We start from the raw sequence: 53,557 nt of genomic DNA, 5'->3' as shown, positions 1-53,557 counted from the left end.
CCGCCCGTGGACGATCCGGCAATATGCGGGCTTTTCGACGGCCGAGGAATCGAACGCGTTCTACCGCCGCAATCTCGCCGCCGGGCAGCAGGGCGTGTCGGTCGCGTTCGATCTCGCGACGCACCGGGGCTATGACAGCGATCATCCGCGGGTCGAAGGCGACGTGGGCAAGGCGGGGGTTGCCATCGACAGCGTCGAGGACATGAAGATCCTGTTCGACGGCATCCCGCTGGACAAGGTGTCGGTGTCGATGACCATGAACGGCGCGGTGATCCCGATCCTCGCCAGCTTCATCGTCGCGGGCGAGGAGCAGGGCCATTCCCGCGCCGTCCTGTCGGGGACGATCCAGAACGACATTCTCAAGGAGTTCATGGTCCGCAACACCTACATCTATCCGCCCGAGCCTTCGATGCGGATCATCGCCGACATCATCGGCTACACCTCGGCGGAGATGCCCAGGTTCAACTCGATCTCGATTTCCGGCTACCACATGCAGGAAGCGGGCGCGAACCTGGTGCAGGAACTGGCCTACACGCTGGCCGACGGGCGTGAATACGTCCGCGCCGCGATGGCGGCAGGGATGGACGTCGACGACTTCGCGGGCCGCCTGTCGTTCTTCTTCGCCATCGGCATGAACTTCTTCATGGAGATCGCGAAGCTGCGCGCCGCGCGGCTGCTGTGGCACCGGATCATGTCGGATTTCGGCGCGAAGAAGCAGTCGAGCCTCATGCTGCGAACGCACTGCCAGACCTCGGGCGTGAGCCTTCAGGAACAGGACCCCTACAACAACGTCGTCCGCACCGCCTACGAGGCGATGAGCGCGGCGCTTGGCGGGACGCAATCGCTCCACACCAACGCGCTGGACGAGGCGATCGCGCTGCCGACGGACTTCTCGGCCCGGATCGCGCGGAACACGCAGCTGATCCTGCAGGAGGAGACCGGGATCACCCATGTCGTCGATCCTCTGGCCGGGTCCTACTACGTCGAAAGCCTAACGGCCGAACTGGCCGAAAAGGCCTGGGCGATCATCAAGGAGGTCGAGGCGATGGGCGGCATGACCAAGGCCGTCGCCACCGGGCAGCCCAAGCTCCGGATCGAGGAGACGGCCGCCCGCCGACAGGCCATGGTCGACCGCGGCGAAGAGGTGATCGTCGGCGTCAACAAGTACCGCAAGGACCGCGAGGACCCGATCGACATCCTCGACATCGACAACATGAAGGTCCGCGCGAGCCAGATCGCCCGCCTGGAAGCCATCCGCGCCACCCGCGACCAGGCCGCCTGCGACGCGGCGCTGGCCGAGGTCACGCGCCGCGCGCGCGAGGGCGGGAACCTTTTGGAAGCCGCGGTCGAAGCCGCGCGGGCGCGCGCGACCGTGGGAGAGATCAGCATGGCGATGGAGAACGTGTTCGGCCGCCACCGCGCCGAGGTCCGCACGCTCGCCGGCGTCTACGGCGCGGCCTATGACGGCGACGAAGGTTTCGCCCGGATCCAGCGCGACGTGGAGGCCTTTGCCGAGGCAGAGGGCCGCCGACCCCGTATGCTGGTCGTCAAGATGGGCCAGGACGGCCACGACCGCGGCGCCAAGGTGATCGCCACCGCCTTCGCCGACATCGGCTTCGACGTGGACGTGGGCCCGCTGTTCCAGACCCCCGACGAGGCCGCGCAGGACGCGGTGGACAACGACGTCCACGTGGTCGGCATTTCCAGCCAGGCAGCGGGGCACAAGACCCTCGCGCCGCAGCTGATCCGCGCGCTGAAGGACAAGGGGGCCGAGGACATCATCGTCATCTGCGGCGGCGTGATCCCGCAGCAGGACTACGACTTCCTGCGCCAGGCAGGCGTCGCCGCGATCTTCGGGCCGGGCACCAACATCCCGGTGGCCGCGCGCGAGATCCTCGAGATCGTGCGGGGTGCGCACGCCTAGCCCGCCCCCTGCACCAGACCCGCGCTTTTCACCGTGGCGTGGCACCGGACGCCCGGCGCCAGACGCAGCGCGTCGACCGACCGCTGCGTGATGCGCGCGAGCAGCGCCGCGCCCCCGTGCAGGCGCAGCTGGACCAGGACGGTCGCGCCCTCGCCCTCGATCCGCGCGACCGTAACGGGCAGGACGTTCAGGACGGAACTGTCCTGCGGTGGCGCGAGCGACACGATCACCTCTGCCGCCCTGATCCGCAGCCTGAGCGCGCGGCCCACGGGCGCGGCAAGGCCCGGAACCAGCAGATCGCCCGCGGCCGTAGCGATGCGGGCGAGGCCGTCGGGCTCGTGCGCGGCGATGATGCCGGGCAGCACCGCGCCGACCTCGTCCGGGTCGAGCAGCGCGGCCGACGCCGGGTCCGACAGGAGGTCCTCGAGCGCGCCCGCCCGCGTGACCCGGCCCGCGTCGATCAGGACCAGCGTCGTCGCCAGCCGCGCGACCTCGGAAATCGCGTGGCTGATATACAGGACGGGGATGCCGGTGCGGTCGCGGAGGCTTTCCACGTAGGGCAGGATCTCCGCCCGGCGCGCGGCGTCGAGCGAGGCGAGCGGCTCGTCGAGGATCAGCAGCCGCGGCCGCGACAGCAGCGCGCGCCCGATCGCGACCCGCGCCTTCTCGCCCCCCGACAGAAGCGCGGGGCGACGGTCGAGCAGGCGGCCGATCCCCAGCATCTCCACCACCTCGCCGCCCGACGGCCCGGTCGCGCCGGGGGGCGCGAAGCGGGTGCCGTAGGCGAGGTTCCGGCGCACCGTCATGTGCGGGAACAGCCGCGCATCCTGGAAGACATAGCCGATCCGCCGCGACCGCACGGGCACCATCACGCCCGCGGCGCTGTCGGTCAGCACGCGACCATCGACGACGATGCGACCGTGATCGGGGCGCAGCAGCCCCGCCACCGCGTTTACGATCGTGGTCTTGCCCGAACCGGAGCGTCCGAACAGCGCGGTGATCCCCGCCGGCGCGTCGAAGGCGGCGTCGAGCGCGAAGCCCGGAAAGCGGTGCCGCAGCGCGACCGACAGCATCAGCGCCCCGCGATGCGCCGCGCGACGGCGCGCGACAGCCACTCGGCCACCCCGAGCGCCACCAGCGCCACCGCGATCGACAATGCGGCAAGGCGCGCCACCGTCTCGCCCTGCCCCGGCACCTGCAGCGCGGTGTAGATGGCCGATGGCAGGGTCTGGGTCTGGCCGGGAATGTTCGAAACGAAGGTGATCGTCGCCCCGAACTCTCCCATCGACTTGGCGAAGGCGAGCACCGCGCCCGCGATGATGCCCGGCAGGATCAAGGGCAGCGTCACGGTGGCGAAGACCGCCGCGCGCGGCGCGCCCAGCGTCGCCGCCGCGTCCTCCAGCCGCGGGTCCACCGCCTCAATCGCGAGGCGGATCGCCCGGACCAAAAGCGGAAAGGCCATGACGGCCGCGGCGAGCGCCGCGCCGGTCCACCGGAAGGCAAAGACGATGCCGAAGGCCTGTTCCAGCCATGCGCCCACCGGGCCGCGCCGCCCCATGATGACGAGGAGCAGGTACCCCGTCACGACCGGCGGCAGGATCAGCGGCAAGTGCACCAGCCCGTTGAGCAGCCCGTGACCCCAGAACCGCCCCCGCGCCAGCACCAGCGCGCACAGGATCCCGGGCGGCAGGCTGGCCATCGTGGCCCACAGCGACACCTTGAGCGACAGCAAAAGCGCAGTGGTTCCGTCCGGCCCCAGCCAGTCTGCGAGCGCCTGCAGCAAGGTCGTCAGTTCTGCGCGGGCGGCAGCGTGAAGCCCTCGCCTTCGAAGACCGCGCGGGCGGCGGTGCCCTTCATGGTCTCGAACAGATCGACGGCGGCCGGCCTGTCGGCGGCGCCCTTCACCAGCGCCGCAGGATAGGTGATGGGATCGTGGCTGTCCGCGGGGAACACGCCCGCGATGCTCACGGCCGGTTCGGCATGCGCGTCGGTCGCGTAGACGATGCCCATCGGCGCCTCCCGCGTGGCGACCAGCGCCAGCGCGGCGCGCACGTTGTCGGCCTGCGCCACGTCCTGCGAGACGCTGTCCCACAGCCCCAGCGAGGTCAGCGCCTGCTTGCCGTAGACCCCTGCGGGCACCGATTCGACCAGCGCCATGGCCAGCTTGCCGCCGGCGAGCTGGCCCTTCAGGTCATAGTTCTTGTCGATGACGGGCGCGTCGGGCGCAGCCTCGCCGCCCGCGCGCACCAGGACCAGCGTGTTGCCCAGCAGGTCGACGCGGCTGCCGGGGTCGATCTCTGCCGCCTGTTCCAGCGTGTCCATCCAGTCTGTCGCGGCCGAGATGAAGATGTCGGCCGGCGCGCCCTCCTGAATCTGGCGGGCCAGTTGCGAGCTGCCGGCGTAGGACACGACGGCGCTGTTGCCGCTGCTGCCCTCCCACTCCTTCACGATGCGGTCGAGCGCGGTCTTGAGGCTCGCGGCGGCGAAGACGGTGACGTCCTCAGCGGCGGCTGGCCCCGCGACGACTGTCATGGCGGTCAAAGCCGCGACGGCAAGGCGGGACATGCGGGTCATCTGGGCCTCGGATCAGGGAACGGCGTCGCCACGCAGTTAGACCAAGGTCCGCGCAGCGCGGCAAGCGCTATTTCCGGCCGGACATATCGGAAAGGCCGCGCAGCGCCGCGATCTCGGCGGCGGCGGCTTGTTCCGCGCCCGCCTGGATGGCCCGGAACCGCGCGAGGACCTGCCGCCCGAGCGGCGTCAGCGCGGCGCCGCCGCCCTGCGCCCCGCCACGGGCGCTTTCGATCAGCGGCTCGGGGAACATCGCGTTCAGCGCCTCGGCCAAGGTCCAAGCGCGCTTGTAGCTCATCTTCATGCGTCGCCCCGCGGCCGAGATCGAGCCGGTCTCGTCGATCAGCGCCAGCAGGTCGGCCTTGCCGGGGCCGAGCCAGCGGCGCTCGTCCAGATAGACGCGCAGGCGCAGCGGGCGTCCCGTCAGCGCGCCGTCATCATCGGTCACGTTGTGAGCGCCCTGATCGCAGGGGTCAGCGGCACCGGGTCGGGATAATCGGGCACGACGTCCGGCGCGCGGTCGAGCGCGTCGCGGATGGTAAAGACGTTCGCGCCCTTCAGTGTCTCCAGCACCTCCCACGAGACCGGCACCGCGACCGTCGCCCCCGGGCGTGCGCGCAGGGAAAACGGCGCGACTGCAGTCGCTTGCGGCTGGTTCCTCAGCCAGTCTATGAAGATCCGCCCGGTCCGCCTGGCCTTGGACATGACCGCGACAAAGCGATCCGGCTCCTCATCTGCCAGCACCGTTGTCAGGGTCCGCGCAAACAGCGTCGCGGTTTCCCACGGCACCGTGCGCCTGATGTCGCACACGATGTGAACGCCCTTGCCGCCCGTCACCATGGCCCAAGTCGGCAGCCCCAGCCCATCCAGCCGGTCGCGCAGGTCGAACGCCGCGCGCTTCACGTCGGCCCACCCCAGCCCCTCGTCGGGGTCGAGGTCGAAGACCAGCCGGTCGGGCCGGTCGGGCCGGTCGCGGTGCGTGCCCCGCATGTGGTATTCGACGACATCCATCTGCGCCCCGGCAACCAGCCCGGCCGCGTCGCGGACGTAAAGCGCGGGCTCGTCCTCGCCCTCGATCGCCGTTTCGCGGATCTGCGTCGGAAAGCCCTTGCCCGCGTGTTTCTGGAAGAACGATTCGCCGCCCAGCCCCTCGGGCAGCCGCACGAGCGAGATGGGCCGGTCGCGCAGATGCTCTAGCATCAGGGGCGCCACGGCCTCGTAATAGGCGGCGATGTCGGCCTTGGTGACCTTTGCGTCCGGGTAGACGACGCGCCTGGGGTTCGAGATGCGGACGCCCGCAACCCGGATCTCGTCGTCCGAGCGGCCCGACGCGACCCGGACGACGGGTGTGGCCTTCGCGGCCCTCCTCGCAGGCGGAGCCTTGGGCATCTTGTCCTCGCGCAGCCCCTGGAAACTCGCATGGCGCAGCCGGCCGTCGCCGGTGATGTCGGCATAGCGGATCTCGGCCGCGATGACAGGTTCGACCCACTTCGCGCCGCGCGCCTCGGACCGGGGCACGTCCAGCGCCGCTTTCGGCCGGGCATGCGGCGCAAGCGCGGCCATGACCTTGTCCAGCGCGTCGCCGTCGAACCCGGTGCCGACCTTGCCGCGATAGTGCAGCGTCCCGTCCTCGGCCCGTTCGGCCAGCAACAGCGACGAGAACGCGCGCCCGTTTGCCTGCGAGGGTAACCATCCCGCGATCAGGTAGTCGTCGCGATGTTCGCACTTGGTCTTGCGCCAGCTGTCCCCCCTGCCCGGCCGGTAGGTCGAGTCGATCCGCTTCGACACGATGCCTTCGCCCTTCGCCGCGCAGATCGCGGCCAGCGCGTCCTCGCCGCTACCCTCGACGGCGAGCGACTGCTCGATCAGCCCCAGGGCCGGGACGTCGGCCAGCAGGTCGCGCAGTGCCGCCTGCCGGTCCTTCAGCGGCGTGCGCTTCAGGTCCTTGCCGTCGAGATGCAGCAGGTCGAAGGCGACGAAGGCGAACGGCCCGCCTGCCGTGATCGCCTGCTGCAGCGCCGTGAAGCCGAGGCGGCCCGCGCCCGCGACGATCTCGCCGTCGATCAGGGCTGAGCGGGCGGGCAGTTCCTCGAACGCGGGCAGCAGCGGCGCGAACCGTTCGGACCAGTCGAGACCGTTGCGGGTGCGGATCAGCGCCCCCCCCTTGCCGATCTCGACAAGGCCGCGATAGCCGTCGATCTTGATCTCGTGCTGCCAGCCATCGCCGGACGGGGGGTCGTCGACCAGCTTTGCGAGCATCGGCTCGACCGGCTTCGGGCGGGCGAGCCGGTTCGCGGGGCCGAAGGGCACGGCGGGACGATCCTCGGCGATGGCGGCGAAGTCGCGGTTGGTCGCGACGCTGGTGCGGTAGCGTTCGACCGGATCGGGCGCGTGGGCGGCGGCGTCGTCCTGCTTGATCAGCAGCCAGTTCTCGCGCCTCTCGTTCGGCCGGCCCTTGATCCGTACCAGGTCCCAGGACCCGGTCAGCCGCCGCCCGTAGACCTGGAAGCGCAGGTGGCCCTTGCCCAGGCCGTATTCCACGTCGCCGTCGGGTCGCCACGACCCGATGTCCCACAGCATCACGGTGCCGCCGCCATATTCGCCCTTGGGGATCGTGCCCTCGAAGGTCAGGTAGGGAATCGGGTGATCCTCGGTCCTGACCGCGAGACGCTTTTCGCCGGGGTCGAAGCTCGGGCCGCGGGTGACGGCCCAGCTCAGCAGCACGCCACCCCATTCCAGCCGCAGGTCCCAGTGAAGCCGGGTGGCGTCGTGGTTCTGCATCGAATACCGCAGCGCGCCCGCCGACGGTGTGCCTTCGTCGAACGGCTCGGCCGTGCGCGCGGGATCGCGCTTGCCGCGGTAGGTGTCGAGCCGGGCGGCCAATCAGCCCGCCTTGCGCGTGGGCGCACGCCGGGCGGGTGCCTTGGCGGGTTTCGCGGGCGCTTCGTCCTCGTCCTTGTCCTCGACCTCGTCGGCCTTGGCCGCCGCCTTGCCGCGCGATGACCGCGCCTTGACACCCCCCGACGAGCGGGCCGCGGTCGATTTCGCCGCCGGCTTGCGCGCCGGCGCCTTGTCGCCAGCACCGCCCGACGCCTTCAGGCTGTCACGCAGCGCCTGCATCAGGTCGACCACGTTGTCGCCCGACGGGCGGCTTTCGCCTTCGGTCGTGACCCGCGGCGCCCGGCCCTTGCGCTTGTCCTCGATCAGCGACCGCAGCGCCTTGTCGTAGTGGTCGGTGAAGGCGGCCGCGTCGAACGGCGCCGTCTTCTTCTCGATCAGCGCCTCGGCGACGTTCAGAAGATCCTCGTCCGCCTCCTGGTCCTCGATCGACGAAAACAGCGGCTCCGCCTCCTTGATCTCGTCGGCGTAGAACAGCGTCTCCATCAGCAGCCCGTCGCCGCAGGGCCGCACGGCGCACAGCTTTTCGCTGCCGTGCACGGTCAGCTGCCCCAGCCCCACCTTGCCCGACTTCCGCAGCGCGTCGCGGACCACGCGATAGGCATCCTCGGCCAGCTCGTCGGTCGGCACGATGTAGTAAGGCTGGTCGTAGTAGAGCGGCGAGATCTCGTTCTGGCCCACGAACTGCACCAGCTCGAACGTCTTCTTGGTCTCCAGCTTGATCGCGTCGATCTCGTCGGGTTCGATCAGCAGGTATTCGTTATCGCCGAGCGCGTAGCCCTTCATGATGTCGTCGGGATCGATCGGTCCGACGCCCGCCACCGTCTTTTCATAGCGGATGGGCTTGCCGGTCGGGCCGTGGATCTGGCGGAAGCTGACACGGCGCGCGGTCTTGGTCGCGCTGTGGATTTCTACCGGGATGGCCACCAGCGACAGGCGCAGCTGTCCCTTCCAGATCGCGCGTGACGCCATTGCCGTTCCCTCCCGCAGGTCAGGGAAACGCGCAGATGCCGCCGGAAGTTTCTGCGAAGCCGCTGATAAAACGCACGTTCATCGGGGCGGCAGCCGCGTCAGGCGGGCTGGTCGTCATCGTCGGCCGGCATGTCCTCGCCCGGCACGTCCTCGGCCAGCATCTCCTCCGCCTTGTCGGCCAGGGCCTCGGCGCGGGCGGCGAGTTCGGCCATGACCTCGCCGATTTCCGGCGGGATCACCGGCACCTCGACCCGGACCGGGTTCGATTTCAGCCGCGCGAGTTCGCGTTCGGCGGACGCGGCGCGATCCTCGAGCGCCGAGGTGCGGTCGGCGAGCATCAGCCCCGCCAGCAGCAGCAGCCGCGGCTCGGGCATCCGCCCCGCCTGTTCCAGGATCTGGCGCGCCTCAGCGTCCAGCATCCCTGCCGCCCGGCGCAGGAGCTTTTCTTCCCCGTCCTGGCAGGACAGGGTGTAGTCCTTGTGACCGACCTTGAATTCCACGTTGGGCATCAGCGCCGGTCTCCTTCCGTGTCGTCGGGGTCGCTTTCGTCGGCATCGTCGTCGTAGACGCCGCCAAACAGCGACACGTCGTCGTCGGGCAGCTCGTCGCGTTCGACGACGAGCTCGCGTTCCCCGGCGGTTTCCGCGGCGTCGTCCGAAAAGGCGTCGTCCGAAAACGCTTCCGGCCCCGCGGCGGCCCCCGTGTCTGGCCCCCCCGCATCGCCGACCACCTCGGCGGGCGCAACGACCGCCGTGGCGGTGGACATGGACGACCCCGCCGCCCGGAACGCGCCCGCCGCAGGCGAGATCGCGTCGTCATTCGCCTCCTGCCTTGTCTCCGCTTCATCCCGCCCCTCCGGCGCGCGCGCGGGCTTGCGCGGCGTGGGCGCGGGCGTGCCGAGCATCCGGTCCAGCGCGTCGAGGATCTCGCCCATCTGGGCGATCTCGGCGGCGCGGGCGGCGCGAAGGGACTCGATCTCCGCCTCCAGCGCCGCGCGGATGGCGTCCGACGCGGACGCGCCGCCGCCGGCGGCCGCGATCAGGTCGCGGTTCGCCGCCGACAGCCCGTCATTGGCCGCAGCCAGCCGCGCCATGTGCTCGCCGGCACCGGCCAGCCGCTCCTGGGTTTCGGCCAGCCGCTCGCGCATGGCCTCAAGCGTCGCGGCCTGCCGATCGTGCAGCGCCGCGACATCGTCCGACAGCCGCCGGTTCTCCGTCTGCAGCTGCTGGCTGCCCTGTTGCGCGGCAGCGGCGGGTTGCGGCGGCACCGGGGGGCGGCTGCGCAGGCGCGTCAGGTCGCCGCCCGCCCGCTCGACGGTATAGTCCAGCCGGTCCAGTGCCACGATCAGGCGGCGCTCGCTCCTCGAAAGATCGTTCATTCACTGCGTCCCGGCTTGTCCACCCTTTTTGTGGCATCGGCGGCGCGGGCTGGCAAGCCGTCGCCGCCGGACCGGGCGCTCGCCCGTCCGACGATCAGCGTCAGTGCCCCCGGTGAACCGCACCGAGCGCCGCCCCGGACGCCCCACGTCGCGGCGTGGTTCGCCTGCCCGGCCAGGAACGTCCCCGCCTCGCCCGCGTGCCTGCGGCTGTCGAGGTTGCGGTCGAGCCAGCCCTCCGCCTGCCCGCCCGGCGTCTTGTGCAGAAGCCCGGCCCTGCGCCCGCCGAGCATGACCCCGCTGACAAGCGCGCTGGCGATGACGCCGCCGACCGCCCCTGCTGCGATGTTCCTAGTGACGATCCTACACTTCCCTGCGGCACGGCCAAGGCCAACGTCCGGGACACGGCAGGCGCGCTCTTAGCGATCCGCATTTCCCCCCTTGCGCCCCCCCGGCGTTTTGTCTACATCGCGCCCCACGACCCCGAAACGGTCGCAGGCGCTGTGGTAGCTCAGTGGTAGAGCACACCCTTGGTAAGGGTGAGGTCGAGAGTTCAATCCTCTCTCACAGCACCATTTTCTCTAGCAATTTCAGTAGCTAAGTTGTGCCCTAAGTGGTCGCTGGGAACGCTCGATGCGGAAGTTTACGCGAACATCTATGGTGATTCCGGGTCTCGGTCGTACAAAGCCCGTACAGATGTTCACCAGCCGTTTCGACGACATGCCCTCTACCTCACCTGGCGGTCAGGAGGGGCGGCAGGAGCGAGCCAGAACGCATCGTCGCCGCCGCTCTTCAGATCGAGGGCTTCACCATCAGCCTTCCGCAGCCTGCGCGTCACGGCCAGCTCTTCGCTGTGATCGACGAACACATCAGCTTGGAGCGTGCCATTGTGCAGGGGTTCCTGACCAGCGAGGGCCGCTTTGTGACTCGCGTGGAGGCCAAGCACATCGCCTTTTGATCGGGGCAGCCTATCGTCCGAGAGGATCTGCATCCGCGCGATGCTTTCAGCGAGGATTTCTGGTGATGCCGCTTCCCCCACCCCCACCGGGCGCTGCCCCGAAGCAAGGAGAGACGACGTGACCCGCCCCACCCCCGAGCCATTCCGCAAGGCGCACAACCTACTGCCCTGTCCCTTCTGCGGCGGCGCGGCCTATGATGACGGTGAGACGGCAGAAATCATGGGCAAGCGCACAAAGCATCGCTTTGCAGTCGCCTGCGCCAACTGTGAAGCATCTGCTCCTAGCGCCGGCACCTACGAGGAAGCGGCGGTCAATTGGAATACCCGTGCCGTCATTGCCGCTGCACCGCAGCCCTCCCCGGCACCAGCGGAAGACGAGCGCGCGGCGATGATTGAGGCGATCATGAGCGCCATGTCCTTGTCGTTTTTCGAGGCCAGAGTTGTTGCCGATGCTCTCTTCGCGGCGGGGTATCGACAGACCCATACCCTCCTCACCGAGCAGGCCCAGCCGGATGACAACCGATGATCACCTGCCTCGCTGCAATCTGCCTCACGGGCGCGGTCGCGATCGACGGCGACACCCTGCGCCTAGACGCGCCCGGCAAAGACCTGCGCCTGCGTCTCTGGGGGATCAGCGCACCCGAGCTGCGGGAACAGGGCGGCGCGGCGGCACAAGACGCGCTGGCCCGGCTGGTGAACGGGCAGATGCTCACGTGCGATCTCATGGACGTCGACCGCTACAGCCGCCCGGTCGTGCGCTGTGCCTTGCCGGACGGCGCAGACGTCGCGTGCGAGATGGTGCGAAGCGGGCATGCTGCCGACTGGCCAAGGTATAGCCGCGGCGCCTATGGCGGCTGCCGCTAGTACCCCCACCCGCCGTACTGCTCATGCGGCGCGCAGACGGAGGTCAAGTCGACCGCGCCCTTCCGCCCGCACTTGCCGCAGCGCGCCCGAGGCACAGGATCCAGTTGCGGTGCCGCCATGGGCCGAGCGGCAGGCACACCACCTCGTGGTGGCCGCAGCAGCACATGAGCCTGACCCACTGCTCACGATAGTCCTTCGCCACCGGACTACGACACGATCCTCAGCGCGCCGTCAGGGAGCGGGCGCTGAAGATCCCGCGCCTCGTTCCACGGCGCCGCCAGCCACGCCTGCCATTCGTCCGGCTTGGTCAGGATCACCGGCATGGCCCTCGGATGGACCGCGCCGACCTCGGCGTTGGGCGCGGTGGTCAGGAAGGCGAACAGGTCGTCCGTCGTCGCGCCGTCCTTGACCTTGCGCACCGACGTCCAGCCGCACGTCTGGATCCCGGCGAAGAACATGGGTGCCTCGTCGACCGGCTCGAACCACAGCGGCTTGCGGTCGGGTCCGGGTTCGCTGAAGGCGACCAGCGGGACCAGGCAGCGGCTTTCGGCGCCCAGCCAACGGCGCCAGTGCGAGCTGCCGGTGTTCCGCACGTTGGTCACGCCCGGATCGCGCTGCGTCTTGAGGTGCTGGGGGGGCGTGGGCATGCCCCAGCGCGCCCGGGCGATCTCGGGGCCGTCAGCTCCATGGCGGACGATCGGCGCCAGGCGGTCCGGGTAGACGTCGACCGGCCAGGGCTCGTTGCCGGTCCGATCGACCGCGGCGAACAGGCGGGCAATCTCGTCGGCGCTGGCGCGGGTTCGATACAGGTTGCAGATGGTCCTGCCCTCCTTCTGAAGGACGGCAGGATAGGTCCCGCGGCCGCGGCTGGCGAGGGCGTTCTGAGGGCGCCCGTCACACGCGCCGATCCGACGGCGGCACCTCCCTCAGCGCCGCGGCGATCCGCACGATCAGGTCGGGAAACTGGTCGCGCGGGATCGAAAGGACAGTGCGGCCGCCCACCGACACGGTCAGCGCCTCGGCCGTGATGCCGAGGCTTGCCGGCGCGTCAGGCTGCGACAGCATCAGCCAGCGGCCGCTCGGGCCACCCGCAGGGCCAGCGATCGCCGCTGAGCGACCAGCACGGCATGTCCAGCCAAGGGTACCATGCCACGAATTCGACGCCGCCGACCGACTCGCAGTCTTGCCGAACCTGTGCCAGCCACTCCATGCGGCGCTCGCCCGGTGGCAGATTGGGGTGCCCGACATGCCAGCCCGTTTCTGTTATCGCGAGCGGCATTCCTGGATAGCGCGCCTTCGCTTCGCGCAGCACGTGCAGCAACGGTACGACGCCATAGTTCGGGTAGTAGTTGATCCCCACCACTTCGACCAAGCCGCTTTCGACCAGCCGATCGGTCGCCCACCATGTCTCGGGCCGCATGTCGTGCAGCGCGTCGCAGGTGGCGTAGCGCAAGTGCGGCGCGGCACGCATCATGCGCAGCGCGGTACTCACGAACGGCCACGACTGCCCGTCGCCCTGGAAGTTGCGACTGCCGTGGATCGTCGGCTCATTCACGGCGATGGCCCATGTCCCCGGTGGCAACGCGGCACCCACAGCGGCGGCATGTGCCTCGGGATCGGGCGGCATGTCGAAGTGCACCATGTCCCACATGACCGGAAAGCCGTCAGGAACGGCCGCGACCCGCGCACCTATGTCGTGTCGCCACGAAAGCCCGTCCCGCGCTCCTACAGCTCCCTGAGCGACGGCATGGGCGTAGTGCCGCTGCATGCCGCCACCCGGCAGGTGGCCGGTCGAGTGCAGCAGGTCATGCCCATTCCAGGGCAGCCTGCCGCATTCAAAGCCGGCCCAAAGTGGTGCTGTCACAGCTGCCTCGCAGGCGCGCCAGCCTGTTGCAGCGCTTCGGCCAGACGATCCGGCCCCATCTTGGCCACCAGATCAGCCACAGCCGCGTTCAGCTTCGCCTCGGCCATTCTCATCAGCTGCGCGTCGGACGGAAGCAGCCAGCGCAGCGCACCGGGAACCGAGCCTTTGACGTAGCCGACGACCTGACCCGCAAGCCGATCAGCGGCGATGCCTGCCGGGTTCGTCAGGATCATCGCCACGAGCGCGTCGGTGACGAGATCGACGCCGGTCCCGAGCGCGCGATGCAGGCTGTCCTGCGCTTGCTTGGTCTTGGCGATGTAGCGGAACACCCAGCCGAAGTAGGCGACGATGGCGCCCCAGATGAGTTCAGCGATATGAGGGTCGAGTAGATCGAGAGCCTGGTCAAGCATGGTTGCCTCCAAAATGTCGCTTGAGCCACGCACAGAAGCCTGTCTGGGGCGCAGCGGGGGTATTGGCGGGGGGATAGACGGCGGGCTTGGGCGCGGGACGCGCCGGAGCGGCCATGGCAAGCGCCGTAGATCGCACGGACGCCACGCGGCGGGACCAGCCCTTGCCGAAGGTCGGCCACGTTCCCAGCGTGCGAAGGAACGCCAGACGGGCATCGCAGGCGCGGTTGACGGCGGTGCGGGTGTCGTAGGCGCGGGCGGCAGCGATGGTGGCAGGACCGACCTTGCCGTCCTGCTTCGCACCAACGCCGGCTTGCAGCCACTTCGCGCCACGAGACGGGCCGCTATTGATCGCACCGTCGAACGCCACAAGGTCCAGCCCTGCGGGCAGGTCGTCGGCGTTTACGGCGTCCCAGTAGCCCTTGCGGTATATCGCTGCTACTTCGGCATCCGTGATCGCGCGCAGCTGTGCCTTGGTCGCGCCCGGGCGCCATCGGCGATAGGTGTCCAGCGTGACGCCCTTCATCGTCGCGCCGCCGGGATCCTTCGGGTGGTCGCTCCATCCACCTTCGTGGCGGAGCGTTTCAGCCAGACAGGCCGCAAAGTTTTCCTTCATGGCGTCCTCTCGGAAACGAAAAAGCCCCGCACGAGGCGGGGCCGGGTGGCGTGATGGTAGGTGGTGTCAGTAGCCCCGGCGGGACTGGGACCGGATCATCTCGTCGCGCACGCGGTCGAGCTGGTCGCTCATCTCCTTGACCTCCTCGCAGACCCCGGTAAGGGCGCCGGTCAGCTTCGCCTTGGCGTCAACGTCCTTGTCGATGGCGAGGGTCAGCAGCTTCGCCGAGGCGGTGAAGCCGTCCAGCGCCGTCACCATGCGCTCCACGGCGCGGTCGCTGACGATGGCTCCGGCGACCTCCATCACGTCGTCGGGACGGGCGGGCGTCTTCCGCGTGCGCACCTGCCCGATCCCGAATGCGCTCAGGATGCCGACGATCAGGAGAAGGATGGCGTCGGCCCACTTCGTCGGATCGAAATTTTCCCAGTTCATCCGTCACTTCCCCTGCCTGCTGCGCAAGACGTCGAGCCACGACCGATAGGCGTTGATCATCTCGAACAGCACGGCGGTCGAATAGATCGCAGGGGCGGACCACGACCCGCCGCTGGCAATGGCCGCGTCGAGGAAGCCGAGGCAGTAGCGCGACCAGAAGAACAGCCCGACCAGCGATGCAGCGAGGCGCATGTGCGGGGAATAGCCGAAGCCCGTGAAGGTGCCGTTCACGGTCAGCGCCACGATCCGCAGCAGGCAGCAGGCCAGGACGAGGATCGCCCATGTCCCCTCGCTCGCGATCGCCGCCAAGCGCTCGAACGATGGCGAGGTCTGGAACATGTCGCTCTGGTAGTTCAGCGCCAGCCCCATCGTGAACGCGGGCCACGCCATGCCCCATTCGGTGACCCGGATCGGCAGGTGGGCATAGATGCCGTCGGTGATGCGCCGGATCACGATCATGCCCGCGTCTCCTTGATTTGTGGTGATCCCGCGTCGGACTGTGGCCGTTGGCGACCGGGGCGATCGTGAACGCCGCCGGCTCGTATAAGACGCGTAGCTAAGGGTTATCTGGTGGACGAATGCACCGGAGGTCATGCATAGAGACGCAGAGACTTACCTTTGCCGAGGCAAGGCAGTGTGCCTTTGAAGAACCGCAGAAGAAGAAGGCTATCATGAGAGAGTTGATCATAATTCGGACTCACTACTACTGCGAGGCAACCGAACGTTTGTATCATTACCTCAAGAATACATCTAACCGCGACGTAGCTTTCATTTGTGATGAAACAAACGGAGCAGTTGATGTTGGAACCGGGAAAGTAAAGCTCTCGATTTCCGAACAATCCGCCAAAGATATGGGATTGTACGCCCCTCCTAACTTCGGCTGGCTTTGCGGCGATTATTTTCTTTACGCCGCTGCACAACTTCTAAACGCTTACGACAGGTATTGGATGATCGAGTCTGATGTCAGGCTCAGCCTTCCCTCCAGCGCAGAGTTCTTTGACAACTTCTCCGACGAACATCACGACTTCCTGGCATTTCACACATTCAGAGCGCAAAGTAATTGGTATTGGCATGCCCCGATGTGTTATTTTGAGCCAGAAGTGTATGCGTGTCTTTTCCCAGTTGTAGGCATAAGTAGGCGAGCTGCTAAGTTCGCCTTTCAAGCCCGCAGGCAAATCTCACAGTCTTTCGATGACGTTGTCCCAATTGGCCAGACTCGTAGATGGCCCAACGATGAATCTTTCTTGACGTCAATTCTGATGGCTAACGGCTTCAACTGCAACAGCTTGGACGCCGGACCGGTAAAGTATAGAACAAACGCCTCCTTCAATGTCGGCCTGCCGAAATCAGAACGGCGAATTTCCGAGCAGGAGCCAACGGGGCTCTTCTATCACCCAGTTCACGCAGGACAAAGGTTCGTCTCGAAGGCGAACACTTGGCTGAACACTTACACTTACAACAAAGCCTCAAAAGAACGGCTCGCGGAAGTTTTCCACAATGGGTTTCTTCAAGACTTGCAGTCTGAAGCTTCGGACCAAGACGTTCTTGCATTTGAGTCCCGGCTTCGCCAAGCGATCGATAGCGCTCCTACTTAACTAAAGGTCGCTTCGCAGCGCGACAGTCGCTCACTGGAGGGTCGCAACGGCAAATCTGCCATCTTTACCGATGTGACCATCGGGTCGGACTAGAATGGTACCGTTCCGCAAGTCAGTTTCCCCGATTCTCACGTCAGACAGCAAAAACTTCGTCGCTTTTGAGAAATCAACGTTACCAGGGTACCAGAGCAACTGCGCTTCTCGGTTAACGTCGAGGTACCGCTGCCCCTCCACTAAATCTGCGCGGCTAGGTTGATGAGCCGCCGAGGCCAGAGTGATCGCGAGATATGTTGGTTCGGGTGAGTTCACGAAAACCCTTGAACGGAGCTTTGCCACTTTCGCCGTAAATTCGTGCCATGTGTGGGTGCCATCCTCGGTCTCTGCACTTCCACTAGACTCAAAAAACACGTGAGCAGGCGAAAGCATTCTAGAAGTCCGAAAGTCCCCACGAACCTTCGTATCGTGATCAACGAGCTGCATCGGAAAGGCTGACCTCAGATCGGCTTTGCTTGCTGTGCATCTCCTCGGCTCCGCGAGCGCGAGCATATCGTCAAGCGAAACGTTGAGGAGGACCGGCGCAAGCTGCCCATTCTCACAAGTACTGAACCAGTCAAGAAACTTCCAATTCCACACTTCGGAACTGTGTCCAGATATCCAGAGGTACGGCTTTCCTAGCGCAGCGGCGAATATCAGACCGTGCAGGCTTTGCGAAAGCACAACCTGAGCTTCAGATATCCTCCGCAGAGGTTCCAGGCTGTCATCCATCATATCTACTACACAGAACTCTGCGCTGTGCCGAGCGCGGTCCCATTTATCGCTATGAAATCCCGTATGATGCGGCACGATAGCGGCGCGATATTTCGATGTCGCGGGAACGTCAACGAGTTCATCGACGAAAATGCCGGGATCACCGAGCGGCAGATCAGGAAGCTTGTATCCTAGGCCGGACAGGTACTCTACGGTTTTCCGCCCTCTAAGAGCGTGTACTTTTGAAGAATCAATTCCCGGGATACCTGCCTTCGGGTCCAGCACGCCCGAGCCCCAGATGTTGGACTTCCTATTGGCCATGAAGAAAATACTTCCAATGGCCAGAAGGTGCTCTTCACCAGCTTCACTGACCCGCCCCTGCACCCCGAAACTCTCTTGCAAGATATAGCTGGTGATTGCATCACCACAGTTGCGGATGACGTTGTAGTACCGGAACGGTATGGTCGGCTGGCCTGAGACTGCTCTGGCGCGGATGGCAGGGGGGCTCTCTTTCGTCTTGAGCTGGCTGTCCACGGCTGTTTTCTACCCTGCTGGTTGAACTCTTATGATCTCCCAACCAAGGGTTCGGACCGGAGTCAAGACCAGCTTCAGCATAATGCCGTCCTTGCATGACGATCATGCCCGCGTCTCCTTGATCCACGCTCCAACAGCGGCCGTCAGCATCACCGCCACCGGCCACCAGCGGTCGCCCGTATAGAAGCACCCCACGCCGACCAGCGCCGTGTCCACGAGGCCGTCTCGCAGCGCGCCGCCGCGCCGCATGTCGCCGTGCTCCTTCGCCGCCCAGTAGAGCGCCGCCAGCCCCAGCCGGGCCGCAGCCGCGGTCACGCCCAGCAGCCCCTGCAAGGCCGCGCCGAGCATCACGTGGCCCAGCCCGATGACGGCCCATTGGTAGCTGTCGCCGTCTGTAGGAGCGGCGACGATCGCCAGCAGCCGCCGAAGCGCGTTCACGGGGCGATGCCGTGCTTGGCGACGAGGGAGCGCCGGACGGCCAGCATGGTCGGTTCGCGTTCCGGCGCGCCGTCCGTGATGACGGACAGGACTACGCCCGATCGGCCGATGAAGCCGAAGCCAGTCGTCGCCCCATAGAGCAGGTTGATGGTGAAGTCGGTCCAAGCATTGGCGGCGCTTTCCCGCAACACGCCGTCCACCCAGTAGCTCGCCTTCCCGCCTGCCAACTCGATCTCGAACAGGTGCAGGGCGTTGCCGAGGTTGGTTGGGCTGACGAGGAACGCCTGCGCGCCCGCCCGGGACAGAAGCAGGTTGCCCTGCGTCTGGTGGATGCGGCCGAAGTTGACGGGGGACGCGCTGCCGAACAGTCGGGGGTCGGGAACAGAAGCGGGGTCGAATGCAGCGACGATGAACAGGCGCGTTCCCACCATGTCGGCGGGGTTCGCAAGTACCAGCCTGAGGTCCTGGCTGGTCACGTTCAGCAGGTTGCCCGTGCGCGTGATCCCTGTCGCACTGGCCGTCGCGTTGAACAGCGGCCCTGCGCCGCCGCGGTTAGCGATGCTCGTGACGTTGCCGTTGCCGTCAAGCACCGCATCTTCGGGGTCATGGTGCAGCGGGATCTGCTCCATGCCCGTGCCGTACCGCGAGGTGATCGGATCGGCGTTCGCGCTGGCCGGGCGCAGATGCGTCAGGCCAAGGCCGAACCCGAACTGCATCACACCCACCCGGTCAGGCCGGTCGCCGTCGTCCCGGTCGCCCGGATCCGGCGGGCAAGAAGCGGATATGTCCCCGGCGGCAGGGCAGCCGTCGTCTGCACCGCGTTGTTTTCGGACGAGACCCACGACAACGTGCCACCCGCGTTCAGCGTGATCGCACGGATGTCGGTCGCCAGATCGGCGCCATCGGCAGGCGTGATCGGAAACGATCCCATCGCCGGGCCGAGCGCGGACTTGCCGTAGGTGTGAAGGGGATTCAGCGCCATCGTAGGGCCTCCTGGTTGATGCTTGTGGGTGCTTTCGGGCGCGTTACGCGAGGGTCGTCCTCATCTCCGACCAGTCCGTCCCGGCCACGTGTCCATTGCCGGTCGTCAGGCGCAGCCAGCCGGTCACGGCATAGCCCGACCGGATGACCGGAACCGGCGCCATCACCGTTTGGCCCGCGAGATAGTGGCCGGACGCGGGCATGGCTGCGGCCGTGCCAGACGTGATCCCCGTGACCTTGTTGAAGTCGGGGCTCGTCTTATCGGTGTTCACCCGCACATAGATGACCGGGACGTTGCCGGGCACCACGCGGACGCCACCGTTTGCCGCGTTGTCGCCGATCCCTGCAAAACTGCCGTGCAGGGTGACGGCGGCGGGCGTATGGGAAACGCCCCCACTGACGACCCGCGCGATCGACGACAGGTTCTTGTAGGAGCCGCCGTCCAGGATGACCTGGGCGCCGTTGTCGACCCGGTAGGCCACCTTGTCGGTCGCCGAACCCCAGCGGCCGTTGGGCCCGCGGGCGGGGTGGAGATGGAAGGGATCGCCGTCGATGTCGTTGTTGCGGAAGGTCACGACGCCTTGTCCGCGCACATCGAACGCCCGGTCGCCCCGGACGTGCATGGCACGATTGCTCTCGTAGGTCAGGCCGTCCCAGTCCGTGACCGCCCCCTCCATGAAGCCCCAGACCTCGAACGGAGTCGTCGCGCCGTAGCTCAAGTTCCCGGACACCCGGACGCTTCGCATGGTCCCCCGCACCGCGATGTGCGTGCCGTAGAAATCCTCCTCCAGCACGTCTCCGGTGTAGGGGCCGACGTTCTGCACATAGCGTGGGCCGTAGCCGTAGTCGGTGTAGTTGGCGGTCGGTTCGAGCGTCCTCATGCAGATATTGTTGGCGATGACGATGTTCAGGTTGCCGACCAAGTTGCCTTCCTTGTGGAAGTAGGGGGCGGGCGCGTTGACGCCGGTTCCGTTGCTGTTCCAGACGTAGCTGCCATCTGGCAGAGAGCCCATCTTTCCCAGAGTGAGCCCGCCGCTGTAGGTGGGATCGGAGCTGTCACCTACGGCGATATAAGCGCACTCGTTACCCGCGCCGCCAAACCGGATGCGCCTGAACACGTCGGTCACGATGTTGTCGGTGATGACGTAGTTGATGCGCGGGATTCTTCCCCGGTTGTCGCCCCAGGATGCCGATCGCAGGATTTCGATGCCGCGGATGTGCGGCCTTCGGACGATGTTGTGGGATACGATCAGGCTGTCGTAGCCGGTGCCGTAAATGCCTTGGCTGTCCTCGATCACGTTTCCGGTGATGATGGCTTGGCTGGGCAGAACATTGTCCGCCGTTCGGGAAAAGACGATGGAGTCGTCTCCGATCTGACGGAAATAGTTGTTCGTAACCTTGAGACGAGAGGCATTCACGAGGTGGGCGCCGTCGCGTTGAGAACGATCAAAGTAACATTCAGTCACAGTGACGTCCTGCACGCCTGAGAGAACGAGGCACATCTGGCAGATGTTGCTGAACCTGACGCGCTCCACCATGACCTTTCGGTTGCCGACACCGAATGCAGCCGCGTGCGAACTGTCGCCCCAGAACCCGTTGGCACCCCAATCCGACACGATCCCGAAGTCGGCTAGGCGCAGGCAATCCAGCGATGAACCGACCTGCTGTGAAAACATCGGTTTCGGGGTCCCGGCGGCGATGGCGGAATCCGCGTAATACAGCGTCGAGACGAACATGCCCTCGCCGACGATCTCCAGTGTCCCGTTGCTGGCGATCGGAACAGCGATGGTCGTGCCAGGTGGCTTTTCCACATAGAACGACCCCGCGTTGATCCGCGCCTTTGTTGCGCCATTCGCGCCCGCCCACGCCAGCATCGCCGTCAGCAGGGCACGGCAGTCCGTGCCGGTAAACCTGATCCCGTCCGCGTTCATAGTGACGCCAGAAACCGCGCCCCAGTGGCGCAGCGACGGAATACCCTCAGGAACCCAACGCACGTTCCCTTGCGTGGTCAGCGGTACGTTCGCGGTACTCGCCCCGGACGAAAGCCGCTTATACTGCAGCAATTCGCCGTCATGGAACACGGAAATGCGACCAGCTGGAGCCGGGATACGCGCCGCTGCCGCCGCATCTCGTGAGACAAAAGCAACGCTTTCCGCAGACGCTTTCCCCAGCGACAATTCCAGCGTTGCTTCCTCGATCAAGATCGAGCCAATGCGGATCTGCGCCGCCCCAGAGGCGCCATATCGAACTCCGAAGCGCGCATAGGGAACCCCCGCCAATCCCGCAGCGGTATAATCTGCACCGAAATCGGCCGTAGGGGCGAATGTCGCGCTCAGCGTCACTTCGTTGCCGTCCGCTGCAACGCTCTGATCCGCCCCACCGTAGTAGGTCGAATTGGCCATGTTCCCGCTCAGACCGATAGCGACCAGGCTCAGAGGAACATTTGGGAGAGGACCGGAGATTACACGGAGCTTGGCGGTTACGCGGTACGCCGCGCGGCCCCACGGCGACACGCCGCGTGTCAGAACGTTGTTGCCCACCGCCGTCGGACGCCAATCAGCAGAGGTTCCGAAAACCGGGTCGTCCGTAACTTGCGTCAAGCCAGCCAGCGACACTGTTCCCGTAGGCAAGCCGGTTCGCGTGGTCGTCCAGTTGCGCAGACCCGAGTGGAAGGACCACGGCTGGCGAGCCGCTGTATTGGCGAAATCGGCAGAGGCGGACTCCGCGCCAGCCCGTGCAGTCTCGGCCCCGGTGCGCGAGGTGGACGCATCTCCCGCCGCGGTTTGTGCCGCTGTCACGCGAGTGTCGAGTTGCGCCTGCACTGCCGCGACCGCGCCACTGGCAGCCGGACCAGCCGCCGCCTGAGCTGCCTGAGCTGCTGCGGCATCGATACGAGGTTGCGCCTCGGCGATTGCCGCCGCGGCCGCGGCCGGGGCCGTTTGCTCCGCGGCAGTGGCAGCCGCCTGCCCTGCCGCGTTGGTGATCGTGGTTTCGATGCGCGGCATCGCCTCGGCCACGGCGTCGGACGCAGCCGTGCGCGCGATCTCCTGGGCCTGGTCGCGCAGCTCGCGCACCTGGTCCAGGGTCGAACGGCCGACCGGACGCTCCTGGCGGGCAAAGACAAGCTCGATCGGCATCAGCAGCGCTCCACGGTATTGAGGACGAATTCGCCCGCGTTCTCCTGCGTGCCGTCAGACCACGTGACCTCGACGGTGGCGCGGCGGGCGCGGGGCGGCAGGTCCAGCGCATTCACGTCGAACAGCACCGCCCCCAGCAGGACGTCGGGAACGGTGCCAAAAACTGTCAGGCAGGCGGCGGCGGTGTTGACGTGCAGCGCCACGGTGCAGCCCGACAGGTCATAGGGCGTGCCATCCTCCTGCAGCAGGTTGACGACGATCGGCCGCGTGTCGCCGCGGGTGTGGGTCTCGGTGGCCATGCCGGGCTCCGTCAGGGAATGTCGATCAGGAAGCTGGACAGCGGCAGGCCCGGCACGCGGTGATACAGGTCCCGATCGTCGTCGGTGATGACCTGCCCCTGCCGCGCGTGCTGGGCCCAGCCCCACGGCCCGCCGACCTTCATGCCCCGCACGCTGCGCGGCGCGAACAAGGCCAGCTGTCCGTTGCTCTGGAACTCGCCGTAGGCCATCGGCACCATCGCACCGTCGTCGCCCTCGATCACGTAGATGCCGTAGGGTGCGGGGCCCGCCGCAAGCGGCGTACGGGGCACGAAGCTCGCGGACATGCCCGAGAATGACAGAATCAGCGTCCGGCCGTTGTTCTGGGTGCCCGCCGCGATGACCTTGGGCCCGGTCCGATTGGCCTGCCCGTGTGCGATGTTCGCCCAGGACCGCGCAAGCCGCGCGCCAAGGATCGCGTAGGCGGTGTCGTAGTAGTGCAGGTTGTTGTGCAGCCGCGGCATGTCATACAGCTCGGCCCCGAGCGTCGCGTAGCTGACCGACGCGATCGCCGCGAGGTATGCGTTCCGCACGCGCGATGCGCCGAGGTCGACCAGCCGCTGCTCGAACCCGCCGATCATGCCGACGAGGAACTTCATGTTCGGATATGTCGCGCGGATATGGCCCCATACCCGCACAATCGTGTCGCGCAGCTGCGCCACCGTCAGGCGATCGAGGTACATGGCACCCACGTCGGATTCGCCCTGCACCCAGAAGCACCACTCGGGCGCCGGCGCGCCGTCGGACACGGCCGCCGCCACCGCGTTCATGTAGGTCGTCAGCGCCGGGCCCGGCGTGTTGTTGGCCGCGTTCCACCAGTAGCTGGTCTGCCCGGCGTCGACGGACCGGCTGTCGATCGCGGTGCCGCCGGTGGCGCCCTGCACGGACCGCACCGACCTGTTCAGCGGCGTGGCGATCCAGTTCCGCAGCGCCCACGTGAAGCCGCCGAGGCCGCCGTACATGTGGGCCTGCTGGGCGTTGGACTGCCCACCCCAGACGATCGTCATGTCATGCGTGGCCCGGCCGGTCGAATAGGCAGGGGCAGGCCCGGCGACGGTGCTGATGACGGTGGCGCCTGCCAGCTTCATCACCCGCACGACGCTCACGCCCGCGGCGGTCGCGACGTTGCCCGACGTGCCGACGTAGTTCTCGCGGGCCACGACCTTGTCGCCTGACCGCAGGGACAGCAGCACCTCCGTTCCGGGGATCATCTCTGCGCAGTCCAGCGTTCCGGCCGCGCCCGTCATCTGGATGGTGCACTGGTCGAACACCGGCTGCACCTGGCAGGGCGTCGGGCCCGATACGATGAGCGGCTGGCGCGACCCGTAGATGCTGCGGATCGGCAGCGGGTCGACATGGGCCGGAATGGCCGCGTCGGTGACCGGGAAGCTGCTCGCGAGAAGCCTGGACTCGCGCACGTCACGCGACACGACCTGCGCAACGCCCTCGCCGTAGCGCAGCAGATAGGACGTCCCGCGGCGCAGCGGCGCCGCCAGCCCGCGCCCGTCGGCATCGACGATGGTGGCCGTCCGCACCAGCCCCTGCTGGTCGGTCAGCGACAGCGCAGGCGCGGGCACGGTGCTGTCCGCGTTCGGCGTGAAGAAGAAGGTCTGCCCGATCACCGGAACCTGCTGCAGCCCGGTCAGCGTGTAGCTGCTGCCGTTGCCCGTCGGCTCGGCGCCGTAGGTCAGCACCCCCTGGTAGTTCGGGTTGCCGGCGGACGGCGGGGTCAGGTCGTTCAGAAGGTCCCGAAGATCCTTCTTGGTGGGGTTGTGCACCCCGCTCGTCGGATCGCCCATGGGCAACGGGTTGGCGGCGTTGAACACCGTGAAGTCACGCAGCACCTCATTCGGGGCTTTTGCCATGGCAGTTCCTCGATATGGAAAAGCCCGCGCAAGGCGGGCGATCGTTCAGGTGTTCGGGCGGCAGATCAGCTCGCGATCTGGACAGGCCCGGCCGGCGGCGAGGCGACCGACGATCCGTTCAGCGCGACGACCCAGTAGAACCAGGTCGTTCCCGCCGGCTGGCTGCCGCGGAACGTCGACATCAGCCCCGGCGTGCCGGAAACGTCCAGCACGTGCGACGCGCCCGTGAAGCTGTTGGCCTGGCTGCGGAACACCCGTGCCTTCCAGAAGTTCTCGGGCGGGTTGCGCCAGGTCATCTCGACGCCGCCGGTGCCCACCCGCGCGAACTCGGACGGCGACGCCGGAACGTTCGGGTTCGCCACGATCGTCACAGCCCCCGCGCGTTGCCACGCAGCCTGGCCGCGCCAGCGGTAGCGCACCGTGTAGACCTGCTCATTCTGAAGAATCCCCGTCTCGGCCGAAAACCTGTCGCCGCCCATCGTCGTCCACGGCAGCGCGGCGGTGACCGCCACGTCGCCCTGTGCCACCTGCGCCTCCAGCGTCAGGTCGCGCCGGGCGACGGCGTTGACCGTCAGCCGCAGCTTGCCGCCCCACGTCTCGCCACTGACCCTTACCGGCACCTGCGTCAGGCTGGCCCCCGCCGGCACGGGCCCCTGTTTCGACGACTGCGCCAGGCCGCCGGCGGGCGTCGAGACGGGACGCTCCTCGACTGCAGCATTCCACCCGTAGGGATTGGCGATCGAGGCGATGCCGATCTCGCACCAGCGGCCCGCCACGTCGAACCGGTGGCTGGTCACCTCGAACACGTCGTCCAGACCGAACTCCGGCGCCCGTACGCGGATGGTGTGGATGCCGTCGCCTTTCGGAAAGCGGGCCTTCATGCCGACAAGGTTCGTGGTCAACGTGCCGGTCATCGCGCGGCGGCGCTTGGCCCAGATGATCTTCAGCAGGCGCTGCATCTGCGAACCGCTGGGGCACATGTCGATGTCGATCTGCTCGACCCGCTCGCCCTGCTCCGCCAGCGCCGCCGCGTCGCGCAGCTCCGGCACGTCGATGGGCTGGTACTTGTGGGCCGGGCTGACGAACGATCCCTTTAGCACGTTGAAGTCGGTGAACGGGTCGAACCCGTCCTCGACGGACAGCTCCATGATGTCGTCGGCCGTGATCGTCACGTCCGGGTCCGACCAGGCCCCGCCGAGAATGCCGACCTTGCCTTCCGGCGTCTGGTAGACCTGCCCGTCGCACGTCGCCAGCATCCGCGCGGTCACGTCCTTCGGCGCGTCGTCCAGCGAATAGGTCCCGCACAGCCGGTAGCGCGTTTCGGTCCCGCCGGCGCGCAGCGGCACGCTCTGCTGGCAGCGGACCGAGAACGCCCCGAACGACGCATCGTCGATCGCCGCGGCCGGGATCCGCCAGCCGTCGGGATGCGTGAAGTAGTCGCGGATGATCAGCGCGGCGTTTTCCGTGTAGACCAGTGCGCCCGCCATGTCCCGGACCCGGCTGCCATGAACCTCCGCCTGCAGCACCGTCTGCGGGCCCTTCGGGAACACCTTGGCGAACTGCTCCTGGCCGGGATGGCTCATCACCACCAGCATCGTGGCCTGGCCCTGCAGGCGGTGGTTCGGCGTCCACAGCTCCGGGAAGGCGGCCTGCACCGACGGATAGCCGCCGCCAGCCCCCGCGCCGTCGAAGAACAGCATCCGCAGGTCCGGCGAAAACGGCGACGTGGTCACCTCGCCATTCGCGTCGACCGTGACCGGCTCGCCGTCCACGTGGAACGCGCCCAGTCCGTGCAGCTGGCCGTGGTGCAGGACGATGATCTGGTACAGCTTGCCGTCGTCGGTTTCCCAGAACGCCCGGATGCCGCCCAGCAGCACCCGGCCGTAGGCCCGAATGCGCGGGCTGTCGGTCTGGTTGATGTTGGCCTGCACCTGCTGGCGCGGCACGTTCTGACGGGCCAGCGCCTGCGATGCCAACGACCAGCCGACGGACCGCCCAGCCGCGAACAGCGCAGAGGTCAGCGCGGGCGAAAGGCCGAACACGCTGAGCGACCCGGCCCCGAGCGCGGCCGTCGCCCACATGCTGACCGCCGTGAAGATCGCCATCAGATACTCCGCACCCACGCCTGCTCGGCGCGTCGATAACCCAGCCGGGCGAGGTCCGGGCCATCCACCCCGGTCGAAAGCGTGACGAACGCGGCGCCCTTCTCGCGCGCCCAGGCCTCGTAGGCGCGCAGCAGCCGTAGGCCGGACCCGTCGGCGGCCCACCAGCCGTGCTCCACCGCCATCGGCACGGGGCTGATGACGCTGCGCTGGATCGAGGCGGCGAGGAAACCGCCTGCGGATACCCACACCGCCCCGTCCGGGCTGGCGATCAGCGATGCCAGCGTCCGCGCGGTCCACGCCCGATCGACCGGCACCGGTCCACCGACCGCGTCGCGCAGCGCCTCGACCATGCCGACGATGGACAGGATGTCCGCCGCCGTCGCCGATCTCAGACCCATCGGGTCTCGTAGTTCGTGTAGAGCGGCAGGCGTTCCAGTCCCAGGTCGCCCGGAAACCGCGCCTTCTGGTCCGCATCGGTCCATCGTCCGCGGGGCGGCGCATTGCGGCGGAAGAACAGCCCCTCCGCCTCCAGCGTCAGGGTGCGCTCGCTCGGGCCGCTGATCTTGTACGGCATGCGCTGCATCGTGCCCGAGAACATGACGAAGGGTGACCCCAGCGGCTGCCCGCGCAGGATCTCCCCGCCGCCCGCCGTGAAACCGGCTGTCGCCTCCATCGCGAACAGTTGCGCCGAAACCGTCACCGTCCGATCCCGCACCCGCGACTTGGCGTTCAGCGCCAGCGCCAGCAGTTCCGGCGTGCAGGCCAGCGTGAAGGTCATGGGCTTCGCCGACAGGTCATAGGCGGTGTCGATCCGCGACAGGCCGATCAGGTCGCCCAGGCCCTGCCAGCGGAAGCCGCCGGCGTCGAGGTCACCGAACCCCGTCCACCAGCGTTTCGCGCCATCACGGAAATCCATGAACACGAGCGCGGCCTGGCCGACGCGCCCCGTCCGCAGCGCCTCGTCCGGGATCGCCAGCAGGTCCTCGCGGGCGCCCATCAGACCGCCTCGACGAAGCGGCAGGTGACCCGGCCCACACCCTCCGGCGTGTACTCCATGTCACCCGCAGGCTCGGCCAGCCGCATCAGGCAGACCGGACGATCGAGGATCAGGGCGGCCGCGGTGAACGCCTGCCGCAGCGGCGGCTGGATCATCAGGTTGGACGTTCCGCCAGCATCCTGCCAGTGTTGCTGAACCCGGTGAAGCCGCTCGCCCAGGCTGAAGTACTGGCCCGGGCGGATGCCGGTCGAATTGACGGCGCTGACCCTTATCGTCGTCGCCCGCAGCGGGGCCGGCGCGGCCAGTTGCATCAGCCCGACAGGTCCGGTCTCGAACCCGAAATGCTCCCACGCCTGCGCGTCCGCGAACCCGGCCATACGGTCCCAGGGCGCCTCCCGGCCGCGGTTGTCGCGTGGCCGGTACCGCGACCAGATCGGCACCAGCGTCGTGCCCGCGCCGCCCTCCATCTGTGCGATGAATGCCTGCCACGCCAGTTCCTGCTCCTCGCCATGAATGACGAAGCTGCCGGTGACCTCCCATCGCGCCCCCAAGCCACGGACGATCGTCTCGACCCCGCTGATGGACAGCTGCGGCGCCTGCACCTCGCCGACCATGCGCGGCTGCGCCGATGTCCAGCGCGCAGTGTAGGGCCACGTGGCACGCATCAGCCGTTCCTCTTGTCGTGATCGGCGACCCAGCCCGGCGCCTGGGATTTTGCCTGCGCCAGGATCCTTTCGCCGGCAGCCCGCATCTTCGCGTCCAGACCGTCGTCCCCGGTGGTGCCGCGCAGATCGATCGTCATGTTCATGGCCGCCGGCCCGCGGTCCTGACGCAGCAGGCGGCTGGTCTCGGTCGAATTGTAGACACGCGACCCGCCGGGCATGCTCACCAGCTCGCGCCCCCGCTCGCCCACGAAGGCTAACCCGCCCGAAAAGCTGCGGACCCCGTTGGCGAACCCGGGGATGCCTGCCAGCGCGGCAGAAAGGGGATCTGCCCCGTTCCCGAACAGCGCCCCCCAGATGCCGTCGAACAGGCTGTTCGTGGCCTTGTCGGCAAGGCTGTCCACCAGACCGGCAATTGCCGACTTCATCGTCTCGGCACCCTTGGCCACGGACTTCACGGCCGCCGTGAACTCGCTTCCGAACCCCTGCACGCCGCCGGTCATCTCGTCGATCCACGACGGCATCCGCCATGCGCCGTCGACCGCGGCCGCTATCCCGGACGCCGACGCCTGCACCTGCGGGGAAGCGGCATCGATCCCGCGCACGAGCCCCTCGCCGATGTTCTGGCCGTAGCCCTCGAACACCCGTGACGGCGAATGGATCTCCAGCGCCTCGCGGAAAGGAACGGACACCTGGCTCGCAAGCGCCCGGGCCCGCTCGGCCAGCGCGCCGCGCTTCGCATCCATGCCCGCGACCGCGCCCTCCACGATCGCCGCGCCGATGGCCGTCCCATGGGCTCGTGCGGTTTCGGCAATGGCGCCCATCTCGTCGACCATCGCCCGCAGCTGCTCGGGAATGACGGTGCGGCCCTCGCCGGCCTTGGCGATCATCTCGTCGATCGCGGCGATGAACGGACCTGTCACGCCGCTCATGTCGGTGCCGATGATCAGCTTCAGGTCTTCCCAGTTGGTCTTGAGATCGGCGATCGCGCTGTTGCCGCGTTCGATCGCCTCCGGGTCGATCGTCGCCGCATCGGCCAGCGCCTGCGACGCCGCGGCAGCCTCTTCGTAGGACGTCGCCGTCTGCTCAGCGACCGCCGCCGCCTCGCCTGTGGCAGCCGCCAGGAACTCGTCCTGGGCCTTTATCTCGGCCAGCTTGGTGATGATCGCGTCGAGATTGTTCAGGTAGGCGCGTTCCTCCTCGGACCGCCCGCCACTGGCATCCGCGATCTGGGCGTATGCCTCGCGAAGCCGGATCGCCGCATCGATCTGTGCGCTGAGGTCGGGCGCCTGGCGCAGCTCCATCATGGCGGACCGCAAGGCCGCACCCAGCTTCGCCGCCTCGTCCGTGGTCGCGCGCAAGGGGCTGACCAGCCCGAACTCCGATGCGAACATCCGCGGCTGAAGACCGGCCATCACGTCGGCGTTCTCGTCGAGCAGAGCGGTGGCCTCGGTCAGGCCCGCCCTGATCTCGTCGACCATTCCGATCCGCGCATTGGCCGCGGCCGACCGCAGGATCGGACCCATCCGATCGGCCATCGATCCGAAGCGCTTCTCGAGGTCGCCCATCGGCGACAGGGCGTCCTGGACCTTCGACTTGTAGATGTCGAAGGCACCCGACAGCTCCTTCACCGCGTCGGACAGCCTCTTCGCGCCGTCCGCGCCGGTGAACAGCTTCAGGACGAACGGGGCCAGCAAGCCCCCGGCGACCCCTAGGGCGACACCCATCGGACCCAACGCCCCCGAGACTGCCCCGATGATGTCGGGCAGCTGCGTTCCAACCGCCCTGACCCAGGCATCGATCCCGCCGCCGGACGCTTGCGCCTGTTCGCCGATCTGGCGGAACTGCCAGCCGAGGTTCTGCAGCGTGTTCTTCTCGATCAGGGGACCGGCGTTGCGCTGAAGCGCCCCCAGCCCCTCGCCGGCCTTGCCCACTGCCTTGCCGGCTTCGTCGGCCGGAACCTTCAGCCCGTCGAGCTGGCGCTTCGCCGCATTCAGGCCGGCGCTGAAGTCCGCGCCCTCGAGGTTCAGCCCGACATACAGGTCACCGACCACGCTACCGGCCATGCCGCGCCCTCCATTCGTCCATCGTCATGGCGGGCAGCCCGGATCGCAGCGACGCCAGCCGATGCCGCACGTCTATGTCGCCGCCGGACGCGCGCCTGTCCCTGAGCAACCGCGCCAGCCGCGGCAGCCTGGCCGACCTGAACAGCATCGCCGTCAACCAGGCCCCGGTCACCATCCGCCGGGATTCGCTGTCCTCGCGTTCGGCCCGGCCCTGCATGTGCAGCAGGTACAGGCGTGGCGTCAGCGCCCAGAACGCCTCGGGGTCGAACCCTGCAGCGGCGTAGTCGGACAGCATCTGCGCAATATCTACGGCCGCGCGGTGGCGGCCGTCGCTTTTTTTTCGGCGTCGTCCCCCGACGGCGGCGCCGACGCGGACAGGGCCGAAAGGATGGCGGCCCGCGCGCCGGCCCCATCCTCGTGCAGCAGGTCGCCGGCCCCCTCGATCGTGACGCCGGAATGATGGCGCCGCAGGCTCGCCCACAGGATTGCACGGATGTCGCGCATGAATGCCTGCGGGGCGGCCATGCGCCCCAGCACGCCGGCCGCAGGCTCGCCCAGCTCGGCCTCCAGTTCGCACATGGCGTTCATGTCCATGCGCAGGACAAACTGCTGGCCCGCGATCACGGCGCCCACGTCACCCTTCATCGCGTTGGCCATCAGGGGGTCACCACGCCGGACAGGCGGAACGTGGCCTCGGCCGTCATCTTGTCCTGGACCGGTGCGCTCCGCGAATAGCCCGACAGGTAGCCGCTGTAGGTCTCGGGATCAGCCTCGGGCAGCGTCACCTCCACCAGCACCTGTTCGCCGCTGTCACGGATCGACTGCAGCAGCAGGTCGGTTGCCGATCCCGGGACAAGGTTCATCGGCACCGTCATCTCGCCGCTGTCGATCAGGCCGGAAATGTACTGCCGGCGGCGGCCCGGGCTTTCCATGTGGGTGACCTCGACCTCGTCGATCTCGTCGACCGGCAGCTCGATGTCGCCGACCAGGGCGAGCTTCGTCCACGTCGGCGTTGCGCCGCGGCCGACCCGGACGGTCGTCCCGTAGCCAAGCACTCCTGCTGCTTCAGGCATTGTCGTTCCTCCAGTTGATCATGAAGTCCAGTGAGACCCGTGGCAGCAGGTCGGGGTCGGCATCCGCCAGCCCGTCCCGCGTCCCCAGATGGAATATGCCCGCGAACCCTCCCCCGCGGTGCCCGTCCAGATGCCCGGTCAGGGCGTCGGCGATCGCGACGGCGTCGGCGTACCGATCGGCATAGCAGTCCGCCTGCACCCGGCCCTGGAACAGCCCGTCGGGGCCGTCCTGCGTGTGCCCGTCCGATCCGCTGATCGTCTGCAGCACCACGAACGACCCCGCGCTGGCCTGCGGATGTTCCATCCAGTCCACGCCGCCGGGGGCAAGCTGTCCGACGCCTTCGCGCACCAGCGCGCGCAGCGCGACCCGCAACGCCCCGCTCAACCGCGTGCCGCCCGCTTGGCCGCCCGCGCCAGGACGCGGTCGATCTCGGCCCGAAGTTCGGTGGCGATCCTGCCGATCATCACGCCGCGATGCTGGTCCCACGCGGGCCTCATGTAGGGGTCGGCCGGCATCACGCCGGACGACTTCCCGGTCTTCCTGCTGCGGCGCAGGCCCGTGCCGAACTCGACCCACCTGGCGTGCCGGACGCCGGCGGCAGGCCCGATGAACACCGCCGCGCTGAACTGTCCGGCATTGGCCTGGTTCGCCGCGCGCTGCGCCGCCGCAGCCTCGTCCCTCGATCCGCCGGCCTGCATGGTCCGGGCATAGGCCGCGCGGCCCGCGCCGCCGCTGCTCACCGTCGTCGAGATGACGATGGACCGGTCGAGCTCGCCCGAATGAACGGGCGTCATCGACCGGATCGTGTCCGCCAGGGGCTTCGCGGCGTTCCGCAGCGTCCTTTCCAGCGCCCCGCGCTGCACCGCCATGCTCATGTGGCCGAGCCGGTCCTTCAGTTCAGCCATTCCCCTGATGGAGACGCTGCCCTTGACGGCGGTCATGCTGCCGCCTGCGCGCTGATCTCGAGGAACGACCGCCGGGACCCGGTTTCCTTCAACCCGATGATCTCGTAGGTGCGGCCGTCGCAGACGAGCCGGTCCGTCGGCCGGATGCCGGCGGTGAAGCTCGACCACCGGACCGTGAACCGCGTCAGGACGGCGGCGCGCATCGAACCCGCCGCGAAGCGCTCGGCGTCCGACATGTCCCGGCGGGCAGCCCACACCGGCGACCCGTGGGGGCTATGCGGACCCAGCGTCTGCTGGTATCCGTCGTCCACGACCTCCGCCCGCAGGAACTGAACCCGGCGGTCAAGCTTGCCAGCATCCATGAAGGACACCCCCTGTGAGATTGGTTCTTGCCGCGGCCTGCCTCTTCGCCGGTCCAGCCCTCGCCCTTGACTGCCCGAGCGTCACCGACGACGGCGAACGCCTCGCCTGCTGGGACGCGGCAGCGGGGGAAGGCTGCGCCGTCACCGACTGGACCGCGGCGGAATCGTCGATCGGGGCGGTCAAGCTGTCGGGCGCGGCCAGCTGCAAGGCAGGCTTGGTGACCATCCGCCTCTATGACGGCGACCGCTTCGTGGGCGCAGGTCAGGCCGTGATCGAGGGGTTCGCGTTCCAAGCCTATATTGATGGCCAGGCAGCCGACCCCCGACCTCTGTTCAGCATATCCGAATAGGCTTCGGTCGTCCGTCCGTCACAGCCGCCGCACGCGGAACGGAAACACCAGGTCGTCGAACCCGTCGGGGATCGCGCCCACGGCCCGGTCGTCGTACCAGCGCGCCACCAGCAGCAGGATCGCCTGTTTCAGCGCGTGAGGCACCGCCTGCGCGGGTCCGAACCCGGCCGTGAACGTGACCGACGCCGGCCGCCCCCAGCCGCCCAGTGGGACGATCGCGGGATGCGCCAGGCTTTCGTGCCAGCGCCAGGCGAGGTCGCCCGCAAGCAGGTCGGTGTGGACGACCGCAGTGACGGTGCAATCCGGGAATGGCAGCTGCAGCCGCTCGCCGACGGCCGTCACGTCGGCGCGCCAGGTCTGCGTCACGAGGCAGCGCCCCAGGACGCCGTGGTAGCCGTCGAGGTGGCTCACCGCGGCGTCGAGGTAGCCTTGGATCAGAAGGTCATCCTCGTCGCTGTCCACGCGGCACTGGACCTTGGCCTGGGCCAGGGTGACCGGCAGCTCGCGCGGGGGCGCGACGAGGACCAACCTCATGGCGGATCACCGATCCGAGGTCTTGCCGGCGGCCGGGACGTCCGCCGCCGCCGCGCGGTCGCCGTAGACCGACATGTCGATCCCCTCCCCCGCGAAGTCGGGATCGACCGGGTTCGACTTCTTGGCGTCGTTCAGGTCGATCGCGTTCTGCAGCGCGGTCGTGCCCGCGCGCGGATTGGCGTCGATCGCCTCGTGCGCCAGGTTGACGCTCCCGGTGATCGCGGGCTCGACGATCGCGCCCGACGGGTCCTCGAAGGTCGTGGCCGGCGCGGGATCGACGATCGCGCCGGGCGCGTCCGCAGCCTTCTGCGCGGGCGTCCTCGCCGCGGTTTCGGCGGTCACCCGGGGCGCGGCCTCGTGCGGCGCGGCGGTCTTGACCGAAGGCTCGGTCGTGGTGTTCTTCGCAGCCATGTCGGCCTCCTTGAAACCAGGGTGGACCGGGGGCGACGCCGCCCCCGGCGCGGCCGGGACGAGCCCGGCAGGCCGAACCGCGATCAGGCGGCGGCCATCCGCAGGACGCGGAGCGCGTTTGGGTCGATGACGCCGCCGCCGACCCGCTTGGTGGTGTAGAAGTGCACGAACGGCTTGTTCGTGTAGGCGTCGCGCAGCACCCGGATGCCGAAGCGGTCGACGATCAGGTAGCCGCGCTTGAAGTCGCCGAATGCCACCGGATAGGCGTTCACCGCGGGGTTCGGCATCGCTGCCATCTCCGTGACCGGATAGCCCAGCAGCTGCGACGGCTCGCCCGCCTGCACCGACGGCTGCCACAGGTAGGCGCCGGTGGTGTCCTTCAGCTTCCGCGCGGCGGCCAGCACGTTGCGGTTCATGACGAACCGCGCGTTCTGCGACATCGACTGAGGCAGCGCGTAGATCAGGTCCAGCATGTTGTCGGCGGTGATGGCGGTGGCCGAACCCGCCACCGTAGTCGGGATCGCGCCGGCCGGGTGGACGTTCGCCGCGCTGCCGCCGGTGGCGTAGGTCAGGAAGCCGCGGGGCTTGTTGACGCCGTCGCCGGCCACGAAGGCGATGCCCTCCTGCCGCGCGAACTCCGTCTCGACCTCGTTGGCGATCCACTCTTCCAGGTCGACCTGCGCGTCGTCCAGCAGCTGCTGGCTCGCGGCCGGGTTCGCGTAGAGCTCGCCCGTGATGAAGTCCAGCGGCGCCAGCGTGCCGGTCGAGGTCATCGGGCGCGCCGCCGTCTCGCCGACCCAGCCCGAGCCGAAGCCGCCCAGGTTGTACAGCTTGCGGAAGCCGCTGCCCGAGATCTCCTGCACGCCCGCGATCTGGCGCATGGGCGACACTTCCACCAGCTTGTTGGTGATCGTGCGGTCCCATTCGACCGGCGCGAGGAACCCGCCCTCGGCGTCGGTGCCCTTGGTCAGCGCGGCCGACACGGTCTCGCGCTTGAACCACGCCTTGAACGCCGTGCTGTACTCGGCGTCTACCGGGCCCTCGCTGCCGCCGCCGCCGACCTTCAGCGCGGTGATCTGGGCGGCCTGGTCGTCGACCACCTTATGCAGCGCGTCGACCGCGGCGTTGATCTTGTCGACCTCGGCCGTCTTGACGACGTCCTCCTGCCCCTTCTTCAGGGCCTTCACCTCGTCGGCGTGCGAGGACTTGAACGCCTCCCACGCCTGGTTCAGGGCGGCCACCGCCGCCTTCGGGTCGCTTGCGTCGGCGCGCACGTCGAGGATCCCACGCGTCAGCGCGGGGCGTTGATGCATGCTCATGGTGTGTCCTTTACCGCTTGAGCGTTTCCGTGAGGGACCGCAGCTCGGCGGTCCAGTCGTCAGCGCGCGGCGTGACGTGGGCGGCAGCGCCGGGCGTGCCCCCCGTGACCTCGGCCAGAAGCGCGCGGCGTTCCGACCGGGATACATTCTGCTTGGCCAGCAGCGTGTCGAGCCGGCGCAGCGCCGACTTCGTCCCGCCCTCCTGCCCGACCGCGTGGATGTCGGCGGCGAGGTAGCCGTCGGCGAGACCCGCCTCGACCGCGTCCTCGCCGTTGAACCAGGTCTCGTTGTCCATCCAGCCCGCCGCGACGCCGCGCTCGGTCCCGGCCTTGTCGGCATAGACCGCCGCCATCGCGTCGTCGAAGGGCTCCATCGTCTCGGCCGCGTCGGCCAGGTCGTGGCGGTTGCCCACCGCGACCACCCAGGCGTTGTGCACCATCAGGAACCCGGCCCGGCCGATCAGCACCTGGTCGCCCGCCATCGCGATCACCGAGGCGGCGGACGCCGCGAGCCCGAGGATCCGCACCGTGATCTTTCGGCTGTCCTGCCGCAGCAGGTTGTAGATCGCGACGCCCTCGAAGAAGTCGCCGCCCGGGCTGTTGATGTCGACGATCACCTCGTCGGCCTTGATCGACCGCAGCGCGGCCGCGATCCGCTTGGCGGTGACCCCGTCGCCGTACCAGTCCTCGCCGATCTGGTCGAGGATCGTGATGACGTTCGCCGCGTCGCCGCCCTCGGCGCGCAGCTCCGGCTTCCACTCGCGCAGCAGCGCGGGATCGGGCTCGTAGGCCTGCACCTTCGGCGGGCGCGACAGCTTCAGTTCAGGCGTTGCGCGCAGCGTCATCCTGCTCTCCTGTTTCCGTGGCGCCGGCCGCCAGCGGCAGGTCGTCGCGCTCGCCCAGTTCCATCAGCCCCCGCACCTCGTCCTGGTGCATCCACGGGTGGTGACCACCCGAGCCGAGCGCCCGGGCGTAGAACTCGGCCTGGTCCTTCATGGACCCGCGCAGCAGCGCGCCCGCGTTGAACCGGGCGTAGTACCTCTCCTGCTCGGCCGTCGTCAGCAGGTCGCGCGCGATCGCCTGTTCCCAGGCCGTGAACCACGGGTTGAGCCCGTAGCGCACGAACAACTGGCCCAGCACGTCGATCCCCGTGCCCCAGCTCGTATCGTCGACCATCAGAAGCGGCCGGGGCACACCGAAGATGCGGGCGATCTCCTCGATCTGCATGCGCCGCTGCTCGACATGCTGGCTGTTCTGGGCGGTGGCGGTGAAGGGCTTGGCCTCCATCCCCTCTTCCGTGATCATCCAGCTGCCGGCCGCGTCCGCGCCCTCGTGCTCCTGCATGCTGGCACGAAGCCGGTCATAGGCCTCCGCCGACAGCTTCTTGTTGGCCGGCATCGACAGCGCGCCGCCGGTCAGCATCCCCTTCTCGAACAGCCGCGCCGCCGCCCTCTCCGCCTGCAGCGCAAGCCCGATCGCCTCGGCCGCCTGCCGAACCAGCGCGCGTCCGCGGATCCCGTCCAGCGAGAAGCCGCGCAGGTGAAAGACGTCGTCGGCGCCGAACACCCGCTTCGCGCCCTGCGGCGGCTGGTATTCGTACCGCATCGACCAGTCGTCGTCCTGGCGGATCGTCAGCCGCGCCGGCGTCAGCGGCGCCAACCCGATCACCTGCGGGCCGCGCTTGATCTTGATCGCGACCGCGTCGCCGTGCAGCAGCACCCATGCCTGCATCAGGCTGCGGAACTCGTAGGCCGTCTGCCAGCCGTTCGGACGCCGGTACAGCACCGGGAACAGCGGGTGGCCGGTCGCCTTCTCGCGCGCCTCGCCCTCGCGGTAGAGGTGCAGCGGCAGCATGGCGATGCTCGACGCCAGCAGCGACACGCTCCGGAACACCGCCGTGTTCCGCATCGCCGTCTCGACCGTCACCGTCGCCCCGCTGGCGGTCGACGCCGCGCCGCGCAGGAACGGCAGAAGGTACGGATCGTCGAGGCCGCTGAAACCGGATCCGAACGCCTGCACGGACCCCGTGCGCCCCGCCGCTGCCGGCACCGCCGGCGCGACCGCATGCGCATGATCCGCGCCCCCGAACAGCCGTTCGGAAACGCGCCCCAGCAGGCCCATCAGACCCTCAGGATCCCGCGGGTCTCGTAGACCGACGGCCCGAACGATTCCGGGTTCATCATCATCAGCACCGCCGCGTTGAGTGTCGCCATGACGGGGTCGATCTTGGCCGAACCCGCCGCCTGTTTCGTGATCAGGTAGTTCGAGCCTCGCAGCTCCATCTTCGCGTTGCCGACGGCCCAGGCCATGATCCCCTGCCCGCCGTGGCGCATCCGCCTGTCCTTCAGCTTGCGCGGCAGCGTCAGCACCGCGCCCTGCAGCTTGTAGCCCTGCCCCACGCTGTTGAGCATGTCGGCCGGGATCCCGCGGCCCTCGATCTCGTCCAGCAGCGTGCCGACGCCGAACGCGTCCAGCCCGATCGCCGCCGCCTCGGGCAGCAGCCCGGCCCCGTGCAGGCGCTCGCAGATGTCCGCGATCTCGCGCGCGTCCTGGTCGGTATCCTCGACCAGCACCAGGTCGCCGTCGCGCATGAAGCCTTCCAGCGTCGGCGCGATCTGCTTGCGCCGCTCGAACACCTGCGGCTGCGCCCAGGCCCGCCCCCAGTGAAGCCAGTCGCGGGTCCCCCGCTCCCGGCCGATCACCGCGAGCGCCATCAGGTCGTCCAGCCCGCCCCCGTCGATGCCCACGGTGACCACCTCGCAGCGGGCGATGATGTCGTCGAGCGTCAGCGCCGGCTCTGCCGCCTCCAGCCAGTACTCCGCCGCCGGCCAGCGGTCCGCGGCCAGCGCAAGTCCCACCTCGACGTTGAAGTGCTGCGACGCCAGCAGCGCCAGCGCCTCGGCCCCGGCGTACTCGGCCTTCACCAGCTCGGCCCGCAGGTAGTCGGCGCTGACGGACCGCCCGAGGTTCGGGTTCACCATCGGCCAGGTCCGCTCGTCCTTCCAGCCGCCGTCGCGCGAAATCTCGAGCGGCAGCTCGTAGAGCACCGGCAGGACCGGCAGGGCCAGCTCGCCGTCGCGCACCGCCCGCGCCTCGGCGAGCTTCGTCTTGAACACGCCCGCGGGCGGCGTCTTCGACTGGGTCGTGATCGTCAGCAGGAAGCCCTCGGGCCGCGATGCGAGGCCGCCCGTGATCTCCGTCATGACCTCGGCCGCCCGCGACATCATCGCGAAGACGTGCAGCTCGTCGATCAGCACGTAGGCGGCCTTCGTCCCCGTCACCACGTCGGGCGCCGCGGACTTGACCAGCAGCACCGCCCTGGTGCGCCGATGGGTGATCCGCTTGAGGTGCTCCTGGATCTGGAACAGCTTCATCAGCGCCGCGTCCAGCCGGATGATCCCCGCCGCCTGGCTGAAGCTGATGTCAGCGATCTGGATCGTGGGCGCGATCAGCAGCAGTTCCGCCGCCGGCCGCTCGTTCATGATCAGGGCCGTCACCATGATCGCGGCCGCGATGGCGGACTTGCCGTTCTTCTTCGGCACCAGCAGGAAGAACTCGCGCAGCGCGCGCGTCTTCGTGTCCGGGTCGTACGAACCGAACACGACCCGCACGAAGTCGAACACCCACTCGTCGCATACCTCGCCGTAGGTCGGCGTGCCGATGATGTCCGGCACCCGCAGCCGCTTGAAGATCCGCAGCGCCTTCTCGGCGACGGCATCGTGCAGGGGCAGGTCCGGCACCATGCTCCGGCCCTCGCGGATCCGGTCCTTCCAGTCCGGCACCGCTGTCGACCAGCTGGCCGCGGAAACGGGCGCCGTCATCTCAGTTCAGCTTGCCGGGCTCGAGGTCGTTGTCCCACCACGTGCCCTGTCCTGCCGTCGCGGCGTCCCGGTCCGCCTGGTCCTTCTTGCCCGGCGCGACCTGCCTGGCCTCGACCGGCCGTGCCGATCGCCGCGCCGGCTTCGGCTTGTCGCCGAACGCCGTCTCGAGGATCGCCAGCTCGGCCTTTTCCGCCGCGGCCAGCACCGCCTTGATCGCGGTCACGTTCCCCTTCTCCGCTTCCCGGTTCAGCAGCAGCAGCGCCTTCGCCTTGCTCTCGGCAACCGCCTTGGCCCGCGCCGCGGCGAGGCTGACCCGGCCGGATTCGAAATAATGCTTGTTCAGCGTTGGGATCGAGATCCCCAGCTCGGCCGCGATCGCGCCCTTGCCCATTCCCGAGACCAGCAACTCCCTGACGCGGCTCACATTTTCCGCCGTCGCGACGTGGCCCGTCCGCCCGACCTCGCCACGGCGGTCCGGGATGGGGTCGCCCAGCAGGTCGAAAAACCGTTCGCCCAAGAAAAAATCTCCGGATGAGGGGGGCGCGGGTCTAGGCGGTGGGGTGCCCTGGACTTTTGCCCCACCCCCCTGCCCGGCGCTCGGCGGCCTGCTTGGCCCGGTCGTGGCAGGCCTTCCTCAGGCATTGCAGGTTGGACGGGTCCCAGAACAGCGCCTCGTCGCCGCGATGCGGGCGGATGTGGTCCGCGACCAGCTGCGAGCTGTCGGCTTCCATCAGCCCGCAGCCGCAGCGGCAGGTGAACCCGTCGCGCACCAGCACGTCCCAGCGGAGCCGCTGCCAGCGCGCCGTCTTGTACCACGCGCGCCAGGCTAGGACCTTGTCCCGGCGTTGATCCCGGTCCGCACCAAGCGGCGCGGCGATCCGGCGCGGCGCGGACGACGGGCGCGATCCGACCTGCGTCAACCGGCCCATCCGCACCCCCGAAACGCGAGCGCCCGGAGGAACTGGGTTCCGTCCGGGCGCACCGATAGATATTACCGATTTTCCTCTCATGGACGGACCTAAGCGGTCAAGAGGTTTTTTCGCCCCGATACCCGATCATGCGATCCAGCGCGGCGCTGAGAGCCTCCAGCAGCGCGGCGCGGGTGGGTCCCTTGCTTGCCCATCCATGCGCCTCGAGTACCTGCGACAACGACCGCTCGCCCAGGCAGACCATGTCCACCAGCACTCGATCCGGGATGGTGCGGCGATCCGCGCCGCCGCGCATTGACGGCCGGACCCGCCGCACGACCATCGCCGCGCCCGTGCCGATCCGCCGCCGCAGCGCCTCGATCTCGCGACCCTCGGCCAGGTACGCGTCCATGAAGTCGATCCCGGTCCCGCCCGACACGCCGCCATCGAGCCGCGTGCCCCGGATGCCGCCGGCATCGTGGCGCTGGACGAGGCCCTGGTAGTGCCGGCCGATCGCGATCTGGCTTGCCGTCAGCGGCGCGTCTTCGCCCCGGCGCTTTGCCCCCACCATCATCAAGTCAAAGGCATCGGTGGCGCGGATGGGGTTCCAGCCCGCGAACCCGCCATCCTTCTCGATCCACTTGTCCTGCCCGCGCTTGTCCACGCCATTGGGCAGCAGCTCCGACTGCGGCTCGACCTTGAACGGCCCGCGACCGGGCGCCGGGATGATCCGCCCGCCGCACTGGGCGGGAACCGCTGCGCCGGCGACCAGCTTGGCCGCGGATGCCACCTGAGCCATGCGCTGCCGCGCGGCTTCCGGGACCCAGTCCAGGGCAGCGTCCGACTTCAGCTTGGGCGTTGGCTTCAACATCTTGCGTTCCCTGTCCATCTTTCCACCAGTTCTTGTTCTTCGATGCTGTTCTTCAGGGAGGTCAGGGAGGATGAGTTACTGTTCAGGGAGGATGCAGGGAGGATGATTGAACGTGCCAAGTTGCTGTTAATGCTGGTGAAAACGGGTGTCAGGGAGGATAGGGAGGATAATTCCGACCTACGCATGTGAGAGACTGTCTCCCCTCGCACCCTTTCCCCTTGTCTCGCGTTCGCGTACGCGTAACCCGGATTTATCCTCCCTATCCTCCCTGAGCCTCGCAACGTCTTGATGAGGCTGGCAAATCCCCCTTCCCCGTGCTCCCTGCATCCTCCCTGCAGGGAGGTTCATCCTCCCTGATCGAAGATCCGGACGAGGGGTGCGGGGTTCATCGGTCGGCATCGGACGTCCTCCGGCCGCCGGCGAGGGGACGTCCTTGGTGGTCGCGCGGGGCGTCGCGGAAGCGCGGGCCGAAGACGTCGTTGAAGCGGATGCCGTCGTAGCGCATGACGCCGTTCGACTTGCGCTCGGTGTACTTCTGCCCGGTCGCCGGGCTGACCCAGCGCCGCATCTTGTCCTTCAGCTGCAGGCTGATGGTGCGGTCCTTCCACTGGCCCGCGCCGCGCTCGTCCATCCAGAAGTTGAAGGCCATGACCAGGTCGCGGGCGAGCTCGCCGTCGGCCGCGTCGCCGGTCACCACGCAGGCGTCGGTCAGGAAGTGCCCCAGCGGGTCGCTTTCCTCGCGATACTCGCTCGTCGCGTCCATCACGGCCGCAGGCTCGCGCAGGCCGCCGTCGAGATAGGCGACCAGACCCTGCACCATCCAGTTCAGGATACCCGACCGCTCCTCGAGCATCTTCTCGACCAGCTGCGGGTCGCGCTCTTCCTTCGGGATCTGGACGTCGAAGGGCACCAGCAGCACGCGCCGCCAGATGCCGTCGTCCTGCCCGCGGATGTCGGGCTTGTGGTTCCCGCTGATGGTCAGCTTGAACACCGGGCGGGTCTCGATGAAGTCGCTGTGGAGCGCCCGGATCAGGATCGGCTCGCCGCCGGTCAGCTCCTTGATGATGCCTTCCTGCAGCCGCTCGCCTTCCTCGGGCTCGGACGCGCGGACCATGCGCGCGCCCATCAGCGGCACGAGGTCGGGGGTGGCGTCGCCGCCGCCGCGCCGGTTGCGGCCGGTCAGGGATTCGATCTTGGCGGTGCTGGCATAGTCGCCCAGCATCCGGGCCATCGTCTCGACCAGGACCGACTTGCCGTTCGCGCCCATGCCGTGCAGGAACACGAGCTTCTGCTCGCCCGTCAGCGCCGTCATCGACAGCCCGAACCACCGCTGCAGGAACTCCCGCATCTCGAGGTCGGGCTGGACCCGGCGCAGGAACGCCTCGAACCGTGGCGCCCGCGCGTCCGGATCGTAGGCGACCGGCATCAGTTTCGTAATCAGGTCGGGTCGCGCGTGCGGTTCGACGTTGACGTAGTGCGACGGGCGCTCGCCGGGCAGCCCCATGTCGGGCGCGCGGGTGAAGCGCAGGACCCCGTTCTCGCAGGCGACCGCGAGCGGATCGGCGTCCAGCGCATCGAAGCCCACGGCCAGCCCCACCCCGCCCTCGCGCAGCGTCGCGTCGATCCGGCCGGTGTTGCCCGAGGTGCGGGCGAAGCCGCGGTGATCCTTGCGCTTGGCCGCCAGGAACTTCTCGATCCCGGCCAGCTGCCCCAGCTTGGGGCGCAGCTCGTCCATCTCGGCCCGCGCGGCGTCAGCCTCGGGCCCGTCGCCCTTGGCGCGCGTCTCGGCCGCGGAAAAGGCGTCCTGCAGCTCGCGCTTGCGGCCGAGGATCTGCATCTGCCAGTCGTCCAGCACGATGTGCGGGATCTCGCGCTCGATCAGCGAACCGAGCTTCTGCGCGAGCTTGCGGACCTCGATCTCGTCGGCGTCCTTGGACCAGCGGCGGCCGTCCCAGGTGAACCAGCCCACCCGCGGCACCCACATGGCGTCCTCGCCGAAATGGACGGCGAAGCGCTGGCCGTTGCCGAAGTCGTTCAGCGGCAGCGCGGCGCAGAGGGATGACGGGTCGACCGGGTCATCGCCCGATCCGGGGGGCGCGGGGGGCGCGCCGTCGTCGGGCGGGCCGGACCAGTCGCCGTCCGGAGGCTCGGCGCCTGGCGGCACCAGCCCGTCCGGCAGGTCCACCGCTTCTTCCTGCGCCATGATGGCGCGGACGGCGTCGATGTTGGAGTGCTCGGTCACGCGGCCACCTCGCAGGCGGCATGGCCGCCCCACTGCTCGGCACAGGCGTCCGCGACGCCCTCGAACGTGCGGGACCGGAAGCGCCATCGATCCGGCCCCGGCGGGGCGCGGTGCACGGCGGACCATGCCTTGTGATCGTCGGTGCCGGCCTTCGGTGGCGTCAGCCTGCAGGTCGGCGCCAGCGGCGGCAGCCCGCGCAGGTAGAAGCCGGTCGCCTTGAAGAAGGGCTCGCCGAACCACCACGGCTGCACGATCTGCGGTTTCGGCAGGTCAGCGGGCATCCGCTCGCGCGCGTGCCGGTGCATGACCGGGTTTTCGACGGCGACACGATCGACCGGCGCGCGCCAGCAGGCGGCGAACAGTTCGACGCCCTCGTCCAGCTCGGCCCACATTTCGGCATGAGTGCGGCCTGCGGGCGGTTCATGCAGCCATCGCACTCCGCTGTTGCAGAGCCGCGTGCATGGGGGATGAGCGACCAGCAGCAGGTCCCATCCGTCGCCCAGGTGATCGCGCACGTCGCCGCGGATGTGATGGTTGCTGCCGTCCTCGGACGGCAACAGGTCGCACGACCATGCGTCATGGCCCCGCGCGGCGAAGGCGCAATGCATCACGCCCGAGCTTTCGCAGCCGATCAGGACGCGCAGCGCGCTCATGCCTCGCCCGCCTCCCACGGCGCGCGCGCGAGCGACACCGGCCGGGCGGCGCGCTCGTTGCGATCGGTGAATCCGGCCGGTGCAGGGATGCGCGGGGCCGGGACGTGCCGCTGCGGCCGCTCGGGCGGTGCCTCGCCGCGCCGGCGGCAGCAGGGCGCGCAGCGGCAGACGCCGACGGCGTGGTTGTGCGCGCGGCACACGCCAGCGAGCGAGTCCGCGCTGATGGACCGCTCGCAGCCAGGATAGGCGCAGACCCGCTCCGCGCCGCTCACAGCGTCACTTCCTCGAACCGCTGCAGGAACATCATCCGGGCTTCGGCCGGTTCCCAGAACTCGAGCCGGACCAGCTTGGCCTGCGGGTTGTCGAAGGACGGCAGGTGATCGAGGTAGAACCGGCCCATCGCCTGGCGCTGCTCGACGCGCAGCATGTCCTGGTCGGCGACCTTCACCGACGCGGGCAGCGCCGGGTTAAGCCCGAACCGCGACAGCACCGCCGCCTCCACCCGCGCCTCGATCGCGGCATAGTCCGGCAGCAGCAGCTTCAGCGGCTTCGCCACGTCGCCGATGAACGCCTCGGCCGCGTCGTGCAGCAGGCCCGCCAACGCATCGCCGGGCGGCACGAGTCGGCTCACGTGGACGCTGTGCTCGGCGACCGAGTAGAACTCGCGGGTGTGGCCGGTGAAGCGGCAGATGTGCGACAGCGCGTGCGCGATCTCGTCGATGCCGATCACCGAGCGTTCGGGGGCGAGGAAGTCGAAATGGCGGCCGGCGGCCGTCACGATCGTCGGTAGCATCAGGTCCCTCTCAGAACGTCGTTCAGGTCGCGCCCCTCGCCCGCGTGGACGATGGCGCCCGTGAGGCCCGGCCGCAGGGCCATGGCGCGCCGCAGCCCGGCCTCGAGCTTCGCGCGGGTGAGCTTCGGATCGCTGTCGCCGTCCTGGACGAAGACCAGCTTGCGGATCTGCGCGGGCGGCACGAACGCCTCGTCGTCGGCGAGATCGGGCAGGCCAGCGTAGCGCAGCCCCTGCCCCAGCCGGCGCCGCCCGGCCATGTTGCCGAGATCGACCCCTGCCCAGAACGCGGCCGCGCCCGGCACCGCCTCGGCCACCAGCGCCGACAGCGTCGTCTCGATCCCCTCGCCCATCACCATCGTCGTGGCGCCGGCCGGGCTGCGCAGGCGGATCGCACCGCCCTTCTTCGACCCCAGCACCTTCTTCGCGGGCAGGTCGGCGTGCTCGCCCTCGGGGTCCACGATCCGCGCCTTGCCGGACGGCTGGTCGAGATCGATCCACGTCCGGTGCACCGCGCCCAGCCGGCCGGCGTCGTCCTGCACCGCCGCGATCATCGCGGGGCCGGTGTGGATCGTGCGCCAGCGCCCGGCCTCGCCCTTCACCGGCACGGTGAACGGCAGATCGGCGACGAAGCGCAGGCACTTCGGCATCGGCGCCAGCAGCGGGGCGGGGATGCCCCGGCGTGCGAGGTAGTCCTGCACCAGCGTGCCCTCGGCTGCGCCGGCCCGAGCCCACACGGTCCGCGCCTGCAAGATCGCCTGCTCGCGCGCCCGGCGCGCGGCTTCCTCGCGGCGACGCCGGTTCTCGGCCGCGCGGGCGTCGAGCGCGCGGCGCTCCTCGGGCGACAGCTCCTGCCGCGGCCCGACCAGCCATTCCAGCGCCTCGGGGAAGCTCTTGCCCAGCACCAGCTGTACCAGGCTGACCTGGTCGCCCTTCGCGTGCGGTCCGCATTCCTTGCGGCACTGGAACACGTTCGTCAGGACGTTCACGCCGAACCGGTCCGTCCCGCCGCAGACCGGGCAAGGTCCCACCAGCTCTGCGCCGAGGCGCCTGAGCCCCGCGATGCCCAGCCGATCGACGACCTGCTCCATCGGGATCCCGTGCGCCTCGGCCAGGCGGGTGTCGTCGCGCGTCATCAGGCAGACGCCCGCAGCGTGGCGGCGGACAGCAGGCTCTCGTGACCGGCGGGCGTGACGATCCCGCCCTTGCTTTCGACCTTGCACTTCAGGATCGCGCGCCAGCGGTCGCGCACCGCGGCGACGTCGCTGCCGAGGTCCTCGGCGATCGCCTCCATCGTCGCGCCGGCTTGCCGCTTGCGGATCAGGTCCAGGTCGTCTCCCGGGGTGAAGCTGTCATCCAGCCGGGCAAGGTGCTCGTAGATCGTCCGCGCCGCGGCAGGCAGCCGTGAAGCCGCGGGGGGCATGACCGCCGGTGCGGCAGAGGGCGTCGGCTCGGTCGTGGTCGCAGCTGCCCTGGTTTCCAGCTGCGGTGCAGGCTCGGGAACCGGAACCGGGCGCCCCGGCTTGCGCACGGCAATAGGGCCGAACTCGCCCGACTTCCTGAGCCGGGCAAGCCGGTTCTGGACGGCCCGTGCCGACCGCTGCAGCTCGGCCGCGATCTCCGCGTCGGGCGATCCGGCATCCCACATCTCGACCAGCCGCTTGTCGTCGGCCTTGCTCCAGATGGCGACCAGCGGCGAAGTCGGGCGAGCCGGGAGATCTTCCGCGACTGCTTCCGGCGACACCGCAGGGGCCGGATCCGCAGCGACATCGTCGGGCTCGGCGACAGGCGCAGGCTCAGCCGCGTCCGCGGAGGAAGGGCTGCCCTCGTCCGGATCGTGCGGCTCGATCGTGGCAGGAGCCGGATCGCCCGACGCGGCGATCGCGGCGATCGCGGCCGCAGCGGCGTCCGCCACCGCCGCCTCCACTCCGGCGTCTGCCGCAGTCTCCAGAACGACCGTCACCGTTTCGGTCGGCTCGTCAGGTTCGACCAGGCGGAACGCGTCGTCGCCTGCCCCGACCGCTTCCGGCTCGCGCGGCAGCGACATCGGTTCCGAAGGCTCGGCCGCCGCGCGGCCGTCCACCAGCGCCGCGGCCCACCACAGGATGCCGGTGAAGGTCGTGATCTCCATATCAGCGGGCACCACCCGCGCCAGGTCGTTGATCTCGAAGATGTCGAACTTCAGGCTCATGCCGCTTTCTCCTGAATGGCGTCCCATGCGGCGGCCAGCCGGCCGCGGTTCCAGTCCTGGACGCTGGCGCGAATGTCGTGGCGGACCGAATCCACCAGATCGGGCCTCTCGGTGACGCGGTCGGCCATCGCGACGAGCCACGCCAGCTTCGGCTCGGCGCGCTGCACCTTAGGCAGCACGTCGTGCAGCATCGACAGGATCATCCGCTGCTCGCCCTCGGCGCCGGCCGGATCGAACGGCGACAGCGACAGCCCGCCAAGGACCGTCATCGCGTGGATCAGGACGTGATCGTGGATCGTCAGCTTCATCGCGCTCACCCGTCCAGATCGGGACGATCGGACTGCGAGGGCCAGCTCGCCCGCTCGACCGCGCGCAGCAGCTGCTCGCCCGCCGCCTTCAGCTGGTCGACCTGGTGCCTGGCCGACAGCTCGCGCCAGCGGCGGGACATGTCCCTGACCTGGACCGCCAGCGGATCGGTGTCGGCATGCGTCTGCAGCACCGTGTTCACGGCCCAGGTCATCGACCGGTCGTCCGCCTCGCCCAGCTTGCAGCGCAGCGCGTGTCCCAGCGCGATCATCCGCGCGCCTGTCCGGCGGCGACAGTCGAGGTCGGATTGCGGGATCTGGCGGGCGTCATCGCTCATGGGCAAAACCTCTTGCTGTCCGGGGGTGCCGCGGGGCGGGCGATCGGGGAGGGATCGAGCCTGCCCCGCGGCGGGGCCTGCGCCGCGTTGGGCTCGGCGCAGGATGCGAATAAAGATGCGCGGCGGGCCGAGCAGTGCCCGCCGCGCCAGTCAGCCGGATCGACAGGCGGTCGATGACGGCGAAAGCTGCCCCGCCGCCACAAGGCGGCTCTCGGCCGGGCCAACCGCAGGTTCCACGGTCCCGGTGCCCTGAACCGCCTCGGTGGCGGCCGGAACCGTGGCGGGGTTTCGGCCAGGTACTGCGCCCCAACCCTCCTTCCGCCCCGAGGCGACCTGACCCGGCGCCTTCTGGCGCCCGGGATCGCTGAAATGGATGATCCGCGCCGACATGCCGGACCTGATCACGGTGCGGGACGCGCCGGTCATCACCCCTCCCCCATGATCCGGGCGTAGTCAGGCAGGGTCTGCACGGCGAGGTCGACCACGTCGCCGTAGGGGCGGTTGAACCCGTCCATCCAGTTCCGCGCCGCCTGCACGGTGACGTTCGCCCACAGCGCGCAGGCCTCGGGCGAGGCGAAGCTCACCAGCATCAGCCGCGACCAGCGCTGCATGAACGCGTCGCGCCGCAGCGCGGGATCGCCGGCCGCGCCGTGCGCGCGGCGCGCCGAACTGGCGCTGCGGCCGCGCCCGCCCGCGGGCGGGAAAACGTTGGAACGGGACTTTTGCGGCCGCGCCGGGCAAGCCCGGTCACGCGCGTTTGAGGAAGGCTGGGTCATGAGGGTTCTCGGTGTTGGTGGAGGAAGGGGCAGGGTCGGCCTGCTTGTTCGCGTCCTCGACTTCCTTGAAATTGAAGGCGCCCAGCGGGCAGTCCACGCGCGCCGCAGCACAGGCTTGGGAAATCGCCAGGTACCACGCCGCTGCAAACCGCCCTGTGGACCGGGCATGGCGGATCAGCCGATCCGTCATGCCCAAGCGCTCCAACTCGCCAGCTGGCAGGTTATCGATGATCTGAGCAGCAGGTTTGATCGTCATGTCGCCTACGTGCCAAGTTACTTGGCATGCGTCAAGACAAACGATCAGCTTTGCGCCAAAAAACTTGTCGGGCGATGGTCGCGCTTATGAGTGAGCATGACCCAGACCTGCCGTTCGGTGACATCGCTGAGCGAATCCGCTGGCACCGAAAGCTAGAACAACTCGACCAGTTGCAGTACGCGACGCGCGCCGGACTGACCCGGACTCAGCTGTCCAACTGGGAGACCGGCAAGTCTCGGATCTCCATCGACGGCGCGCGGGCGCTCCGCCGCACGTACGGGTTGTCACTCGATTTCATATACGAGGGCATAGCGGATGCATTGCCGATGACCTTAAGGGTGGCCTGGCGCGACAGGCCCTGAGTCAGCGCCTCTAGAAAGTCGATCGTGAATCCGGAGGCGGCGGCGCCTGCCCGCAGCATCTCCAACCTCTTTGTCATGTTCTCACCTTGTTCTCATCCGCAGGTTGAGGCGGTCCGAGGATTCGCGTCAAGCAAAGTTTCCAGCAGCCAAGTTTTTTGGCATTCATTAGTTGACATGCCAAGTTTCTTGGCTGATCTTCACCTCCATCGAACCCCGATGGAGGTCCAGATGGACACCGACGCCGACCACCCCGACGGCCAGTTCGCCGTCACGATCCCCGACCCCGAGAAACTTGCCGCGGCGCTGGACGACGCGGTCGCAAACGAGCCGCAAACGGTTGCCGACGCGCGCGCCCTGATCGCCGATCCTGTCATTGCCCAGGCTGCTGGCGAGTTGGACCGCATCTTCGCCTGGCAGCTCGCCCTTACCGACCTGCAGGCGCGCCGCGCCCCTTCCGACGGGAGGGCCTTCGCATGAACGCCGCCTGCAACCACTACCGCTACGTCCTCGCGAACCCTCATTTCGGGTGGCCCGAGGATGTGGTGGCCGAAGCGGAAGAGGCGCGCGCCGCCGAGCTCGCCGCGCTGCGCCCCGACGCGCCCCCGATCGATGCCCCCCCGATCGACGCCCCCCGCGCACCGGATCACGCACCGCAGGTGCCGCTCGCCCCGATCGAGGATGTCACGGGCCCCATGAGCCTTGCCGTGGCCGTCGCCGTCAGCGCGCTGCTGTGCGTCGCCGGGCTCGCCTGGTGGCTGGCATGATCCGCCCGGCCGCGCCCGCCCGCGTCGACGCCGGCATGTTCATTCCCGACCTCGCGCAGGTCTCGGCCCTGGCGACCAGCCACCTGCACCTGCTCGACCGGGTCGAACGGATCGCCGCCGAACTGGAGCTGGGCGCCACCCGCCCGGCCGACGCCGCCCAGGTGCTGCGCCTCGTCGCCGCGCAGGCCCGCCATGCCTGACACCGTGCAGCTGCTCGACATGTCGGTGGTGACCTACGAGGCGCGCCTGTCCGACATCGACCTGAAGGCCCGGCTCGAACGCGAATTGCTCGGCGGCCTCGGCCTGCTGGACGACGCCGGCAAGCCGAAGCCCGGCGTCACCGCCACGGTCCTGCGCTACGGCGAGCGCACCCGGGGCGGCTACGACGTCCGCGTCACCCGCGACATGTCCAAGTCCACCGACAAGGCGCTGCCCGCGCCGGGAGAGAGGTAATGACCGAGGTGCGGCGGATCGAGCTGTTCAGCCGCCAGCAGCGGCCCGGATGGACGAGCTGGGGCGATCAGACCGACAGATTCGAGGAGGCGTCGTGACCAGCATCCTGACGACCTCGAGGACCCCCGAGGAATGGGCAGCAGAGCTCGCAGCGCGCGGCATGGAAGTCAGCGCCCGGACGATCCGCGAAAGGGCCAACCGCCTCGGGGCTTGCCACAAGCTGGGCCGCGCCATGATCATCACGCCGGACCAGTTCGAACTAATCCTGACGGAAAAAGCCTCATGCCGCTCGAACCCTATCAGCGCGGATCGACCTGGTGGGTCCGTGGCCGCGTCGAATACAAGGGACAACCCGTCACCGGCTACTACCGCCGCAGCACTGGATCACCTACGGAAGCGGGCGCATGGAGCTGGTGCAGCGCCGAAGAAGAACGGCAGATCCGGCGTCATCTCGTTGGAGACGAGGCGGCACTGACCTTCGCCGATGCGGTCGTTCTCTACAACGCTAAGCCGGCCGACGCGCGATACCTGCTGCTGATCGTCCCCGAAATCGGCCAGACCGCCTGCGCGGCGATCACGCCGCAATCGATCCGAGACCTCGCCCGCCGGCTCTACCCGGAAGCCAGCACCGACACCTGGCAGCGCCAGGTGCTGACGCCCGTCAAGGCCGTGATCAACAACGCCCATGACCTCGGCAGATGCCCTCCGATCCGGATCCGCGGCTTCTCGACGGCCGAGCGCGTCCAGCAGGACGCCGCGCGCGGCAAGCAGAGCCGGGTCCCGAAGACGCCCGGATCGTGGGAATGGATCGACGCCTTCAGCGCCTGCGCCTCCCCGTATCTGGCTGCGCTGGTCGAATTCATGTTCGAGACCGGCGCCCGCGTGGGTCAGGCAGTGCGGCTGCGGCCCTGCGACCTGGACCTGCAGCGGGCCCGGGTAAAGCTGCCGGCGAGCAAGGGGCACCCCGCCCAGTGGATCAGCATCAGCATGGAGATGGTCGCGAAGCTGGCGAACCTGCCGCCTCGCAAGCCGGTCGACCGCCGACGTGGCACCGTGCACCCGCCGCGGGTGTTCGGCTACGCCGGCCACAACGGCCCACTGAAGGCTTGGAAGGCGGCGTGCAAGAAGGCGGGCATCCCGTACCTGCCGCCGCACAGCGCCGGCCGTCACGGCTTCTACACCGAGCTGCGCGTGCGGCAGGGCATCGATCCCGTCACGGCCGCGAAGGCCGGGCGCTGGTCCGACCCTGCACTGCCCGACCGCATCTACGCACACAACGAGACCCCGGACAGCGAAGTTCGGGCCATGATCCGTACAACCCGCGTACAAGCGGCAGACGGGAAACCAGTTAAACAATTGAAAGCAATAGGTGATTAGCGAAGTGACGAAACCCTTGGTAAGGGTGAGGTCGAGAGTTCAATCCTCTCTCACAGCACCATTTTTTCTTGTGCAAGATCAAGATGGTGCAGCGAAACAAGGGTCTGAGCGGGCTTGCCTTACACACAAAGGCTATCCACAGTGGTCCTTACGATGCCCCGTCCCGCCCGCCGCCGCCCCGGTTCCCCCTTCTACTTCCGCGCCCGGGTTCCTGCCGATGTGCAGCACCTTGTCGGGAAGTCGGAGGTCTCCTTTTCTCTCCGTACGTCTGACGAAGCGGAGGCCCAGAAGCTCCACGCTCAACACCTCGCGCGGCACTACGCGCAGTGGGAGGCGCTGCGGAACGGGCCGCAGCCTCTTACCGGGAAGCAGGTCGCGGGGCTCTGCGGGGAGTGGTACTCGGGGTTCGTCGGGGACCTGTCGGAGGAGCCGGGCGAGCTTTCGGTGTGGGACGCGGTGCGCGAAATGCTGGACCGGACCCGCAGCGATGATCGCGCCGACCTTGAACGCCACTACGGGTCGATAGCGGACGATCTGCTTTCCAGGCACGGGCTTGCGCCTGACGACTACTCACGCGGGCGTCTGCTTTCGGGTCTCCGCAGAACCATGGAACAAGCCGCGGAGACGCTCTCCAGGAGGGCAACCGGGGACTATGGGCCGGATACCCATGCGGGGAGCTTCCCTGCCCTCCAGCCCCCGGAAATCGGCCTCCTAGGCCCTAAGGAGCCGACGAAGCAAGGACAGGAGCGCGGGGGCGCTTCGCTGTGGGACCTGTTCAACGGTTGGGAGAAGGAGCATCGGCGCAACGGGAAGGCAGAGCGGACCATCACCGACTTCCGGGGCAAGGTGCGGAAGCTGGTCGAGTTCGTGGAGCATGACGACGCAGCGGCCCTGACCGCCGCAGACATAGTCCGCTGGAAAGACCACCTGCTAGACACGGGGATCGGAGCCCGCACAGTCTCGGACAAGTACCTGGTGGCGGTCCGGGGGCTGTTCAACCACGCCAAGGCGAACGCGATGGGCCTTGCGGACCCCACGGAGAATGTCTCGGTCTCCTACAGCGCCCCGCAGGCAACCCGTGAGCGGGGCTTCACCGAAGCCGAAGCCAAGACGATCCTTGCGGCGGCACGGGCAGAGAAGGGCCTGACCGCCCGCCATGCCGAACATACCCGAAGGGCGATACGCTGGGTACCTTGGATATGCGCTTTCACCGGGGCGCGGGTCACGGAGATAACCCAGCTTCGCAAGGGCGACGTGGAGACGGTCTCGGGGGTTCCCTGCATCCGCATTACCCCTGACGCGGGGTCGGTGAAGACCCGGCGCTATCGTCGGGTGCCCCTGCATCCCCAGCTTGTCCGGGAAGGGTTCCTTGAGTTCGTGGAAGGGTGCAGCGAAGGTCCGCTGTTCAGGTCCCCGACGGTTGACGCGGAGAACGTGAGCAAGCGCGTCGGGGCGTGGGTGCGTGAGGTCGTGGGCATCAGCGATGATCGGTTGCAACCCAACCACGGCTGGCGGCATCGCTTCAAGACCCTCTGCCGGAACCATGGGGTGCCTGGGGAGTGGGCAGACCATCTCCAAGGGCATGCGAACACAAGCGCAGCGGCGGGCTATGGGGAGTACACGGTGCCGGCGATGCTGCGGGAGGTCAAGAAGCTTCCAGACTGTCAGGTGTGATGTTCGGGAGGGAGGGGCCTTCGGCCCGTCAGTCCGGGGTCATCCCCGTTCCCCGAGGGGCCATGTCGGGCACCTTGAACAGCACCTGTTACCATGGCCCCCAAGTAACCCTAAGGTTAGTTGTTCGGGGGAGGTCGGGTCTCTAGTATGGTCAATCCCAAATCGGCATGATCCGGCAAGAAATCTCCATCACACTTGAGCCCCCGACGTACCCCGCATGGAGGACGTCGAGCCGAGGTCGATGCGGAAGGGGTTGGACCCCCGCCGCTCGTCCCGCTTGGAGGTGCCGATCGCCAGCGGCTTCGGGGGCTCGGCGGGAAGTTCCCGCTTCTCCGGGAGGAGCTTCGGCTTAGGGGTCTTGGGGAAGACGTCGCACATGGTCAGATAATCTCCTCTTGGCGTTCCAGCATCCCGCGCAGGCGTTCGGCCAGACGACGGGCTCCTACTTTCATCCGTAAGCGTCCGGCCTGACTGCCCTGCCGGGTTCAGGGAGTGAT

General features: G+C 68.4%; 65 protein-coding genes and 1 tRNA gene (1 of these 66 cut by a window edge). 14 read left to right on the top strand and 52 right to left on the bottom strand.

What is annotated here, in order from left to right:
• A protein-coding gene (gene scpA, locus ELI80_RS13330) for a methylmalonyl-CoA mutase (RefSeq protein ID WP_136652445.1) crosses the window boundary here: on the top strand, positions 1 to 1,924 show its 3' portion. It extends 215 nt beyond the left edge of the window; only the last 1,924 of its 2,139 coding nucleotides appear in the window; its start codon lies off the left edge, out of view; it ends in the stop codon at positions 1,922 to 1,924.
• Here the strand turns inward: scpA and modC are convergent.
• The 9 genes from modC to ELI80_RS13285 form a co-directional block, all read right to left on the bottom strand.
• Positions 1,921 to 3,000, bottom strand: a complete 1,080-nt coding sequence (gene modC, locus ELI80_RS13325; protein ID WP_438943076.1) for a molybdenum ABC transporter ATP-binding protein — start codon at positions 2,998 to 3,000, stop codon at positions 1,921 to 1,923. The two genes, scpA and modC, sit on opposite strands and share 4 nt — an antisense overlap.
• Positions 2,997 to 3,707: a molybdate ABC transporter permease subunit gene (gene modB / locus ELI80_RS13320; protein ID WP_236641495.1), complete on the bottom strand. Its 711-nt coding sequence runs from the start codon at positions 3,705 to 3,707 to the stop codon at positions 2,997 to 2,999. Before modB ends, modC begins: the two co-directional genes overlap by 4 nt.
• Before the next feature lie 5 nt (positions 3,708 to 3,712).
• Positions 3,713 to 4,498 (bottom strand): molybdate ABC transporter substrate-binding protein, encoded by a 786-nt coding sequence (gene modA, locus ELI80_RS13315; protein WP_136652444.1) that lies wholly within the window; start codon positions 4,496 to 4,498, stop codon positions 3,713 to 3,715.
• Positions 4,499 to 4,565: 67 nt separating this feature from the next.
• The gene (locus ELI80_RS13310) at positions 4,566 to 4,943 is read right to left on the bottom strand and encodes a winged helix-turn-helix domain-containing protein (RefSeq protein WP_236641494.1); all 378 of its coding nucleotides are present in this window, start codon (positions 4,941 to 4,943) and stop codon (positions 4,566 to 4,568) included.
• A complete protein-coding gene (gene ligD, locus ELI80_RS13305) occupies positions 4,940 to 7,378 on the bottom strand; it encodes a DNA ligase D (RefSeq protein ID WP_136652443.1) in 2,439 nt (812 codons plus the stop codon). Before ligD ends, ELI80_RS13310 begins: the two co-directional genes overlap by 4 nt.
• On the bottom strand, positions 7,379 to 8,365 hold the full coding sequence (gene ku / locus ELI80_RS13300; RefSeq protein ID WP_136652442.1) for a non-homologous end joining protein Ku: 987 nt from the start codon (positions 8,363 to 8,365) through the stop codon (positions 7,379 to 7,381). It abuts the gene before it with no gap.
• 98 nt (positions 8,366 to 8,463) lie between these two features.
• Positions 8,464 to 8,874, bottom strand: coding sequence for a cell division protein ZapA (locus ELI80_RS13295; RefSeq protein ID WP_136652441.1), 411 nt, complete (start codon positions 8,872 to 8,874; stop codon positions 8,464 to 8,466).
• Positions 8,874 to 9,743: a hypothetical protein gene (locus ELI80_RS16220; RefSeq protein ID WP_201740637.1), complete on the bottom strand. Its 870-nt coding sequence runs from the start codon at positions 9,741 to 9,743 to the stop codon at positions 8,874 to 8,876. The genes ELI80_RS13295 and ELI80_RS16220 overlap by 1 nt, the downstream gene beginning before the upstream one ends.
• A complete protein-coding gene (locus ELI80_RS13285) occupies positions 9,740 to 10,033 on the bottom strand; it encodes a hypothetical protein (protein ID WP_136652440.1) in 294 nt (97 codons plus the stop codon). Before ELI80_RS13285 ends, ELI80_RS16220 begins: the two co-directional genes overlap by 4 nt.
• A 207-nt stretch (positions 10,034 to 10,240) precedes the next feature.
• Here ELI80_RS13285 and ELI80_RS13280 point away from each other — a divergent pair.
• From ELI80_RS13280 to ELI80_RS13265, 4 genes are all read left to right on the top strand, one after another.
• Positions 10,241 to 10,315, top strand: a tRNA-Thr gene (locus ELI80_RS13280).
• A gap of 161 nt (positions 10,316 to 10,476) precedes the next feature.
• The gene (locus ELI80_RS16690) at positions 10,477 to 10,698 is read left to right on the top strand and encodes a Y16D family protein (protein WP_500048776.1); all 222 of its coding nucleotides are present in this window, start codon (positions 10,477 to 10,479) and stop codon (positions 10,696 to 10,698) included.
• Between the two features lie 118 nt (positions 10,699 to 10,816).
• On the top strand, positions 10,817 to 11,224 hold the full coding sequence (locus tag ELI80_RS13270; protein WP_161596476.1) for a Lar family restriction alleviation protein: 408 nt from the start codon (positions 10,817 to 10,819) through the stop codon (positions 11,222 to 11,224).
• Positions 11,221 to 11,562 (top strand): thermonuclease family protein, encoded by a 342-nt coding sequence (locus ELI80_RS13265; RefSeq protein ID WP_136652437.1) that lies wholly within the window; start codon positions 11,221 to 11,223, stop codon positions 11,560 to 11,562. Before ELI80_RS13270 ends, ELI80_RS13265 begins: the two co-directional genes overlap by 4 nt.
• 206 nt (positions 11,563 to 11,768) lie before the next feature.
• Here the strand turns inward: ELI80_RS13265 and ELI80_RS13260 are convergent, their stop codons facing one another.
• The 7 genes from ELI80_RS13260 to ELI80_RS13235 all read right to left on the bottom strand — a co-directional run bounded on the left by ELI80_RS13260 (position 11,769) and on the right by ELI80_RS13235 (position 15,340).
• Positions 11,769 to 12,371 carry an SOS response-associated peptidase gene (locus ELI80_RS13260; RefSeq protein ID WP_268939885.1) on the bottom strand — a complete coding sequence of 201 codons (603 nt, stop codon included), beginning with the start codon at positions 12,369 to 12,371 and terminating at the stop codon, positions 11,769 to 11,771.
• Between the two features lie 85 nt (positions 12,372 to 12,456).
• The gene (locus ELI80_RS16085) at positions 12,457 to 12,627 is read right to left on the bottom strand and encodes a hypothetical protein (RefSeq protein ID WP_161596475.1); all 171 of its coding nucleotides are present in this window, start codon (positions 12,625 to 12,627) and stop codon (positions 12,457 to 12,459) included.
• Complete coding sequence (locus ELI80_RS13255; RefSeq protein WP_136652435.1) at positions 12,611 to 13,213, bottom strand: hypothetical protein; 603 nt, start codon at positions 13,211 to 13,213, stop codon at positions 12,611 to 12,613. Before ELI80_RS13255 ends, ELI80_RS16085 begins: the two co-directional genes overlap by 17 nt.
• Before the next feature lie 209 nt (positions 13,214 to 13,422).
• On the bottom strand, positions 13,423 to 13,836 hold the full coding sequence (locus tag ELI80_RS13250; protein WP_136652434.1) for a hypothetical protein: 414 nt from the start codon (positions 13,834 to 13,836) through the stop codon (positions 13,423 to 13,425).
• Complete coding sequence (locus ELI80_RS13245) at positions 13,829 to 14,449, bottom strand: glycoside hydrolase family 108 protein (RefSeq protein WP_136652433.1); 621 nt, start codon at positions 14,447 to 14,449, stop codon at positions 13,829 to 13,831. Before ELI80_RS13245 ends, ELI80_RS13250 begins: the two co-directional genes overlap by 8 nt.
• A 66-nt stretch (positions 14,450 to 14,515) precedes the next feature.
• Positions 14,516 to 14,881 carry a hypothetical protein gene (locus ELI80_RS13240; protein ID WP_136652432.1) on the bottom strand — a complete coding sequence of 122 codons (366 nt, stop codon included), beginning with the start codon at positions 14,879 to 14,881 and terminating at the stop codon, positions 14,516 to 14,518.
• A gap of 3 nt (positions 14,882 to 14,884) precedes the next feature.
• On the bottom strand, positions 14,885 to 15,340 hold the full coding sequence (locus tag ELI80_RS13235) for a hypothetical protein (RefSeq protein WP_136652431.1): 456 nt from the start codon (positions 15,338 to 15,340) through the stop codon (positions 14,885 to 14,887).
• A gap of 212 nt (positions 15,341 to 15,552) precedes the next feature.
• Here ELI80_RS13235 and ELI80_RS13230 point away from each other — a divergent pair, with 212 nt between their 5' ends.
• On the top strand, positions 15,553 to 16,476 hold the full coding sequence (locus ELI80_RS13230; RefSeq protein WP_136652430.1) for a hypothetical protein: 924 nt from the start codon (positions 15,553 to 15,555) through the stop codon (positions 16,474 to 16,476).
• Positions 16,477 to 16,506: 30 nt separating this feature from the next.
• On the opposite strand, the gene ELI80_RS13225 is transcribed toward ELI80_RS13230, so the two are convergent.
• From ELI80_RS13225 to ELI80_RS13140, 18 genes are all read right to left on the bottom strand, one after another.
• A complete protein-coding gene (locus ELI80_RS13225) occupies positions 16,507 to 17,757 on the bottom strand; it encodes a polysaccharide pyruvyl transferase family protein (protein WP_136652429.1) in 1,251 nt (416 codons plus the stop codon).
• Between the two features lie 102 nt (positions 17,758 to 17,859).
• Positions 17,860 to 18,195 (bottom strand): hypothetical protein, encoded by a 336-nt coding sequence (locus ELI80_RS13220; protein WP_136652428.1) that lies wholly within the window; start codon positions 18,193 to 18,195, stop codon positions 17,860 to 17,862.
• The gene (locus tag ELI80_RS13215) at positions 18,192 to 18,911 is read right to left on the bottom strand and encodes a hypothetical protein (protein WP_136652427.1); all 720 of its coding nucleotides are present in this window, start codon (positions 18,909 to 18,911) and stop codon (positions 18,192 to 18,194) included. The genes ELI80_RS13220 and ELI80_RS13215 overlap by 4 nt, the downstream gene beginning before the upstream one ends.
• On the bottom strand, positions 18,911 to 19,177 hold the full coding sequence (locus ELI80_RS13210; protein ID WP_136652426.1) for a spike base protein, RCAP_Rcc01079 family: 267 nt from the start codon (positions 19,175 to 19,177) through the stop codon (positions 18,911 to 18,913). Before ELI80_RS13210 ends, ELI80_RS13215 begins: the two co-directional genes overlap by 1 nt.
• Before the next feature lie 43 nt (positions 19,178 to 19,220).
• The gene (locus ELI80_RS13205; RefSeq protein ID WP_136652425.1) at positions 19,221 to 22,313 is read right to left on the bottom strand and encodes a right-handed parallel beta-helix repeat-containing protein; all 3,093 of its coding nucleotides are present in this window, start codon (positions 22,311 to 22,313) and stop codon (positions 19,221 to 19,223) included.
• On the bottom strand, positions 22,313 to 22,612 hold the full coding sequence (locus ELI80_RS13200) for a hypothetical protein (RefSeq protein ID WP_136652424.1): 300 nt from the start codon (positions 22,610 to 22,612) through the stop codon (positions 22,313 to 22,315). Before ELI80_RS13200 ends, ELI80_RS13205 begins: the two co-directional genes overlap by 1 nt.
• Before the next feature lie 11 nt (positions 22,613 to 22,623).
• Positions 22,624 to 24,495, bottom strand: coding sequence for a hypothetical protein (locus ELI80_RS13195; protein WP_136652423.1), 1,872 nt, complete (start codon positions 24,493 to 24,495; stop codon positions 22,624 to 22,626).
• Between the two features lie 65 nt (positions 24,496 to 24,560).
• Entirely contained in the window at positions 24,561 to 26,600 is a 2,040-nt protein-coding gene (locus tag ELI80_RS13190) for a phage tail protein (protein ID WP_136652422.1), read from the bottom strand.
• The gene (locus ELI80_RS13185) at positions 26,600 to 26,998 is read right to left on the bottom strand and encodes a GNAT family N-acetyltransferase (RefSeq protein WP_136652421.1); all 399 of its coding nucleotides are present in this window, start codon (positions 26,996 to 26,998) and stop codon (positions 26,600 to 26,602) included. Before ELI80_RS13185 ends, ELI80_RS13190 begins: the two co-directional genes overlap by 1 nt.
• A complete protein-coding gene (locus ELI80_RS13180) occupies positions 26,989 to 27,597 on the bottom strand; it encodes a hypothetical protein (RefSeq protein WP_136652420.1) in 609 nt (202 codons plus the stop codon). The genes ELI80_RS13185 and ELI80_RS13180 overlap by 10 nt, the downstream gene beginning before the upstream one ends.
• Complete coding sequence (locus ELI80_RS13175; protein ID WP_136652419.1) at positions 27,597 to 28,262, bottom strand: hypothetical protein; 666 nt, start codon at positions 28,260 to 28,262, stop codon at positions 27,597 to 27,599. Before ELI80_RS13175 ends, ELI80_RS13180 begins: the two co-directional genes overlap by 1 nt.
• A complete protein-coding gene (locus tag ELI80_RS13170) occupies positions 28,262 to 30,325 on the bottom strand; it encodes a hypothetical protein (protein WP_136652418.1) in 2,064 nt (687 codons plus the stop codon). The genes ELI80_RS13175 and ELI80_RS13170 overlap by 1 nt, the downstream gene beginning before the upstream one ends.
• Positions 30,315 to 30,620, bottom strand: a complete 306-nt coding sequence (locus ELI80_RS13165) for a hypothetical protein (protein WP_136652417.1) — start codon at positions 30,618 to 30,620, stop codon at positions 30,315 to 30,317. Before ELI80_RS13165 ends, ELI80_RS13170 begins: the two co-directional genes overlap by 11 nt.
• Before the next feature lie 11 nt (positions 30,621 to 30,631).
• On the bottom strand, positions 30,632 to 30,982 hold the full coding sequence (locus ELI80_RS13160) for a GTA-gp10 family protein (protein WP_136652416.1): 351 nt from the start codon (positions 30,980 to 30,982) through the stop codon (positions 30,632 to 30,634).
• Entirely contained in the window at positions 30,982 to 31,398 is a 417-nt protein-coding gene (locus ELI80_RS13155) for a phage tail tube protein (RefSeq protein ID WP_136652415.1), read from the bottom strand. Before ELI80_RS13155 ends, ELI80_RS13160 begins: the two co-directional genes overlap by 1 nt.
• Complete coding sequence (gene gp17 / locus ELI80_RS13150; protein WP_136652414.1) at positions 31,391 to 31,783, bottom strand: tail completion protein gp17; 393 nt, start codon at positions 31,781 to 31,783, stop codon at positions 31,391 to 31,393. Before gp17 ends, ELI80_RS13155 begins: the two co-directional genes overlap by 8 nt.
• Positions 31,780 to 32,340, bottom strand: coding sequence for an HK97-gp10 family putative phage morphogenesis protein (locus ELI80_RS13145; RefSeq protein WP_136652413.1), 561 nt, complete (start codon positions 32,338 to 32,340; stop codon positions 31,780 to 31,782). The genes gp17 and ELI80_RS13145 overlap by 4 nt, the downstream gene beginning before the upstream one ends.
• Complete coding sequence (locus tag ELI80_RS13140) at positions 32,337 to 32,666, bottom strand: phage head closure protein (protein ID WP_136652412.1); 330 nt, start codon at positions 32,664 to 32,666, stop codon at positions 32,337 to 32,339. The genes ELI80_RS13145 and ELI80_RS13140 overlap by 4 nt, the downstream gene beginning before the upstream one ends.
• A 14-nt stretch (positions 32,667 to 32,680) precedes the next feature.
• Here ELI80_RS13140 and ELI80_RS13135 point away from each other — a divergent pair, with 14 nt between their 5' ends.
• Positions 32,681 to 33,016, top strand: coding sequence for a hypothetical protein (locus ELI80_RS13135; RefSeq protein WP_136652411.1), 336 nt, complete (start codon positions 32,681 to 32,683; stop codon positions 33,014 to 33,016).
• Between the two features lie 18 nt (positions 33,017 to 33,034).
• Here ELI80_RS13135 and ELI80_RS13130 read toward each other — a convergent pair whose 3' ends face one another.
• The 18 genes from ELI80_RS13130 to ELI80_RS13045 all read right to left on the bottom strand — a co-directional run bounded on the left by ELI80_RS13130 (position 33,035) and on the right by ELI80_RS13045 (position 48,430).
• Entirely contained in the window at positions 33,035 to 33,550 is a 516-nt protein-coding gene (locus ELI80_RS13130) for a head-tail connector protein (RefSeq protein ID WP_136652410.1), read from the bottom strand.
• 6 nt (positions 33,551 to 33,556) lie between these two features.
• The gene (locus tag ELI80_RS13125) at positions 33,557 to 33,961 is read right to left on the bottom strand and encodes a hypothetical protein (protein ID WP_136652409.1); all 405 of its coding nucleotides are present in this window, start codon (positions 33,959 to 33,961) and stop codon (positions 33,557 to 33,559) included.
• An 83-nt stretch (positions 33,962 to 34,044) separates the two neighbouring features.
• Complete coding sequence (locus ELI80_RS13120; RefSeq protein WP_136652408.1) at positions 34,045 to 35,280, bottom strand: phage major capsid protein; 1,236 nt, start codon at positions 35,278 to 35,280, stop codon at positions 34,045 to 34,047.
• Between the two features lie 10 nt (positions 35,281 to 35,290).
• Complete coding sequence (locus ELI80_RS13115; protein ID WP_136652407.1) at positions 35,291 to 36,124, bottom strand: head maturation protease, ClpP-related; 834 nt, start codon at positions 36,122 to 36,124, stop codon at positions 35,291 to 35,293.
• Complete coding sequence (locus tag ELI80_RS13110) at positions 36,102 to 37,400, bottom strand: phage portal protein (RefSeq protein WP_136652406.1); 1,299 nt, start codon at positions 37,398 to 37,400, stop codon at positions 36,102 to 36,104. Before ELI80_RS13110 ends, ELI80_RS13115 begins: the two co-directional genes overlap by 23 nt.
• The gene (locus ELI80_RS13105) at positions 37,400 to 39,100 is read right to left on the bottom strand and encodes a terminase large subunit (protein ID WP_136652405.1); all 1,701 of its coding nucleotides are present in this window, start codon (positions 39,098 to 39,100) and stop codon (positions 37,400 to 37,402) included. The genes ELI80_RS13110 and ELI80_RS13105 overlap by 1 nt, the downstream gene beginning before the upstream one ends.
• Position 39,101: 1 nt before the next feature.
• Positions 39,102 to 39,617, bottom strand: a complete 516-nt coding sequence (locus ELI80_RS13100) for a hypothetical protein (protein ID WP_136652404.1) — start codon at positions 39,615 to 39,617, stop codon at positions 39,102 to 39,104.
• Between the two features lie 31 nt (positions 39,618 to 39,648).
• On the bottom strand, positions 39,649 to 40,029 hold the full coding sequence (locus tag ELI80_RS13095; protein WP_136652403.1) for an HNH endonuclease: 381 nt from the start codon (positions 40,027 to 40,029) through the stop codon (positions 39,649 to 39,651).
• Between the two features lie 97 nt (positions 40,030 to 40,126).
• Entirely contained in the window at positions 40,127 to 40,879 is a 753-nt protein-coding gene (locus ELI80_RS13090) for a hypothetical protein (RefSeq protein WP_136652402.1), read from the bottom strand.
• 385 nt (positions 40,880 to 41,264) lie between these two features.
• Positions 41,265 to 43,121, bottom strand: a complete 1,857-nt coding sequence (locus ELI80_RS13085; protein WP_236641493.1) for a DNA primase family protein — start codon at positions 43,119 to 43,121, stop codon at positions 41,265 to 41,267.
• On the bottom strand, positions 43,118 to 43,774 hold the full coding sequence (locus ELI80_RS13080) for a hypothetical protein (RefSeq protein WP_136652400.1): 657 nt from the start codon (positions 43,772 to 43,774) through the stop codon (positions 43,118 to 43,120). The genes ELI80_RS13085 and ELI80_RS13080 overlap by 4 nt, the downstream gene beginning before the upstream one ends.
• A gap of 268 nt (positions 43,775 to 44,042) precedes the next feature.
• Positions 44,043 to 44,567 carry a metal-dependent phosphohydrolase gene (locus ELI80_RS13075; protein WP_136652399.1) on the bottom strand — a complete coding sequence of 175 codons (525 nt, stop codon included), beginning with the start codon at positions 44,565 to 44,567 and terminating at the stop codon, positions 44,043 to 44,045.
• The gene (locus ELI80_RS13070; protein WP_136652398.1) at positions 44,567 to 45,700 is read right to left on the bottom strand and encodes a DUF7146 domain-containing protein; all 1,134 of its coding nucleotides are present in this window, start codon (positions 45,698 to 45,700) and stop codon (positions 44,567 to 44,569) included. The genes ELI80_RS13075 and ELI80_RS13070 overlap by 1 nt, the downstream gene beginning before the upstream one ends.
• Positions 45,700 to 46,755, bottom strand: a complete 1,056-nt coding sequence (locus tag ELI80_RS13065; RefSeq protein ID WP_136652397.1) for a hypothetical protein — start codon at positions 46,753 to 46,755, stop codon at positions 45,700 to 45,702. Before ELI80_RS13065 ends, ELI80_RS13070 begins: the two co-directional genes overlap by 1 nt.
• On the bottom strand, positions 46,752 to 47,063 hold the full coding sequence (locus ELI80_RS13060; RefSeq protein ID WP_136652396.1) for a hypothetical protein: 312 nt from the start codon (positions 47,061 to 47,063) through the stop codon (positions 46,752 to 46,754). Before ELI80_RS13060 ends, ELI80_RS13065 begins: the two co-directional genes overlap by 4 nt.
• 5 nt (positions 47,064 to 47,068) lie before the next feature.
• The gene (locus ELI80_RS13055; RefSeq protein ID WP_136652395.1) at positions 47,069 to 47,398 is read right to left on the bottom strand and encodes a hypothetical protein; all 330 of its coding nucleotides are present in this window, start codon (positions 47,396 to 47,398) and stop codon (positions 47,069 to 47,071) included.
• A gap of 425 nt (positions 47,399 to 47,823) precedes the next feature.
• Positions 47,824 to 48,009 carry a hypothetical protein gene (locus ELI80_RS13050; RefSeq protein ID WP_143803216.1) on the bottom strand — a complete coding sequence of 62 codons (186 nt, stop codon included), beginning with the start codon at positions 48,007 to 48,009 and terminating at the stop codon, positions 47,824 to 47,826.
• A gap of 136 nt (positions 48,010 to 48,145) precedes the next feature.
• The gene (locus tag ELI80_RS13045) at positions 48,146 to 48,430 is read right to left on the bottom strand and encodes a hypothetical protein (RefSeq protein ID WP_136652393.1); all 285 of its coding nucleotides are present in this window, start codon (positions 48,428 to 48,430) and stop codon (positions 48,146 to 48,148) included.
• A 26-nt stretch (positions 48,431 to 48,456) separates the two neighbouring features.
• On the opposite strand from ELI80_RS13045, the gene ELI80_RS16600 reads away from it, so the two are divergent.
• The 7 genes from ELI80_RS16600 to ELI80_RS13000 all read left to right on the top strand — a co-directional run bounded on the left by ELI80_RS16600 (position 48,457) and on the right by ELI80_RS13000 (position 53,060).
• A complete protein-coding gene (locus ELI80_RS16600; protein WP_136652392.1) occupies positions 48,457 to 48,792 on the top strand; it encodes a helix-turn-helix domain-containing protein in 336 nt (111 codons plus the stop codon).
• 228 nt (positions 48,793 to 49,020) lie between these two features.
• Entirely contained in the window at positions 49,021 to 49,269 is a 249-nt protein-coding gene (locus ELI80_RS13035; protein ID WP_136652391.1) for a hypothetical protein, read from the top strand.
• On the top strand, positions 49,266 to 49,556 hold the full coding sequence (locus tag ELI80_RS13030) for a hypothetical protein (protein WP_136652390.1): 291 nt from the start codon (positions 49,266 to 49,268) through the stop codon (positions 49,554 to 49,556). The genes ELI80_RS13035 and ELI80_RS13030 overlap by 4 nt, the downstream gene beginning before the upstream one ends.
• Complete coding sequence (locus ELI80_RS13025) at positions 49,553 to 49,756, top strand: hypothetical protein (protein WP_143803215.1); 204 nt, start codon at positions 49,553 to 49,555, stop codon at positions 49,754 to 49,756. The genes ELI80_RS13030 and ELI80_RS13025 overlap by 4 nt, the downstream gene beginning before the upstream one ends.
• Positions 49,749 to 50,009, top strand: a complete 261-nt coding sequence (locus tag ELI80_RS13020; RefSeq protein ID WP_136652388.1) for a hypothetical protein — start codon at positions 49,749 to 49,751, stop codon at positions 50,007 to 50,009. Before ELI80_RS13025 ends, ELI80_RS13020 begins: the two co-directional genes overlap by 8 nt.
• Positions 50,010 to 50,291: 282 nt before the next feature.
• Entirely contained in the window at positions 50,292 to 51,386 is a 1,095-nt protein-coding gene (locus ELI80_RS13005) for a tyrosine-type recombinase/integrase (protein WP_136652387.1), read from the top strand.
• Positions 51,387 to 51,539: 153 nt separating this feature from the next.
• The gene (locus tag ELI80_RS13000) at positions 51,540 to 53,060 is read left to right on the top strand and encodes a site-specific integrase (RefSeq protein WP_161596474.1); all 1,521 of its coding nucleotides are present in this window, start codon (positions 51,540 to 51,542) and stop codon (positions 53,058 to 53,060) included.
• Positions 53,061 to 53,557 lie beyond the last annotated feature (497 nt).

This window comes from Paracoccus aeridis, assembly GCF_004923205.2.
Classification (GTDB): domain Bacteria; phylum Pseudomonadota; class Alphaproteobacteria; order Rhodobacterales; family Rhodobacteraceae; genus Paracoccus; species Paracoccus aeridis.
Note: the sequence above shows the minus strand (reverse complement) of the source record. Positions and strands in the feature narration are given on the sequence as shown.

Bases quoted from the DNA above. Each gene is read 5' to 3' on its own strand.
- modA (WP_136652444.1), bottom strand. From the start codon at position 4,498: ATGACCCGCATGTCCCGCCTTGCCGTCGCGGCTTTGACCGCCATGACA.
- ku (WP_136652442.1), bottom strand. From the start codon at position 8,365: ATGGCGTCACGCGCGATCTGGAAGGGACAGCTGCGCCTGTCGCTGGTG.
- ELI80_RS13295 (WP_136652441.1), bottom strand. From the start codon at position 8,874: ATGCCCAACGTGGAATTCAAGGTCGGTCACAAGGACTACACCCTGTCC.
- ELI80_RS16220 (WP_201740637.1), bottom strand. From the start codon at position 9,743: ATGAACGATCTTTCGAGGAGCGAGCGCCGCCTGATCGTGGCACTGGAC.
- ELI80_RS13285 (WP_136652440.1), bottom strand. From the start codon at position 10,033: ATGCTCGGCGGGCGCAGGGCCGGGCTTCTGCACAAGACGCCGGGCGGG.
- ELI80_RS13265 (WP_136652437.1), top strand. From the start codon at position 11,221: ATGATCACCTGCCTCGCTGCAATCTGCCTCACGGGCGCGGTCGCGATC.
- ELI80_RS16085 (WP_161596475.1), bottom strand. From the start codon at position 12,627: ATGCTGTCGCAGCCTGACGCGCCGGCAAGCCTCGGCATCACGGCCGAG.
- ELI80_RS13255 (WP_136652435.1), bottom strand. From the start codon at position 13,213: ATGTGGGACATGGTGCACTTCGACATGCCGCCCGATCCCGAGGCACAT.
- ELI80_RS13250 (WP_136652434.1), bottom strand. From the start codon at position 13,836: ATGCTTGACCAGGCTCTCGATCTACTCGACCCTCATATCGCTGAACTC.
- ELI80_RS13245 (WP_136652433.1), bottom strand. From the start codon at position 14,449: ATGAAGGAAAACTTTGCGGCCTGTCTGGCTGAAACGCTCCGCCACGAA.
- ELI80_RS13240 (WP_136652432.1), bottom strand. From the start codon at position 14,881: ATGAACTGGGAAAATTTCGATCCGACGAAGTGGGCCGACGCCATCCTT.
- ELI80_RS13235 (WP_136652431.1), bottom strand. From the start codon at position 15,340: ATGATCGTGATCCGGCGCATCACCGACGGCATCTATGCCCACCTGCCG.
- ELI80_RS13230 (WP_136652430.1), top strand. From the start codon at position 15,553: ATGAGAGAGTTGATCATAATTCGGACTCACTACTACTGCGAGGCAACC.
- ELI80_RS13215 (WP_136652427.1), bottom strand. From the start codon at position 18,911: ATGCAGTTCGGGTTCGGCCTTGGCCTGACGCATCTGCGCCCGGCCAGC.
- ELI80_RS13210 (WP_136652426.1), bottom strand. From the start codon at position 19,177: ATGGCGCTGAATCCCCTTCACACCTACGGCAAGTCCGCGCTCGGCCCG.
- ELI80_RS13205 (WP_136652425.1), bottom strand. From the start codon at position 22,313: ATGCCGATCGAGCTTGTCTTTGCCCGCCAGGAGCGTCCGGTCGGCCGT.
- ELI80_RS13200 (WP_136652424.1), bottom strand. From the start codon at position 22,612: ATGGCCACCGAGACCCACACCCGCGGCGACACGCGGCCGATCGTCGTC.
- ELI80_RS13195 (WP_136652423.1), bottom strand. From the start codon at position 24,495: ATGGCAAAAGCCCCGAATGAGGTGCTGCGTGACTTCACGGTGTTCAAC.
- ELI80_RS13190 (WP_136652422.1), bottom strand. From the start codon at position 26,600: ATGGCGATCTTCACGGCGGTCAGCATGTGGGCGACGGCCGCGCTCGGG.
- ELI80_RS13185 (WP_136652421.1), bottom strand. From the start codon at position 26,998: ATGGGTCTGAGATCGGCGACGGCGGCGGACATCCTGTCCATCGTCGGC.
- ELI80_RS13180 (WP_136652420.1), bottom strand. From the start codon at position 27,597: ATGGGCGCCCGCGAGGACCTGCTGGCGATCCCGGACGAGGCGCTGCGG.
- ELI80_RS13175 (WP_136652419.1), bottom strand. From the start codon at position 28,262: ATGCGTGCCACGTGGCCCTACACTGCGCGCTGGACATCGGCGCAGCCG.
- ELI80_RS13170 (WP_136652418.1), bottom strand. From the start codon at position 30,325: ATGGCCGGTAGCGTGGTCGGTGACCTGTATGTCGGGCTGAACCTCGAG.
- ELI80_RS13165 (WP_136652417.1), bottom strand. From the start codon at position 30,620: ATGCTGTCCGACTACGCCGCTGCAGGGTTCGACCCCGAGGCGTTCTGG.
- ELI80_RS13160 (WP_136652416.1), bottom strand. From the start codon at position 30,982: ATGGCCAACGCGATGAAGGGTGACGTGGGCGCCGTGATCGCGGGCCAG.
- ELI80_RS13155 (WP_136652415.1), bottom strand. From the start codon at position 31,398: ATGCCTGAAGCAGCAGGAGTGCTTGGCTACGGGACGACCGTCCGGGTC.
- ELI80_RS13145 (WP_136652413.1), bottom strand. From the start codon at position 32,340: ATGACCGCCGTCAAGGGCAGCGTCTCCATCAGGGGAATGGCTGAACTG.
- ELI80_RS13140 (WP_136652412.1), bottom strand. From the start codon at position 32,666: ATGGATGCTGGCAAGCTTGACCGCCGGGTTCAGTTCCTGCGGGCGGAG.
- ELI80_RS13130 (WP_136652410.1), bottom strand. From the start codon at position 33,550: ATGAGGTTGGTCCTCGTCGCGCCCCCGCGCGAGCTGCCGGTCACCCTG.
- ELI80_RS13125 (WP_136652409.1), bottom strand. From the start codon at position 33,961: ATGGCTGCGAAGAACACCACGACCGAGCCTTCGGTCAAGACCGCCGCG.
- ELI80_RS13120 (WP_136652408.1), bottom strand. From the start codon at position 35,280: ATGAGCATGCATCAACGCCCCGCGCTGACGCGTGGGATCCTCGACGTG.
- ELI80_RS13115 (WP_136652407.1), bottom strand. From the start codon at position 36,124: ATGACGCTGCGCGCAACGCCTGAACTGAAGCTGTCGCGCCCGCCGAAG.
- ELI80_RS13110 (WP_136652406.1), bottom strand. From the start codon at position 37,400: ATGGGCCTGCTGGGGCGCGTTTCCGAACGGCTGTTCGGGGGCGCGGAT.
- ELI80_RS13105 (WP_136652405.1), bottom strand. From the start codon at position 39,100: ATGACGGCGCCCGTTTCCGCGGCCAGCTGGTCGACAGCGGTGCCGGAC.
- ELI80_RS13095 (WP_136652403.1), bottom strand. From the start codon at position 40,029: ATGGGCCGGTTGACGCAGGTCGGATCGCGCCCGTCGTCCGCGCCGCGC.
- ELI80_RS13090 (WP_136652402.1), bottom strand. From the start codon at position 40,879: ATGTTGAAGCCAACGCCCAAGCTGAAGTCGGACGCTGCCCTGGACTGG.
- ELI80_RS13080 (WP_136652400.1), bottom strand. From the start codon at position 43,774: ATGAGCGCGCTGCGCGTCCTGATCGGCTGCGAAAGCTCGGGCGTGATG.
- ELI80_RS13075 (WP_136652399.1), bottom strand. From the start codon at position 44,567: ATGCTACCGACGATCGTGACGGCCGCCGGCCGCCATTTCGACTTCCTC.
- ELI80_RS13070 (WP_136652398.1), bottom strand. From the start codon at position 45,700: ATGACGCGCGACGACACCCGCCTGGCCGAGGCGCACGGGATCCCGATG.
- ELI80_RS13065 (WP_136652397.1), bottom strand. From the start codon at position 46,755: ATGAGCCTGAAGTTCGACATCTTCGAGATCAACGACCTGGCGCGGGTG.
- ELI80_RS13060 (WP_136652396.1), bottom strand. From the start codon at position 47,063: ATGAAGCTGACGATCCACGATCACGTCCTGATCCACGCGATGACGGTC.
- ELI80_RS13055 (WP_136652395.1), bottom strand. From the start codon at position 47,398: ATGAGCGATGACGCCCGCCAGATCCCGCAATCCGACCTCGACTGTCGC.
- ELI80_RS13050 (WP_143803216.1), bottom strand. From the start codon at position 48,009: ATGCAGCGCTGGTCGCGGCTGATGCTGGTGAGCTTCGCCTCGCCCGAG.
- ELI80_RS13045 (WP_136652393.1), bottom strand. From the start codon at position 48,430: ATGACGATCAAACCTGCTGCTCAGATCATCGATAACCTGCCAGCTGGC.
- ELI80_RS16600 (WP_136652392.1), top strand. From the start codon at position 48,457: ATGCGTCAAGACAAACGATCAGCTTTGCGCCAAAAAACTTGTCGGGCG.
- ELI80_RS13035 (WP_136652391.1), top strand. From the start codon at position 49,021: ATGGACACCGACGCCGACCACCCCGACGGCCAGTTCGCCGTCACGATC.
- ELI80_RS13030 (WP_136652390.1), top strand. From the start codon at position 49,266: ATGAACGCCGCCTGCAACCACTACCGCTACGTCCTCGCGAACCCTCAT.
- ELI80_RS13025 (WP_143803215.1), top strand. From the start codon at position 49,553: ATGATCCGCCCGGCCGCGCCCGCCCGCGTCGACGCCGGCATGTTCATT.
- ELI80_RS13020 (WP_136652388.1), top strand. From the start codon at position 49,749: ATGCCTGACACCGTGCAGCTGCTCGACATGTCGGTGGTGACCTACGAG.
- ELI80_RS13005 (WP_136652387.1), top strand. From the start codon at position 50,292: ATGCCGCTCGAACCCTATCAGCGCGGATCGACCTGGTGGGTCCGTGGC.
- ELI80_RS13000 (WP_161596474.1), top strand. From the start codon at position 51,540: ATGCCCCGTCCCGCCCGCCGCCGCCCCGGTTCCCCCTTCTACTTCCGC.